We start from the raw sequence: 51,554 nt of genomic DNA, 5'->3' as shown, positions 1-51,554 counted from the left end.
CCCCCGCGCGCGGCCGAGCGGCGGCACGCCCCCTGCCCCGGGGCGCCGCACCGACGCGCTCGCCGGGCTCCCGGCGGCGCTGCGGCGCCACCCCGGCGAGGCCGTGGGCGTCCTCCTCTACCTGGCCGCCGGCGCCGTCGGGGCGCTGGCGGCGGCCTGGCTCGTCGGTGCCGCGATCGTCGCGCTGAGCCGGGTGTGGACGGGCCTGGACAAGGCCGCGGGCCTGGGACTGCCGCTTTTGGCCACGCTGGTGGGCATGGCGCTGTGGGAGAGCGGCGTCGACCACATCTACGTCGACCAGATCATCTGGAAGTCGCTCACGGACACCGGTGTGATCGGCCTGCGTGCGGCCGCCCTGGCCACCGGCGTGTACCTCGCGCTGCGGCTGCCCCACCGCTGATCGCGGCCCGCCGCAGGCGCGGCCGGGCCAACAACGGGCAAGCCGCGCCGGGGTCGGGTCAGCTGTACGCCAAGTCTGCGGAATATCCGGGTTGACCTGCGGTTTCCGGCGCGTCATGGCCATGGTGCCGGGTAATGATGCTGGTGCGTCCGGATGTCGGCCGTTCCTCGGCCGAGGACGTCGAGCGGCGTTTCGCCGCCACAGCTCGGAGGCGTTCCGGTGGCGCCGGGTCCCGTCCCATAACTCCGCAACCAGCGGCATCGGCAAGCGCTTCCGACAGAGGGGTCCGGAGAGCCGCATCCGGGCCCCTCTCCCATCTCGGCGGCACCGCTCGGCCCGGCGCCGCGGCCCGGCGCGGAGGCGTTCCGCGCCCGTGCGTTCCCCGCGTTTCAGGGGTAATTCGCTCGCCCGCCGGGAACGCAGGGCACTAGCCTGAAAAGGCCCCTATGGGAGGATCGGGAGCCGGGCGACGGCACCCGGTCCTCGTTGGACTCCGACGGCGAGAGCGTGAGGTCACCCGTGCCCACCGGCAAGGTCAAGTGGTACGACAGCGAAAAAGGTTTCGGCTTCCTCACCCGCGACGACGGCGGTGAGGTCTTCGTGCACTCGTCGGCGCTTCCGAGCGGAACCGAGTCGCTGCATTCCGGCCAGCGTGTCGAGTTCGGCGTCGTCGAGGGCCGCAAGGGAGCGCAGGCGCTGCAGGTCAAGCTGCTGGACGCGCCGCGTTCGGTGGTCAAGGCCCAACGCAAGAAGCCCGACGAGATGGTGGTCATCGTCGAGGACCTCATCAAGCTCCTCGACGGGGTGTCCGGGACCTACCGCCGCGGCAAGCATCCCGAGAGCCGCGAGGCCGCCAAGATCGCCCAGGTGCTGCGCAAGGTCGCCGACGACCTGGAGGCGTGAGCGCCGGCCGACCCGCTCCGGCGCGCCGCGCCCGCGGCGCGGTCGGCGGGCCCCGGCCGCGCCGGCGGGCGGGGCCGTGCAGAGTGAATCCCGTCACACCCGTACGCGGAGCAGCCGCAATCGGGACCGTCATGAGCGTAACGGTCGACTATCGATCGCTATCTTGGTCGTGCCGGTGCCCGTAATCAGCGAAAATGGAAACGTGAGCCCTAGCCGCCGTTCTCCCGCACCAGACAAGGCATGCATCGAAGCGGTCGACCTCGCCCGTTCCGCGGCCGTCGAGATCGGACGCCCGGAGTGGGTCGGTGAACACCTCTCCGCCTATGTCGAGGGTGACCGTGTCGTCACCCACCTGTTCGCGTGCCTCGACCCCGCCTATTCGGGTTGGCGCTACGCCGTCACCGTGGCCCGTGCCTCGCGCGCCAAGAAGGTGACCGTCAACGAGGCCGTACTGCTACCCGGCGCCGAGGCGCTGCTGGCACCGGAGTGGGTGCCCTGGAAGGAGCGCCTGCGCCCCGGCGACCTCGGCGTGGGCGACCTGCTGCCCAGTGCGGATGACGACGACCGGCTCAAGCCCGGCTACGCCCAGGTCCCCGACGACGAGCTGGGCGAGGAGGGCCTCGACCGCCAGATGGTCTGGGAGCTGGGCCTCGGCCGCCCGCGCGTGCTCTCCGAGACCGGGCGCGAGACCGCCGCCGAGCGCTGGTACGGCGGCGAGAGCGGCCCGCGCAGCGCCATCGCCGCCGCCGCGCCCGCCCAGTGCGCCACTTGCGGCTTCATGACCCCGCTGGCCGGCGAGTTCCGGCAGATGTTCGGCGTGTGCGCCAACGAGTACGCCCCCGACGACGGCCGTGTCGTCTCCCTGGACCACGGCTGCGGCGCGCACTCCGAGGCCTCGCAGCGCGCCGTGCCCGCCGAGGCGCCGCTGCGCCCGGTCGTCGACGAGCTGGGCTACGACCACATCGTCTTCGACGACACCAGCGAGCTGGAGCTCGTCTCCTCCGACGGCTGACCGGCGGCCGGCCCTCGGGGCTCCGCGTCGGCCCGCTCCGCGCGGCGCCCGGCGGAGCGGGGCCGTGTGCGGACCCGCCGCCGGAAACCGTGCGCGGCGCGGCGGCGTCCCAGGAGTACGGGCGCGAATCCGCCCGTCGCGCCGACTCCGGTGCGCCGCACGATCAGGCCGGGCCGCCGCCGCGGCTCGGGCCGGGAAGGGTCCGCTATGCGCAGTCCGCTGTTCGACGAGGTCCGCGAGTCCCAGCAGCGCGGCATGGTGCTGCAGAACGCCAAGATGCTGAAGGTCGGCCTGGACGGCGAGGTCTACGCCCGCCAGGGCTCGATGGTCGCCTACCAGGGCGATGTGGACTTCGCCTACAAGGGCTCCGGCGGGCTCGGCAAGTTCTTCAAGAAGTCGCTGACCGGCGAGGGTCTTCCGCTGATGACCGTCTCCGGGCGCGGGGACGTCTTCTTCGCCCGCGACGCATGGGACGTCCACGTCATCGACCTGGAAGGCGACTCCCTCACCGTCAACGGGGAGAACGTGCTGGCCTTCGAGGCCGGCCTGGAGTGGGACATCAAGCGCGTCGAGGGCGCCGGACTGACCGCCGGCGGCCTGTTCAACACCGTGTTCACCGGGACCGGGCGCATCGCGGTCGCCTGCCACGGCACACCGGTGCTGCTCCAGGTCGACCAGCCCACCTTCGTCGACACCCAGTCCGCCGTCGCGTGGGCGTCGAGCCTGAAGACCGGCGTCCGCAGGACGGCCAAGGCCGGGGCGCTGGTCGGGCGCGGCAGCGGCGAGGCGTTCCAGCTCTCCTTCGAGGGCCAGGGCTTCGTGCTGGTCCAGGCCTCGGAGGGCGCGCCCCCGGCCGCGGCGGCGCAGGGATAGGGCCGTCCGGCGGGGCGCCGGGTCTCGTGAGGAGCCGGGTAGGGGGCCTCCGCGCCGTCCGGCTGAGAATGGACATCCGGGTCGCGTACGGTAGTTCAGCACCGATGCGGGAGGAGCCCCCATGGCCCTGTCACCCACCGACCCGTTCGGCACCGCCGAACTGCGGCGGCGTGTCCTTGAGGGCTGGGCCGACGCCCCCGCCCGGTTCCGGGAGGATGCCAACGCCGAAGAGGACTACGCGCTAGGCGCCTACCGTGACCGCGTCGTCGTCGAGCTGGCGCAGAACGCCGCCGACGCCGCGCGGCGCGCGGGCGTGCCCGGCAGGCTGCGGCTGGAGCTGCGCGGCGACCGGTTCAGCGCCGCCAACACGGGCGCACCGCTGACCGCCGCGGGCGTGGAGTCGCTGTCCACCCTGCGCGCCTCGGCCAAGCGCGACGAGGGCGACCCCGGCTCCACCGGCCGCTTCGGAGTCGGCTTCTCCGCCGTCGCCGCCATCAGCGACGACATCACGGTCGCCTCCGCCGCGGGCGCCGTCCGCTGGAGCCGCGCCCTCGCCCGGCCCGCGCTCGACGCCGCGACCGCTGACGGGCGCGCCCCCGGCCTCGCGGAGGAGCTGGAGCGGCGCGGCGGCCATCTGCCGCTGCTGCGGCTGCCCTTCGCGGCCGAGGCCCGGCCCGCCGAGGGCTACGACACCGAGGTCGGCCTGCTCCTGCGCGACTCGGAGTCCGCCGAGCGCCTGCGCGAGCTGCTGGCGTCCACCACCCCCGCGGTGCTGCTCGCGCTGGCCGACCTCGCCGAGATCCGCGTCTTTACCGACACCGGCGAACGGATCCTCACCCGCGAGCCCGGGACCGGCGCGGACGTGGTCACCCGGGTGGAGCACCGCGCACCCGGGACCGCGGGCGACGGCGGCGCGCAGACCCGCGGCGGGGCCGCCGAGGCGCACACCGTGCATTGGCGCACCCTCACGCGCACGGGCCGGTTCGCCCCCGCTCTGCTGGCGGACCGGCCCAGCGAGGAGCGCGGGCGGCTGGAGTGGACGCTCACCTGGGCCGTCCCCCTCACGCCCGAGGGCGCCGCCGCCCCGCTGCCCGACGACGTCCCCGCCGTCGTGCACGCGCCCACACCCACCGACGACGCGCTCGTGCTGCCCGCGCTGCTCATCGGCACCTTCCCGCTGGGCCCCGACCGCCGCCGCGTCGCCGCGGGCCCGGCCGCCGAGACCCTGGTCGCCGAGTCCGCCGACGCCTACTGCGACCTGCTCTGCGAGCTCGACCCGCGCGCGGCGCTGGACCTGGTGCCGCGGTCGCTGATGGGCTACGGCGAGTTCGACGGGCGCTTCCGCTCCGCCGCCGCCAAGCCGCTGCCCGACACCCCGTTCCTGCGCACCGCCGGCGGCGAGCCGGTGCGTCCGCGCGACGCGGTGGTGCTCGACGGCGGCCCCGAAGTCGTCTCCGTGCTCTCCGAGGTCGTCGGCACGGCGCTGCCCGGCGGCCTCGACCCCTACCACCCGGCGCTGGCCCAGCTGCGGGTGCGCCGACTGGACCTCGCCGAGCTGGCCGACGTGCTCGGCGACCTCGACCGCGAGCCCGCCTGGTGGGCGCGCCTCTATGCGGCCCTGCGCACGGCCGGGCGGAGCGGGGCGGACATCGGTGAGCTCGGCGCGCTGCCGGTGCCGCTGGCCGACGGCCGGCTGGTGCGCGGCCCCCGGGGACTGCTCGTGCCCTCGGCCGACACCTTCGGCGCCGCCGAAGCCGAGCGGCTGACCCCGCTGGGCCTGCGCGTCGTCCACCCCGAGGCCGCCGACCCGCTGCTGGAGCGGCTGGGCGCGGTCGAGGCCGGGCCGGCGGCGGTCCTCGCCGACCCCCAGACCCGCGCGGCCGTGGAGAACTCGCTGGACGCCGACGATCCCGAGGCCGTCTGCGGCCCCGTGCTGGATCTGGTGGCGCTGTGCGAGACCACCGCCGAGGACGCGCCCTGGCTCGCCGAGCTGGCGCTGCGCGACGACGAGGGAGGCTACTCCGTCGCCGGCGAGCTGCTGCTGCCCACCAGTCCGCTGCGCGGAATCCTGGCCGACGACGCGCCCTTCGGCACCGTCGCCGCCGACCTCGTCGAACGCCACGGCGAGACCACCCTGGCCGCCGTCGGCGTTCTCGACTCCTTCACGGTGGTGCGCACCGCCGACCTCACCCTGGGGGCAGCGCTGGAGGACGCCCGCAACGGCACCGGGCTCGACGGGCTCGACGGCCTGGACGAGTGGGCCGAGGAGGTCGCCGAGCGGATGGGCGGCCCCGACCTTCCGCCCGTGGTCGCCGAGTTCGTCGGCGTCGCCGACCTGGAGTTCGTGCGCGCGGACCGCTGGCCGCAGGCGCTGGAGCTGCTGGCGGGCCCGCGGCTGCGCGCGACGGTGACCGCGCCCGCCCGTGTCCTGGGCGAACGCGGACAGGTCGTCGACGTCCCCTCCTACACCGCCTGGTGGCTGCGCACCGGTGCGGTACTCGACGGGCGGCGCCCCACCGACCTGCGCACCGGCGACGCCGACCCCGTGCTGGCCGGGCTCTACGACCCCGCGCCCAGCGGGCTCGACGCCGGCCTCGCGGCCGCGCTCGGCGTGCGCTCGGACCTGGCCGGACTGCTGGCCGAGGCCGACGGCCCCGACGACCTGCTGGACCGCATGGCCGACCCCGACCGCCACGTCGACCGCCGTGCGCTGCGCGAGCTGTGGACGGCGCTGGCCGGCGTCGACGCCGACCGGGTCGCCCCGCCCGAGCGCGTCCGCGCGGTCCAGGGCGGAGCGATCGTGCTCGCCGACGCCGAGGACGCGGTCGTCGTCGACCGGCCCGACCTGCTGCCGCTGCTGAGCGGGCGCCCCGCGGTGCTGGCCCCGGCGCGCTCGGCCGTCGCGCTCGCGGACGTGCTCGACCTGGCGCTGGCCAGCGAGGAGGTCGACGCGCAGGTGGAGTCGACGGGCGAGGTGCTGCCGGTGCCCGACGAGGTCGGAACGTTCCTGCCCGGCGGGGTCCTCACCTATGTCCACCACGAGGAGCTGACCGTCGACGGCATCGCCGTGGAGTGGTTCTGCGACGGCAAGACCGCCCACGCCTCGACCACCGACGGCCTGGCCCGCGCGCTGTGCCTGCTGGCCGACCGATGGGAGGCCCGCCACCTGGTCGCGTCGGTGCTGCGCGACCCGCGGTCCCTGCCGGTGCTGCTGGCAGAGGCCGACCTGGACTGACCCCGGGCCGGCCCCGCCGCCGGGGGCGCCTACCGCGCGACGCGGAAGAAGCCCTCGGCGATCAGGGAGCGCAGCACGTCGGGCGTGCGGGCGCGGACCTCGGCGGCGTCGCGGTCGGTCAGCTCGGCGATCGCGTCCAGCAGCGGCCCAACCGGCATCGTGCCGTCGCACACGCTGGCCAGCGCCGCCTCGATCGTGCCGACCTGGGCCACCCGCCGCAGGCCGCCGCGCTGGCGCAGCAGGATGCGCTCGGGGTCGGGCGCGCCGGGCACCCCGACGCGCTCCTCGACGACCTCGGGCGCCAGCGCCACGTGCGCCGACAGCAGCGCCGCGTCGGTGAGCCGGTTGGCGGTCATGGCGCCGTCGACGACCTCGGGCAGGTAGCGCCCCACCGGCTGCTCGATCTCGTGGCGGAACTCCTCAAGGCGCACGGCGGCGTCCTGGGCGACGTCGTTGCGCAGGCTGATCCAGCCGTAGCCGATGCCCTGGACCGCCTCGCGCTCGAAGTAGTCCAGCCAGGCGTCGTAGCGCCGGGTGTACTCGGGGCTGCCGACCTCGCAGGAGTCGCGCAGCCACAGTTCGACGTACTCCGCCGGGTCCTGCACGTCGCGCTGGACCACCCATCCCGAGCAGCCGGTGCCGGCCATCCACTCGCCGACCCGGTCGCGCCAGTCCTCGCCCTCGACGTGCAGCCAGTTGGCCAGGATCTGGCACCAGCCGCCGTCGGTGAGGTGGGCCGGGGCGCGGCGGACCAGTTCGGCGCAGACGCCGTCGCCGGCCAGGCCGGACTCCCGGTAGGTGTAGCGGGCATCGGGGGTGATGACGAACGGCGGGTTGCACGCGATCAGGTCGAAGCGCTCGCCGGCGACCGGCTCGTAGAGGGACCCCTGCTGAGGGCGCACGTGCGGCACGTCCGACAGCGCCCAGGTGACCTCGGCCAGGCGCAGCGCCCGCGGGTTGACGTCGGTGGCCGCCACCTCGGCGGCCCGGGAGGCCAGGTGCAGCGCCTGTACGCCGCAGCCGGTGCCGACGTCCAGCGCGCGCTCGAACGGCCCGTCGACCAGGAGCTGCGCCATGCTCGCGGACGCGCCGCCGGCGCCGACGACGTGGTCGGGACGGGGGACTCCCTGCCCGGGGCGCACCGTGGGGTCGGAGACGACGAAGCCCGGGCAAGTCGGAGGCCAAGCGGTCTTAGGAAGACAAAACAGGCAGTCAACTCCTTGGCTCACAGAACGACATGGCTACGATCCGACTTGTCGTCGATCGGCAGCACGGCGCGCGCCGCGCCCGCGGCGACCGGTTCCTGCAGCCACCACAGGCGCAGCAGTATCCCCAGCCGCTCCTCGCCGCCCGTGGCGCGCAGGGCAGGGGTCAGCTGCTCGCGGGCGAGCGCCCGCGAGGCCATGTCGCCGAGCCGGTCGCGCACGCCGGAGACGGTGTAGTCGGCGTCGATCAGCGTCTTGCGGAGCCGATCGGCGAGTGCGTGCGGAAACGGGCGAAACAAATCAGACACGCGCCCATTATCAGGGAGTGCCGCCCGTGGAGTGTGCGTTCGCGGGCTCGGGGCGTTCGCCGCGCCTCACCCCTTCGGAGGCGGGTGCCGTCTGCTGCCGCGGGCGCCGTCCTGCGGGGCGTCGGCAGGGCCGGCGGCCGGTGCGCCCGGCGCTGCGGCTCCGCCGTCGGGCGCGGCGTCCTCGGACGCGTCGTGCCCGTCGGCCGGAGCGCCCCGGTCGGCAACGGCCCCGCCCGCCTCGGCGGCGCGCAACCGGCCGGACTCGGCGTGCTTGCGCAGGTGGCGGGGGATGTAGGCGTAGCCGAAGAGTCCGAAGACGATCCCGGTCAAACACACCCAGCGCCACCAGCGGTCCTGCTCGGCCAGGCCGTCGCCCATCGCGAGGAGGACGACCAGGGCGGCGGTCCACGCGGCCGTGCCGAGGGCCGTGGGGACGCGGTAGTCGCTCTCCAAGACCTCCGGATCGGGTCTGCGGGGATGGCGCACGCTTTCAGGCTAGTCGACGGCGGCCCGCGCGCCCGGGTGCGGCGGCCCGGTATCGGCGCGTCCGGAACTCGCGCGCCGCGACACGGGGGCGCAGCGTGCGGCGGGGGTGGCGCCGCCGGGGCGGCCGTTCGTATGATCCGCCCAACACCGCCCCCAGAGAGATGTACCGATTCGTACGAACCTGCAACTACTCTGACCTCGTCCCTTAATCCCCGTCTGCCAAGGTCGAGCGAGTGAAGCAGAACCCACAGCACCCCGGCGAGGGCCGCGCCGCCGCGCGTTCGGGCGGCCTCGCGGGCCGCCTCGACCGGTACTTCCACGTCCGCGAACGGGGCTCCACGTTCCCCCGGGAGATCCGCGGCGGCCTGGCGACGTTCTTCGCCATGGCCTACATCATCGTGCTCAACCCGCTGATCATCGGCACCGCCGAGGACATGAACGGCCAGACCCTGGGAATCCCGCAGGTGGCGGCGACCACGGCGCTGGTCGGCGGTGTGATCACCATCCTGATGGGCGTCGTCAGCCGCTACCCGTTCGCGCTGGCGGCGGGCATGGGCCTCAACGTCATCGTCGCCTACTCGCTGGCGCCGCAGATGACCTGGGCCGACGCCATGGGCGTGCTGATCCTCGAAGGCGTCGTGCTGCTCCTGCTGGTGCTGACCGGGTTCCGCACCGCGGTGTTCCGGGCCATCCCGCCCGAGCTGAAGAGCGCCATCGCGGTGGGTGTGGGCATGTTCCTGGCGCTGGTGGGCTTCGTCAACGCGGGTTTCATCCGCCGGGTGCCCGACGCCGCCGGCAGCACCGTCCCGGTGCAGCTGGGCGACGGGACCCTGTCGGGCTGGCCGATCCTGGTGTTCGTCCTCGGGCTGCTTTTGACCATCGCGCTGATCGTGAACCGGGTGCGCGGCGCCATGCTGATCGGGATCATCGCGGCCACAGCCGTGGCGATCGTCGTCGAGGCGTTCGCGAAGGTCGGGCCCATGGACGCCGGCGGCGGCGAGGTGAACCCCGAGGGGTGGTCGCTGACCGTGCCGTCGCTGCCCACGTCGTTCGGCGACGTCGTCTCCCTGCCCGACTTCAGCCTCATCGGGAACTTCAACCTGTTCGGCAGCTTCGCCAACGCCGGGACGATCGCGGTCATCCTGCTGATCTTCACGCTGCTGCTCGCCGACTTCTTCGACACGATGGGCACGATGGTCGGGGTCGCCGGACAGGCGGGCCTGCTGGACGAGAAGGGCAACGTCCCGCGCGCCCGCGAGGTGCTGATCGTCGACTCGCTGGGCACGATCGCCGGCGGTGTCGCGCCGGCCTCGGTCAACACGGTCTTCGCCGAGTCCGCGGCCGGTGTCGGCGAGGGCGCCCGCACCGGCATCGCGCCGGTCGTCACGGGCGCGCTCTTCCTGGTGGCGACGCTGTTCTCGCCGCTGGTCGAGCTGGTGCCGTTCGAGGCCGCCACGCCGGTCCTGGTCATCGTCGGCTTCATGATGGCCACCCAGGTCACCAAGATCCCGTTCAGCGACTACTCGATCGGGATCCCGGCGTTTCTGACCATCGTGATGATGCCGTTCAGCTACTCCATCGCCAACGGCATCGGCGTCGGCTTCATCAGCTACACCGTGATCAAGACGGCCCAGGGGCGCATCCGCGAGATCCATCCGCTGCTGTGGACCGTGGCCGCGGCCTTCGCGGTGTACTTCGCGCTCGCGCCGATCAAGGCGCTGCTGGGTCTGTGACCCGCCGCGGGCCGAATAGGCTGCGGGCACCGGGCCCGCAGCCGCCGCGCGCCGCCGCGCCGGCGTGCATCCGTGCACGGCGAGGGGTGCCGGTGTGCCCTCGCGGATAGGGCGCTGTGGCCTCCCGGGTAGCGGGGGAATGACCCCGGTGCGCGGTATTGTTAGCAAAAGTAATGAGTCCTGCTAATGAAGAAGTCTCCGCTGTCCCAACAGACCAGGACCGACGCCGGGCTGGCGTCGGTGCTGAGCGTGACCGTGGGCAGGCTCGCCCGGAGGCTGCGCGCGCAGCGGCTCGACGCGTCCCTGTCGCTGGGGCAGAACGCGGCACTGTTCACCCTCGCCCGCCACGGCGAGATGACCCCGGGGGAGCTCGCCGAGCACGAGAAGGTGCAGCCCCCGTCGATGACCCGGATCGTGGCGGCGCTGGAGGAGCGGGGGCTGGTGCGGCGCACCAAGCATCCCGAGGACCAGCGCAGGCAGCTGGTCGACCTCACCGAGGAGGGCCGGGAGATGGTCCGCGCCGACCGGCGGCGCCGCCAGGCGTGGATGGCCCAGCGCCTCAAGGAGCTGACCCCGCAGGAGAAGGACACCCTGCGCCGGGCGGCCGAGATCATGGACCGGCTGACGCAGGCCTAGCCCGGCCCGGTTCCCGGCCCCCGAGCCGCACCGAGGACCGAGGGGGGACGGGCCCGGCCGGTACCGGCCCGGCGTCCGAGGACGCGATGAGCGAGCCCGAGCGGCAGGCCGCACCGGACACCGAGGACCGCGCCGCGGCGCCTCCAGAAAGCGGAGGTCCCGGCGCCCCGGACACCGGCTCCGCCCGGAAGCGCGGTGCGCCGCGCAGCGCCATGTTCCGCTCGCTGGCCATCCGCAACTACCGGCTCTTCGCCGCCGGCCAGGTCGTCTCCAACAGCGGAACCTGGATGCAGCGCGTCGCCCAGGACTGGCTGGTCCTCCAGCTCAGCGGCGGCAGCGGCATCGCCCTGGGCGTGGCGACCGCGCTCCAGTTCCTGCCGATGCTGCTGTTCGGGCTGTGGGGCGGCACCCTCGTCGACAGGCTGGGCAAGCGCCGCCTGCTGATCGCCACCCAGGCCGCCATGGGCGTCCTCGCCGCCGGGCTGGGCGTGCTGGCCGCCGCCGGCGCCGCCGAGGTCTGGCACGTCTACGTCTTCGCCTTCGCGCTGGGCCTGGTCACCGTGGTCGACAACCCCGCGCGCCAGACCTTCGTCGTCGAGATGGTCGGCGACCGCGACCTGCCCAACGCCGTCGCGCTCAACAGCGCCAGCTTCCAGTTCGGCCGGGTCGCCGGCCCCGCCGTCGCCGGACTGCTGATCTCGGCGATCGGCAGCGGCCCCGTGTTCCTGATCAACGCCGCCTCCTTCCTGGCCGTGCTGGGCGGCCTGTGGCTGATGCGGCCCGGCGAGCTGCAGGTCACCGAGCCCGCGCCGCGCGCCAAGGGCCAGACAATGGAGGGCGTGCGCTATGTGCTGGCCCGCCCGGACCTCGTGCTGCTGCTGGTTATGACCGTCTTCGTGCAGATGTTCGGCGCGAACGTGCAGAACCAGATCGCGCTGATGGCCAACAACGAGTTCCGTACCGGCGCCGCCGCCTTCGGCACGGCCGCGGCCGCGCTGGCCGTCGGCGCGCTCGCCGGGGCGCTGCTGGCGGCGCGTCGCGAGCGGCCCCGGCTGCGCCTCGTGCTCACCGGTGCGCTGGCGTTCGGTGTGCTGCAGGGGGTGTCGGCGCTCGCACCGGGCTACGGCGCGTTCGTCGCGTCCCTGGTGTTCATGGGCGTGGCGTTCATGACCTTCACCACCTCGCTGAACTCCACGTTCCAGCTCAGCGTCGACCCGCAGATGCGCGGGCGGGTGATGAGCATCTACATGCTGGTGTTCCTCGGCGTCGCCCCGATCGGAGCGCCGATCGTCGGGTTCCTCGCCGATGCGTTCGGTCCCCGTGCCAGTCTTGGAGTCGGCGGTGCTGTGAGCGTGATCGTCGTCGCCGTGGTGTCGGTGCTCCTGGCCCGCAGTCTGCGCGTGCGGGTGCGGCTGTCGCCGCTGCGGCGCCCCTTCGTGCGGGTCACGGCGCTGCCGGCGCGCACGGGCGGCGCGCTGCGGGCGGGCGGCGCCGACTGACGGGGGCGCCGCGACCCGCCGGCGGCCGACCGTCGACCCCGTGTGCGGGATGCGCCCGCGCGGCGCGGGATTTCCGCGGCGGAGGGCCCTGTGCCCTACCGCCGGACCGCGGCCGATGGCATGCTTCCCGCACGCGGGATCATCGCAAGGCACGACGATGCGGGGTGGTGCATGAGGCTCTTCGTCGCGGTTTACCCGCCGAAGGAGGTCCTGGACGAGGTGGCGCGCGCCGCAGACGCGCTGAGTGCCGCCGACGGGCTCGCCGTCGCCCGGGGCGCGCTCGACACCTCCGGGCGCTCGGACGGCCCCGGCGGGCGGCCGCGGCTGGGGCTGGGACTGCGCTGGAGGGACCGCGCGGAATGGCACTTCACGGTGCTGTTCCTGGGCGACGTCGACGCCCCGGGCGTGCCGCCGCTCCAGGAGCGCCTCGCCGCCGAGGCCGCGCGGCACGAGCGGATGTCGGTCGCGGTCCGCGGCGGGGGCACCTTCCCCGGCGACACCGGACAGGCGTCGGTGCTGTGGGCCGGCCTGGAGGGCGACGTCGACGGCATGACCGCGCTGGCCGCCGGACTGCGCAAGGTCGCCCGAAAGTCCGGCGTCCGCCTCGACCGGCGCGCGTTCGTGCCGCATCTGACGCTGGCCTCCAGCAGGCCGCCCACGGACATGACGGCGCTGCGCTACGCCCTGGGCGGGCTGGCCACGCCGTTCTGGACCGTCGACGCGATCCACCTCGTCCGCAGCCACCATCCCGCACGGCCCCGCTACGAGACCCTCGCAACCTGGGCGTTAAGCTGAAAATCCCCCGGCGCGCACCCCGTGCCGCCCCTTCGACGGGGCCCGCGGCGAGCGGGCCGGGACCACAGCCGGGCGCGGCACCAGCGCCCCCGGCGGCACGCGAGTAAGGCCGGTCGACCATGAGCATGCTCACCAACAACCGGAAGCAGCGCTGGCTGCTGCCCACGGTGCTCGCGGGCATCGTGCTGCTCGTCGTGATCGGCGCGGCGATCGGCTGAGACCGCGCCCCGCGCTCGCGGGCCCGCGGCCGGGATGCGCCCGAGCGCCCGTCGGCGCCGCAGCCGCCTCCGCGGGCGTCCCGCGGACCGCGCCCGGCGGCCCTACGCCGCCGCGGACATGCGCGCGGTCGCCAGCGCCACCAGGGCGGCGTTGTCCTCGACCGCGTTGTTCTCCGAGTCGCGCAGCGTGTCCTCCAGGCCGATGCGCACGTCGAGGCCCGCGGCGACCGCTGTGTCGAGGACCGGCCAGGCCGTGGCGTCGCGGCCGTGCAGCAGTCGCGGAAGCTCCAGGCCGGCCCGGTCCAGCACGGCGTCGATCGCCGAGGCGTTGTGCAGCGCGTCCTCGGTCGTGGTCTGCATCGGCTCCACCAGCACGCGGGAGAAGTCGCCCGCCAGGCCCGAGGCCACCAGGATGCGCGCGGCGTCGGGGGTCCACACCCCCGCCTCGACCGCGACCCGGCGGTCGATCAGCAGCCGGGCGACCTCGACCGACCCCGGCTCGTGCAGGTTCACCGACGCGGAGAAGGGCAGCGCGCTCCAGCGCTGGACGAGGTCGTAGCGGCGCACCGGGTCGGGTTCGGCCGACAGCGCCGTGGTGAAGCTGACGGGCACGTCGGGCAGTTCGGCGCGCAGCAGCCGCAGCAGCGGCGTGACCACCTGGGGTTCCAGGGACTCCGCGCCGCCGCCGTCGCGCGGGTGGACGTGTACCTCGTCGGCTCCGGCGGCCACCGCCGCGCGCGCGTCGGCGACGATCTGCTCCGGTGAGACGGGCAGCGCGGGATGCGCCCCGGGTCGGCGGTCCCCGTTGAGGCAGGCGATGAGCCGCATTCGGTCATCCTTCCGCTCATGCGCGTGTGTATGCGGAGCATGCCCACAAGGCGAGGGTCGCAAGCCATGCCGCCGCGCCGAGAATGGCAGGATTGCGGCCATGAGGAGAAGCGCCGCGGTCGCGGTGACGCTCGCGCTCGCGGCGCTGCAGGCGGCGCCCGCCGGCGCGGCCGGCGCGGCGGCCGCGGAGCCGTCCGCTGACAGCACTTCCCCCGCTGCGGAGCCCCTGTTCCGGATCACCGACGAGCGCATCCAGGAGTCGAGCGGACTGGCCGCCTCCAGCCGGCACGACGGCGTTTACTGGACGCACAACGACAGCGGAACCTACGGGCCGCAGATCTACGCCGTCGACGAGCAGGGGCGCACGGTGGCGACCGTGGACGTGGTCGGTGAGGGGGTCGAGGCGCGCGACTGGGAGGCGATCGCGGTGGGTCCGGGCGAGGACGGCGAACCCGCGGTCTTCGTCGGCGACATCGGCGACAACTTCCACGGCGGCTGGCCCAGCATCCGCGTCTACCGCCTGCCCGAGCCGCGCGACCTCGCCGACCAGGCGATCGCGGCCACCACGTTCAGCTTCTCCTACGAGGACGGCGGCCGCGACGCCGAGGCCATGATGGTCGACCCCCGCGACGGCCGTATCCACATCCTGAGCAAGGAGGTTGCCGGCGGGGTCTACGCGGCGCCCGAGGACCTCGACCCCGACGCCACCAACACCCTCACCCGGGTCGACTCGGCGCCGCTGTACGCGACCGGCGCCTCCTTCTCCCCGGACGGCGCCTACTACGCGGTGCGCACCTACTGGGCGGCCACCGTCTACGACGCCGCAGACGGCGTGGGCGGCGGGCGCGTCGTGGACCGGGTGCCGCTGCCGGAGTCCGACCAGGGCGAGTCCCTGGCCTTCTCCCACGACGGGCGCTCCCTGCTCGCGGGCACGGAGGGCGCGGACAGCCCGGTGTGGAGCGTGCCGCTGGAGCTTCCCGGAGCGGAGCCCGGTGAAGGCGGCGACGGCGCCTCCGACGGCCCGGGGACGGCCGGGCAGGGCGGCGCCGCGGGGGCCGGCGGCAGCGGGGGCGGCACCGGTGCCGCGGTCCTGATCTGGACCGGCGTGGGACTGGCCGCCGTCGTGATCGCCGGTATCGCCCTTCTGGCCCGCCGCAGCTGATCCCGCCGGACCGGATCGGCACCCGCTGCCGGGAGTAGCGCGCGTCCGGGATCCGCCGTTATCCGGTCGGGAACCCGCCCGGGACCGCTCGCGGCCGGGCGGCCGCGGGCGCTGTGCCCCCGACCGCCGCCCCGGCCCCGCCGGGCGGCCGGTCCGCCGGCGGGCCTCGCGCCGGCGCCTGGGGACCGGGCCCCGGGCGGAGCCCGCGCGGGCCGGTTGTCCACAGGGGTGCGGCCGATATCCACAGACATTCGGCCATCCTGTGGATAACTTGGTCCACGCGCGTGTTTGTGCAGCGTATGGCCTATGTCGGTTGTGTGTGGAGCCGGGTGTGATGCCCCGTTCAGCGGCGTATCGCGATCCGAAACCCACAAGCGGCGGCGGCGCCTTCGGTACGCCGGCACGGCCGCTGTGAAGAATGTTGGCCACGCCTTCGCGCACGCCTTCGCGCGCACGCCGCGGGCCCGCCGACCGGGCGGGTGAGGGGCCGCCGGGGACCGCCGTACGGGTGCCGCGTCGGCTACAGGCCCGCCACGTCGGCCAGCAGTTCCGCCTGGGCCAGTTCGGCGTCGCCCGCCGGGTAGGAGCCGATGTTGTACCGGTCGAAGGCCGACTCCACCGCCCGGGCCGCCGACCAGGCCGCCAGCCGGTCGGCGGGCTCGCCGAGGATTTCGGCGGCCGTGTCGAACCGGCGGCGCAGCGCCGGGAGCGGGTCGATCAGCCGCATCGGGGGGTCGATCTGCATGATCAGCGGCCAGACGTCGTAGCCCGGGTCGCCCACCATCGGCTTGGGGTCGATGGCCAGCCACGGTGCGCGCTCGGCGGCGAGGATGTTGCCCGGGTTGAAGTCGCCGTGCAGCACCACCGACCGCTCGGCCGTCCGCGGCAGCGAGCCGAGCAGGTCGACCGCGGTGCGCACCAGGTGCGGATCGGCGCCGGGGCGCAGCCGGGGATGGCGCTCCTCGACCAGCCCGGCCCAGTCGGTCGCGACCGTCTCCAGGCTCTCCAGATCCAGACCCGGCTCCGGCGGCCGGCGCCACAGCCACGCGAGCACGTGCAGGCCGGCGGCGAGCAGGTCCTCGGGCTCCCCGGGGGAGTCGCGCAGCGTGGCACCGGGGCGGCACTCCTCCAGTAGCAGCGCGAAGCCGTCCTCGCTGGCGCGCAGCAGCCGGACGGCTCCGGCGCCGTCCCAGAAGCGCAGCGCCTCCGCCTCTCCGCGTGCCTCGCGGTGCGGGAAGGAGACCTTGAGCACGGATCGCTCGGCGGAGCCGGTGCGCGCCGGACCCGCCCAGGAGCAGCTGCCGCCGTCGAACGGGGAGTCCAGGGCCAGGTCCCAGGCGGCCTGCACGTCGGCCAGCGTCTCCGGCAGCGACTTGAGCCACGCGGGCCCGCCGTCGAGGGCCCTGATGTTGCGCGCCACGCTCTCGGGCAGCGAGTCGGGGGCCGTGCCGTCGGCCCGCCGCAGCGGCTTCACTCGCCCTCCAGGTAGATCTCCCGCGCCAGGAACGCGTGCCGCGAGTGGTCGGTGAACACGCCGTCCACCCCGGCCTCGAAGAACGCGCCGTACTCGGCGGCGAACCCGCCGAAGTCTCCTGCGCCGCCGCCGCTGCGCAGATCCGCGGGCAGGAAGCGGTTCTCGCTGCGGAACGTCCAGGGGTGCACGAGCAGGCCCGCCTCGTGGGCGTCGGCCACGAGGGCGGTCGCCTCACCCAGTTCGCCGTTTTCGTCGCGCGGGATCACCAGATCCTTGTTCGGGCCGATCGCCTCGGCGTACTCCGCGACCCCGGCCAGCCCCTCGGGGGTGAGCAACGGGCGCCAGTGCTCCTCGGTGCCCATCAAGAGGACGCGGGGCAGCCGGACGTCGGCGAGCTTGCGCAGGCTCTCGCCCTCGAAGGACTGGAGGAAGACCGGAAGCTCCGGCTCGGGCCCGGCCAGTCCGTTGTCCAGCAGCGCAGCCAGCAGCGGCGGCTCCAGGTCCAGCCCCAGCCCCGAGTGGTAGGCGGGGTGCTTGGTCTCGGGATAGATCCCGATGCGCCGGCCCAGCTCCGCGCTCATCCGCCGGGCCAGGTCGATGATCTCCTGAAGGGTGGGGATCTCGTAGACGCCGTCGTGGGCGGCGTTGGCGGGGCGGACGTCGGGGATCCGCTCGGTGGCGCGCAGCGTCTTCAGCTCGTCCAGCGTGAAGTCGTGCGCGAACCAGCCGGTGTGGTCGCGTCCGTCGACGGTCCGGGTGGTGCGGCGGTCGGCGAACTCGGGGTGGTCGGCGACGTCGGTCGTGCCCCCGATCTCGGGCTCGTGGCGGGCCACCAGCGCGCCGTCGGCCGTGGCGACCAGGTCGACCTCCATGAAGTCGCCGCCGACGCGCGCACCGAGCTCGTAGGAGCCCAGCGTGTGCTCCGGGCGGTGCCCGGAGGCGCCCCGGTGCGAAATGATCTTGAGCTCGGGCTCCTGCTTGTTTCTGCGCACAGCCGCATCCGTCCTCGGACGCCCGCGCTGCACGGGCACCCGCTCGCAAGTGATGGCCTGCCCGGACACCGCGTCCGGGCAGGCCATCAGGTGTATCGTGTCGCGCTCTGTCGCGCGAACCGGCCGCATGCGGCCGCCGGGCGGGCGGCGCGGGCCGGGGGGCGCCTCAGCCCTGCTTGCCCACCACGTGCTCGATGCACCCGGTGAGCGCGCGCACGTCGTCCGGCTCGATCGCCGGGAACATGCCGATGCGCAGCTGGTTGCGGCCCAGCTTGCGGTAGGGCTCGGTGTCGACGATCCCGTTGGCGCGCAGGGTGGCGGCGACCGCCGCCGCGTCGACGCTTTCGGCGAAGTCGATCGTGCCCACGACCTGGGACCGCTGTGCGGGCTCGGCCACGAACGGGCTGGCGTAGTCGACCTTCTCCGCCCAGGAGTACAGCACCGACGAGGACTCCGCGGTGCGGCGCACCGTCCAGTCCAGGCCGCCCCGCTCGTTCATCCACTCGACCTGGTCGGCGAGCAGCATCAGCGTGGCCACGGCGGGCGTGTTGTAGGTCTGGTCCTTGCGGGAGTTGTCGACCGCGGTCGTCAGCGAGAAGAACTCGGGGATGTAGCGGCCGCTCCCGGCGATCTCGTCGACCCGCGCCAGCGCCCGGGGCGACATGATCGCCACCCACAGCCCGCCGTCGGCGGCGAAGCACTTCTGGGGGGCGAAGTAGTAGACGTCGGTCTCGGAGATGTCGACCGGCAGGCCGCCGGCGCCGCTGGTGGCGTCGACCATCACCAGCGCGTCGTCCGCGGCGCCGGGCACCCGCCGGATAGGCATGGCCACGCCGGTCGAGGTCTCGTTGTGGGTCAGCGCGTAGGCGTCCACGCCGTCCTCGGCCGCCGGCTCGCCGTGCGTGCCGGGGTCGGTGCTGATGACGCTCGGCTCGTCGAGCCACGGCGCGCCCTTGGTGACCTTGACGAACTTCGAGGAGAACTCGCCGAAGGACAGGTGCTGGGACTTCCGGCGCACCAGGCCGTGGGCGGCGGTGTCCCAGAAGGCGGTGGTGCCGCCGTTGCCGAGCACGACCTCATAGCCCTCGGGCAGGTCGAAGAGCTGCGACAGACCGGTTCGCACCCGCCCCACCAAGGACTTGACCGGCTTTTGCCGGTGGGAGGTCCCCATGTAGCCGGAGCCGGACGACGCGAGGGCGGAGAGTTGCTCGGGTCGGACCTTCGACGGACCGCAGCCGAAGCGGCCGTCGCTGGGCAGCAGGTTCGCGGGAATCTGAATGTCGGTCACCTGGGCAAGGGTAGTGGCTGGCGTCATCGCGCCGCAGGTAAGGGGGGCGGGTTAGCGGCGTTTGCCCAGCGAGCGCGGCGGTCGGGAGGCCTTGGCCGCCGCACAGGTGCCGCTCGTGATGGCCCGGTGCCGGCGGCCGGCGCCGGCGGGTCTCACACCCCCTGGGCGAGGGCCTCCCGGGCGCCCGGGACGTCGTCGATGGCGCGGGCGGCGGGGCCGGTGTAGTCGGCGCTGGGCCGTACGAGCCGACCGGTCCGCTTCTGCTCCAGGATGTGGGCCGACCAGCCGGCGGTGCGGGCGCAGGTGAACATGGCCGTGAACATCTCCGTCGGGATCTCCGCGAAGTCCAGCACGACCGCCGCCCAGTACTCGACGTTGGTGGCCAGCACCCGGTCGGGCTTGCGGGCGTGCAGCTCCTCAAGGGCGGCGTTCTCCAGGGCCTCGGCGACCTCGAAGCGCGGCGCGTCGAGCTCCTTGGCGGTGCGGCGCAGCACCCGGGCGCGCGGGTCCTCGGCGCGGTACACGCGGTGGCCGAAGCCCATCAGGCGCTCGCCCCGGTCCATGGCGCGGGTCACGAAGGTGCGCGCGTCGCCGATGCGCTCGGTCTCGTCGAGCATGTGCAGCACGCGCGCCGGCGCCCCGCCGTGCAGCGGGCCGGACATGGCGCCCACGGCGCCCGACAGCGCGGCGGCGACGTCGGCGCCGGTGGAGGCGATGACGCGCGCGGTGAACGTCGAGGCGTTCATACCGTGCTCGGCGGCGGAGGTCCAGTAGGCGTCGACCGCCTTCACGTGGCGCGGGTCGGGCTCGCCGCGCAGCTGGATCATGAACCGCTCGACCACCGAGGCGCCCTCCTCGATGCGGGCGCGCGGCACCTCCGGCAGGTCGCCGCGGGCGGCCTGGGCGGTGACCGAAAGCGCGGCCGAGGCCGCGCGGGCGACGTTGTCGCGGGCCTCGTCGTCGTCGATGTCCAGCAGCGGTTTGAAGCCCCACAGAGGGGCCAGCGCAGCCAGCGCGCTCTGCACGTCCACGCGGATGTCCCCGGTGCGAACCGACTGGGCGACCGGCTCGGCGAAGGGGAGGCCGGGGTAGAAGCCGTCGTCGACCAGCAGCCCCCAGACCCGCCCGAAGGCCGTCTTGCCGACGAGGTTCTCGATGTCGACGCCCCGGTAGCGGAGGGCACCGCCCTCCTTGTCCGGTTCGGCGATCTGCGTCTCGAACGCCACGACTCCTTCGAGCCCGGGTTTGAACTCCGACATACCGGCTTCCTCCGTAGTGTCGCGGTCCGGTGGATCCGGGTGCGCCCGGCGGGCCGTTCGGTCAGGTCTCGGTGGCACTCGCGGTGTCGCTGGTCGGGCGGTCCTGCATGTGGCGCCTACCCCGCAGGCCGTGTGAGGATGCTCCACTGTGAACCACAGCGAGCCGGCGGAGCTGCGGCAGCCCTACGAGGGGGCTCCGCTGCGGAGGGCCGACATGGCGGCGCATCCCATGGAGCAGTTTCACACGTGGTTCACACAGGCGCACACGGCGGGGCTGGCCGAGCCCAACGCCATGGTCGTCGCCACGGTGGAGCCCGACGGCGCACCCCGTGCGCGTACCGTTCTACTCAAAGGGTACGACCGCTCCGGCCTGCGGTTCTTCACCAACTACGGCTCCCGGAAAGGGCGCGCGCTGGCCGACGAGCCGCGCCTGGCCGCGGTCTTCCCCTGGCACGCGATCCGGCGCCAGGTGCTTGTGCGGGGCCGCGGCGAACGCCTCACCGACGCCGAGAACGACGCGTACTTCCGTACACGTCCCAGAGGCTCACAGATCGGCGCATGGGCCAGCGAGCGCCAGTCCGGCCGCGTCGCCGACCGCGGCGAGCTGGACGCGCTCTACGCCGAGTTCGGCGACGTGTGGAGCGGCGGCGAGGAGATCCCGCGGCCCGCCTACTGGGGCGGCTACCGGGTCCAGGTGGAGGAGGTCGAGTTCTGGCAGGGGCGCGCCGACCGGATGCACGACCGCTTCCGCTACACCCTGGCCACCGGAGGGCCCGAGGACGGCGTCTGGGAGCTGGACCGGCTGGCGCCCTAGCAACCCGCGACCTGCGCGGGTGCGCGCGGCGGCGGTGCACGTGAGCGCGTGGGGAGCGCCGCCGGCCTTCGGCGCCCGGCCCGCGGGGTGTTTCGGTCGGCTGCGCGGGTGTGGAACGGGACACACTGCGGCGCAGTGGGTTGTCCCTCGCCGGGGTATGATGAACGGAATCGGTGGCCGCTCCCGCGGCCAGGGCGCAGCGGTCGGTTCCCGTCCGGGCACGATGCCGGCGGGCAACCGGAATCCCGTGCGGCCGGTCTGTGTTGAGAGTCTGCCGTCGTCGACTCTCGACGGCCCATGAGGGGAGGGGGAGCCTTGACCGCACACGGGCTAATCGACACAACCGAGATGTACCTCCGGACGATATTCGAGCTGGAGGAAGAGGGGATCGTGCCCCTGCGGGCGCGCATCGCCGAACGCCTCCAGCAGAGCGGTCCCACGGTCAGCCAGACCGTCGCCCGCATGGAGCGCGACGGCCTGCTGCGCGTCGAGAACGACCGTCACCTGGTCATGACCGACGAGGGCCGCCGGCTGGCCACCCTGGTCATGCGCAAGCACCGCCTGGCCGAGCGCCTGCTCGTCGACGTCATCGGCCTGCCCTGGGAGGACGTCCACGTCGAGGCCTGCCGCTGGGAGCACGTCATCTCCGAGGCGGTCGAAGAGCGCCTGGTGCACCTGCTGAACGCGCCCTCGGTGTGTCCGCACGGCAACCCCATCCCGGCGCTGGACGAGCTGGGGCTGGCCGGCTACGCCCCCGAGCCGTTCTCCGGCGAGTCCATCGTGCCGATGCTCGACGTCGCCAACGGCACCGAGACCAGCGTCAAGGTCCGGCGGATCAGCGAGCAGCTGCAGGGCGATCCCGAAGTCATGCTCGATCTCAAGCGCGCCGGGGTACAACCCGAGCAGGAAGTCGCCGTTCTCGAGACGGAGAACGGCGTACAGGTGATTGGTGGTAGCGGCAAGGATGGCGAGCCCAGCGAACTGTCACGGCAGATCGCCAGCCACATTTTCGTCACCAAGCCCTGAACCGGCCCGGACCCGTGCCCTCCGCCGGCTGCGCGCACGGGGTCCGCGGGGCCGAAATGTCACGTTGCTCTGCAGATACCTGCACACTCGGGCTATGCTCTGCCCATGGCGCGCGGTCCCCGGCGCGATCGGAGCGGCCGCGCGGGCACAGTGCGGACCGTGCGGCGCGGCATCGTGACCGCCGCCGGTGAGGTCGAGGTGGCGGCTGAATGAACCGACGGGGGGAAGCCTTCTACGACGACGATGCCCTAACCGGGGACGCGGTCTTCGAGCAGGCGCAGATCGCCGTCCTCGTAGCCGACCGCGCCAGTCGTCTCCGCTACATCAACCCCTTCGCGCACGAGCTTTTCGGGCTGCCCGCGGACTCCGACCCGCGCGGGGTGACGCTGGCCGGCCTGGGCATCCAGGAGGGCGACCTCGAACGCGCCAACCAGCTCTCGCGCCGCGCTCTGCAGGGCGACACCTGGGACGGCACGTTCGCGATCATGCGGCCCGACTCCTCGTGGCTGCACGTGCGCGTCAACGCGGTGCCGATGAAGGACTCCGCGGGGGCGGTCGACGGCTTCATCGTCTTCGCGGGCGAGGCCCTGCGCAGCGGCCGCATCGAGGACCTCTACGGCCTGCTTGAGCGGGTCGGCAGCCGCCTGGCGGGGTCGCTGGAGTTCGACTCCACGATGAAGGCCGTCGCCGAGATCCTCGTGCCCCAGTTCGCCGACCACTGCTTCATCGACCTCTTCGACCACGACCGGCTCGTCCGGCGCGTCTCCGTGCACGCCGAGGGATGGACCCCGCCGCCGGGCACCTGGTTCGACGTCGGCGAGGAGGTCCGCTACCCCGACCGCCACTTCGTCTACACCGCGATGCGGCGGATGGAGACCGTGCTCGTGGGCGACTACGCCTACGCGTCCGATTCCGACGACAGGCGCTCGGCGCTCGTGGCCGAGCAGGTGGGGGTGACATCTGCCATTGCGGCGCCGTTGCGCGCCCGCGGTGAACTCCTGGGCGTGCTCACGCTCGCCCTGTCCCGGCTCTCCCCCCGCCAGAAGACCCGCTACGGCGCCTTCGACCGCGACCTGGTGGGCGCGCTCGCCTCCCGGGTGGCCCTGGCGATCGACAACGCCCGCCTGTTCGAGGAGGAGCGCAGCACCGCGCTCGCGTTCCAGCACAGCCTGCTGCCGCGCTCGTTCCCCGACTTCGACGGGCTGTCCATCGCGCACCGCTACGTGCCCGCGAAGCCGCTGGAGGCCAACGGCCACGGCATCCAGACCCAGGTCGGCGGCGACTTCTACGACGTCATCCCGCTCTCGGCCGGGCGCGTGGGAATCGTCATCGGCGACGTCGAGGGGCGCGGCCCGCACGCGGCCGCGGTCATGGGCCAGCTCCGCGCCGCGCTGCGCGCCTTCGCCCAGGCTGACCGCGAACCCGCCGACATCCTGCGCGAACTGGACGAATGGGTGCGCCAGCTCGGCCGCCCCGACGGCTCCGGCGGCACCTGGGTGCCCAGCGTCAGCTGCCTGTACATGGTCTACGACGCCTGGTCGCGCCAGCTGTCCTACGCCAACGCCGGGCACCAGTCGCCGCTGCTGATCTGCGACGACCACGTCGACGAGCTGTCGCTGGAGGTCACCGACACGCTGCTGGGCGTCAAGCTGCGCGGTGCGCCCTTCGACGACGCCGTGTACCACCAGGCCGAACTGGAGCTTCCCGCCGGCGCCACGCTGCTGCTCTACACCGACGGCCTGGTCGACCGGCGCCCCATCGGCGGCACCGTCGACGTCCCGCGCTCGCTGGACCAGCTGCGCAGGCGCGTGCGTGACGTCGCCGACAAGGACGTCGAGCAGATCGCCCAGACCGCCGTCACCGCCGTGCCCGGCGAGATCGACGACGACACCGCACTGCTGGTGGTGCGCACCCACTCCGGCGAGCTCGCCATGGAGGAGGGCTGGTTCATCGCCGAGGCCCCCACCGTCGGCGACGCACGCCACCTCGCCTCCAGCACGTTCAAGAACTGGGGCATGGACCGCGACCAGGCGGAGCTCGCCTGCCTGCTGGTCTCGGAGATCGTCACCAACGTCGTCATACACGCCACGCCCCACCCGGTCCGCCGGGAGTTCACCTCCGACGGCGTGCGCGACTCCTCCGACACCCTGGACCTGGGCGGACTCGGCGACGACGCCGACGACTTCGACGAGGACTGGTCGGACCTGCTGGAGGAGTCCTCCGACGACGACGAGGGGGCCCAGCCCAGCGAGTTCCTGCTGCGCCTGCGCCGGGGCGGGGCCTCGGTGTGGGTCGAGGTCTTCGACCGCGACCTGCGGCTGCCGCGCATCCGCAGCGCCGGAGCCGACGACGAGGGCGGCCGCGGCCTCTACCTCGTCGACCAGTTGGCCACGCGCTGGGGCTCGCGGCCCACCCCCGACGGCAAGGCGGTCTGGTTCGAGGTCCCGCTGAAGTCGGAGTAGCGCCGCCGCGGCGGGCCCCCGGACCCGGGACCGCCGCCCGCGCGGGCGTCCAGGCGGCGCCCGCGGGTCAGGCCGGGCGGAGCCGCCAGCGGGGGACTCAGCGGTTGGACCACGCCCACAGCATCAGCACCACGAAGATGAAGCACACCACGATGCCGCCGGTGGTCCACGGGATGTGCATGCGCGGCCGGAGCCTGCGCACACCCAGCACCAGCAGGATGATCAGGAGTCCGAGGACGATCAGCCCGTCCCACGCGCCGCTCATGCCGACCCTTTCGCCGTGACCCTCGGGGGCGTGGCTACAGGCCCAGCGAGCGACCCACGATCTCCTTCATGATCTCCGTCGTGCCGCCGAAGATCGACTGGATCCTGGCGTCCTGCCATGCCTTCGCCACGGGGTATTCCATCATGTACCCGTACCCGCCGTGCAGTTGCAGGCACCGGTCCATGACCCGGTTCGCGAACTCGGTCGTCCACCATTTCGCCTTGGCGGCGTCCTCCACGGTCAGCTCGCCGCGGTTGAGCAGCGTGATCGCCCGGTCGACGTAGGTGCGGGCGAGATCCGCCTCGGTCGCCAACTCGGCCAGTACGAAACGGGTGTTCTGGAACTTCCCGATCGGACGCCCGAAAGCGGTGCGGTCCTTGCAGTAGGCGATCGTCTCGGCGAGCACGGCCTCGGCCCCGGCGGTGGCCGCCACTGCGATCGACAGCCGCTCCTGGGGCAGGTTCTCCATCAGATGCGCGAACCCGTGGTTCTCCCGGCCGATCAGGTTGGCCGCGGGCACCCGCACGTCGGTGAACGACAGCTCGGCGGTGTCCTGCGCCTTCAGCCCGATCTTGGCGAGGTTGCGGCCGCGCTCGAAGCCGGGCATGCCCCGCTCGACGGCCAGCAGGGACAGGCCGTGCGCCCCGGCCTCGGGATCGGTCCGCGCCACAACGATGACCAGGTCGGAGTTGATCCCGTTGGTGATGAACGTCTTCTGCCCGTTGAGCACGTAGTCGCGGCCGTCGCGCACCGCGGAGGTGCTGATGCCCTGCAGGTCGCTGCCCGCGCCGGGCTCGGTCATGGCGATCGCGGTGATCAGCTCGCCGGAGGCGAACCCGGGCAGCCAGCGGCGGCGCTGCTCCTCGGTGGTCAGGTGCACCATGTAGGGCGCGATGACGTCGTTCTGCAGGCCGAACCCGAGGCCGCTGGCGCCGACGCGGCAGACCTCCTCGTCGACGACGGCGTTGAAGCGGAAGTCCACGACGCCCGAACCGCCGTAGGACTCGGGGACGCCGAGCCCGAGCAGGCCGACCTCGCCGGCCTTGGTCCACACCTCGCGGGGCACGATGCCGTCCTTCTCCCACGCCTCGTGGTGCGGGACCACCTCGCGCTTGAGGAACTCGGCCACCGACTCGCGGAAGAGGTCGTGCTCGGTTTCGAAGAGCTCCCGTTGCATGGGCCGCCTCCTTGTCGTCCAGCGGGCTGCGCGGTGCCGCGCGCCCGCGTCCCGCACGCAGCACCACCGTAACCGAACACGATTCGGTGCGGCGGCGGATGAAAGTTCCGCAAAGTCCGGTGCAGTGCCCGCCCGGCGGCGCGTCCCGCAGCCGGTGCGCTGCCTAGGCTGCCCGCCACACAGCGACGCACGTGCCTGTGTTCCGGCGCCGATCAGGGGGCCACGATGGGTAGACACGTAGCGCAGCAGCGTGAGCGGAACGAGCGGCAGGGGAGCGGCATCGTCCTGGTGATGACCGCGCTGCTGCTCGCCGTGGTGCCGGCGGCCCTGGACCAGACCATCGTCGCCACCGCGCTGCCCGCCGTCGTCGGCGACCTCGGCGGCCTCAACCACCTGTCCTGGGTGATCACCGCCTACCTGCTGGCCGTGACCGCGAGTGCCCCGCTGTGGGGAAGGCTCGGCGACCGGTACGGCCGCAAGAACCTGTTCTTGGCCTGCATCCTGGTCTTCCTCGCCGGCTCGGCGCTGTGCGGCGCCGCGCAGTCGATGCCGCAGCTGATCGGCTTCCGCGCGCTGCAGGGCATCGGCGGGGGAGGACTCATGGCGCTGGCCATGGCGATCGTGGGCGACATCGCCCCGCCGCGCGAGCGCGGCGGGTACCGCGGGCTCTTCGGCGCCTCTTTCGGTGCCGCCGCCGTGGCCGGTCCGCTGCTGGGCGGGCTGTTCGTGGACCACCTGAGCTGGCGCTGGGTGTTCTACATCAACCTTCCGCTGGGCCTGCTCGCCTTCACCGCCGTGCTGCTGGCGCTGCCCGCGGCCGCCGGCGGGCGCGGGCGGCGCCGGATCGACTACGCGGGAACCCTGCTTCCGGCGGGTGCCGCGGTGTGCCTCACGCTGGTCGCCGCCTGGGGCGGCGGCCTCTACCCGTGGACCTCGCCGATGGTGCTCGGGCTGGTCGGCGCCGCGGCCGTGCTGGCGGTGCTGTGGTTCGCCGGCGCGCGCCGGTCCGCCGATCCGGTGATGCCGCTGGAGCTGTTCACGCACCGCACGGTGGTTGCGGGAGCGGCGGTGCTGGCCTGCGCGGGGTTCGCGATGATGGGCGCGATGGCCTACCTGCCGCTGTTCCTGCAGGCGGTGCACGGCTACTCGCCGACGGCCTCGGGCCTGCATCTGCTGCCGATGGTCCTGGGGATGCTGGTCACCGCCGTGGCCTCCGGTCGGCTGGTCACCTACACCGGCCGTTACACGGCCTACCCCGTGGCGGGCATGGCGGTGGTCGCGGTCGCGCTCGGGCTCCTGTCCACGCTGGGCCCGCAGACCCCGGGCGCGCTGATGAGCCTGTACCTCCTGCTGCTGGGCTGCGGTCTGGGCGTGGTGATGCAGGTGGTGCTGACCGCCGTGCAGAACGCCGTGGACTTCCGCGACCTGGGCGCGGCCACCTCGACCGGCACCTTCTTCCGCTCCATCGGGGGGTCGATCGGCACCGCGGTGTTCGGCTCGGTCCTCGCCGTGCGGCTCGCCGCCGACCTGCGCGAGCGCGCCGCCGGCGCGGACCTGCCGCAGGGGGTCTCGGTCGAGCGGCTGGAGACCGACCCGGGCGCGCTGGACGCGCTGGCGCCGGGTACCCAGGCGGACCTGCTGAACGCCTACGCCGGCGCGGTCGGCACGGTGTTCCTCTCCACGGTGCCCGTGGCCGGCGCGGCGGTCGTGTTCGCGCTGCTCCTCAAGGAGGTCCCGCTGCGCAGCACGATCGCCACACCCGACCTGGACGAGGCGCTGCCGCCCGTGGCGACCGCCCGCGAACCGCTGGACCGCGTCGAGGCCGCGGCCTACCGGGCGGCGGGAGCCGCGGAGCCGCGCCGGATGTACGAGCGGCTGGCCGCGGCGGCCGGCGTCGAGCTCTCGCCCGCGGCGTGCTGGACCGTCACCCACATCGCGGCCACCGGCGCGCTCCCCGGTGCGGACCTGGCGCGGCTGTGCCGCCGCCCTGAGGCGGGCCTGGTGCCGGTACACGAGGAGCTGCACCGCGCGGACCTGCTCGCCGAGTCCGGCGACGGCGCCTGGCGGCTGAACGGGAACGGGCGCGCGGTGGCGCTGCGGCTCGTCGGCGCCCAGGAGCGCGCGGTACGCACGGCGCTGGCCGACCTCTCCGAGAAGGACCGCTCCGAGCTCGCCGGGGTGCTGCGCGACGTCGCCCGGGACTCCCTCGGCGACGAGGAGGACGCCGCCCTCGCCGCAGAAGGGCCGCGGCTCAGACCGGTCCGGGGCCGGTGAACGCCGAGGCGGACGGGCGCGCCCCGGGGCCTTGCCTGGACACCGAAACCGAATATGGTTCGGTTGAGGACCGACACGCTGCGGAGCACCGCAGCCTCCCCAGGAGGGCACAGTGGCTGAGGCATACATCGTCGGGGCCGTCCGGACCCCGGTAGGCACGAAGAAGGGCGCCCTGGCGGGCGTGCACCCGGCCGACCTGGGTGCACACGTCCTCAAGGAGCTGATGGACCGCACCGGTGCGGACCCCGAGGCGGTCGAGGACGTGGTGATGGGCTGCGTGAGCCAGGTCGGCCCGCAGGCCCTCGACCTCGCGCGCACCGCCTGGCTGTCGGCGGGCCTGCCCGAGACCACCGCCGGCGTCACCATCGACCGGCAGTGCGGCTCGTCCCAGCAGGCCGTGCACTTCGCCGCCCAGGGCGTCATGTCGGGCACCCAGGACCTCGTCGTCGCCTCGGGCGTCGAGAACATGGGCATGGTCCCCATGGGAGCCAACGCGAAGTTCGCCATCGACGCCGGGCTGTCCCTGTTCGGCGAGGGCTGGGCCAAGCGCTACGGCGACCAGGAGATCTCGCAGTTCCGCGGCGCGCAGCTGATGGCCGAGAAGTGGGGCTACAGCCGCGAGGACCTGGAGAACTACTCGCTGGAGAGTCACCGACGGGCGGCCGCCGCCCGCGACGCCGGCCGCTTCGACGACGAGATTGCACCGCTGGCCGGCGTCTCCCGGGACGAGGGCGTGCGCCCCGACACCACGCTGGAGAAGATGGCCGCGCTGGACCCGCTGCGCGAGGGCTGGGCGCTGACGGCCGCCGTGGCCAGCCAGGTCTCCGTCGGCGCGGGTGCGCTGCTGATCGCCTCCGAGCGCGCGGTGGAGCGCCACGGGCTGCGGCCGATGGCCCGGATCGTCCAGCTGGCCCTGATGGGCGACGACCCCGTCTACATGCTCACCGCCCCCATCCCCGCCACCCGCGCGGCGCTGAAGAAGGCCGGGCTGGGCATCGGCGACATCGACGTCACCGAGATCAACGAGGCCTTCGCCCCCGTCCCGATGGCCTGGACGCAGGAGCTGGGCGCCGACCCCGCCACGACCAACCCCAACGGCGGCGCCATCGCCCTTGGCCACCCCCTCGGCGCCACCGGATCGGTGCTGATGACCAAGCTCGTCCACGAGCTCCGCCGCACGGGCGGCCGCTACGGCCTCCAGACCATGTGCGAGGGCGGCGGCCAGGCCAACGTCACCATCGTCGAACGCGTGTAGCGCCCCCGGCGTGTGCCGCCCGCAGCGGCCGGCACACGCCGTCGGCCGTCCCTCGCCGCGAGGTCGCGGAAAAAACATCCGCGGCGTGTCCGGAACGGGCGGCCGGCTCCGACGTCGCGGGTAGAAGGCACCCGAGAGGCGGGTGCCGGTCGGACAGGGGTGAGACCCGTGAAGTACATGATCATGCTCTACGGCTCGCAGCAGGACTACGACGTCCTCACCGGAAAGCCGGGCGACACGCCGCCGTGGTCCGAGCAGGACGTCGCAGCCCTGCACGAGTTCATGGGGCGGTGGAACCAGAACCTCGTCGAATCCGGCGAGTTCGTCGACGGCCACGGGCTGAGCGCGCCCGTGCACACCCGCCGGGTCGAGGGCAAGGACGGTGCGCCGGTCGTCACCGACGGCCCCTACGCCGAGACGCAGGAGGTCCTCGCGGGGTTCACCATCGTCGACTGCGCAAGCTTCGACCGGGCGACCGAGATCGCGGCGCAGCTGGCGGACACCCCGCACCCCGAGGGCGCCCGGCCCGGCAAGACCTGGTACGTGGACGTGCGCCCCATCGACGAGGCGCCGCCCATGCCGGAGGGATGACCGTCCCGTGGTCGGATCCCGGACCGCGTCGGCGGACGCGGCGCACCCGCCCGAAGACCTGCTGCGCCGCCTCACGCCGCAGGTCCTCGGCGCGGTCGTGCGCCGCTACGGCCACTTCGACGCGGCCGAGGACGCCGTGCAGGAGGCGCTGCTGGCGGCCGCCGTGCAGTGGCCGTCGAAGGGCGTGCCGGACGACCCGCGCGCCTGGCTGATCACCGCCGCGTCCCGCCGGCTCACCGACCTGCTGCGCAGCGAACAGGCGCGCCGGCGCCGGGAGGAGACGGCCGCGCGCCGCCTCGTGCCCGGCGCCGGGACCGCACCGGGAGCCGACCGCAGCGCCGCGGGGGCGGCGGCCGACGGCGACGACACGCTGACCGTGCTCTTCCTGTGCTGCCACCCGGCGCTGACTCCGGCCTCGCAGATCGCGCTCAGCCTGCGCGCGGTCGGCGGTCTGACCACCGCCGAGATCGCCCGGGCCTTCCTCGTTCCCGAGGCGGCCATGACACGGCGCATCAGCCGCGCCAAGCGTCGCATCGCCGACAGCGGCGTCCCGTTCGCCGTTCCGCCGCCCGACGAGCGGCCCGCGCGGCTGCGCGCCGTCCTGCACGTCCTCTACCTGGTCTTCAACGAGGGATACGCCGCCACCTCGGGGCCCAGCCTGCAGCGCACCGACCTGGCCGCCGAGGCCATCCGACTGGCGCGCATCGTGCACCGGCTGCTGCCCGGCGACAGCGAGGCCGCGGGCCTGCTCGCGCTGATGCTGCTCACCGACGCGCGCCGGCCCGCCCGGACCACCCCCGACGGCACGCTGGTCCCGATGGACGAGCAGGACCGCGGCCTGTGGGACACCGGGCTCGTCGCCGAAGGGGTCGAGCTGGTGACCGCGGCGCTGAACCGCTCCCGCTCCCGCGGCGAGGTGGGGCCCTACCAGCTGCAGGCCGCCATCAGCGCGGTGCACGACGAGGCGCCCAGCGCCGAGGAGACGGACTGGCCGCAGATCCTCGCGCTCTACGAGGTGCTGATGGGGGTGTCGGACAACCCCGTCGTCGCGCTCAACCGCGCCGTCGCCCTGGCCATGGTCCGCGGCCCGGACACCGCGCTGCCCGTCCTCGACGGGATCGAGGCCGAAGGGCGGCTGGGCGGCGACCACCGGCTGCCCGCCGTCCGCGCGCACCTGCTGGCCATGGCGGGCGACACGGCCGGGGCCAGCGAGCACTACCTGGCCGCCGCCCGGCTCACCTCCAGCCTCCAGCAGCAGCGCTACCTGCACACCCGGGCGGCGCGGGCGGGCGGCGCCGGGCCGCCGGCGCGCTGAGAAGCCCGGACGGCCGCGCAGTAGAGTGGGGCGGTGCTTGAGCGAGAGGAGTCCGACGTGCGGGTCGGGGAGCGGTCGGGGGCGCGCGGCGACGGCGGCGGGATCGTCTTCCGCGACGCCGCTGAAGGCGACGTATCGGCACTCGTGGAGCTGGTGAACTCCGCCTACCGCGGCGGCGCCTCGCGGCAGGGATGGACCACCGAGGCCGACCTGCTGGGCGGACAGCGCGTGGACTCCGGGCAGATCGCCGAGGCGCTGGCCCGGACCGGCGCCCGCGTGCTCGTCGCCGAGCGCGACGGGCGGCCGGCGGCCTGCTGCGAGGTCGTCGGCGGCGGCGACGGGTCGGCCTACTTCGGCATGTTCGCGGTGCGGCCCGGCGCCCAGGGCGGCGGGCTGGGCGGGAGCGTGCTCGCCGAGGCCGAGCGGACGGCGGCCGAGGAGATGGGCTGCACGAGCATGCGTATGACGGTGCTGCGCCAGCGCGCGGACCTCATCGCCTGGTACGAGCGCCGCGGATACCGGCGCACCGGCGGCACCGCTCCGTTCCCCTACGGCGACGAGCGGTTCGGCCTGCCCAAGCGCGACGACCTGGTATTCGAGGAGCTGGCCAAGGAGCTGAGCGCACCGCTCGGCGGTTGAACGCGCGCCCCGGCGGGCCTGCCCGTGAGCGCCCCCGCCGGCGCTGCGCAGCGGCCGGAGCGGCCGGTTCAGCCCTCGTAGTGCACGCCCTCGGCCAGGCCCAGCCACGCCGCCATGCGCTCCAGCTCGGCGTGCAGCGCGTCGGCGGTCTCGCCCGGAGCGGACTCCTCGAGCGTGGTGCGCCGTACCAGCAGCCGTCCGGCGCGGCGGTCGGCCTTGAGGTCGACGCGCGCCACCAGGTCCTCGCCCAGCAGGAAGGGCAGCACGTAGTAGCCGTGCACCCGCTTGGCCTCGGGAACGTAGATCTCCAGCCGGTAGCGGAATCCGAACAGCGCCTCGGCGCGCGATCGCTCCCACACCAGCGAGTCGAACGGGCTCAGCAGCGCGCGGGCGCCGATCCTGCGCGGGATGCGGGCGTCGCGGTGCAGGTAGGCGGGACGCTGCCACCCGGCGACGCCGACGGGCACCACCTCGCCGGACTCGACCAGCTCGGCCAGTGCGGTGCGGGCCTCGGCGGCGCCGAGCCGGAAGTAGTCGCGCAGGCAGACCTCGGTGCCGACCCCGTGGGCGCGCGCGGCGATGGCCATCAGCTCGCGCCGCGCCTGCGCCGGATCAGGATCGGGTGCGTCGCGGACGGCGGCCGGGAGCACCCGCTCGGCGAGGTCGTAGCGGCGCTCGAACTGCGCCGTGCGGCCGTCGGTGGTGATCTCGCCCGACCAGAACAGGAACTCCAGCGCCCGCTTGACCAGCGACCAGTTCCACCCCCAGTGCTCACGCGGGCGGTCGGCGCCGTGCTCCAGCGCCTCCTCGATCCGCCGGGCCGTGGCCGGGCCGCTGCGCTCGACCTCGTCGCGCACGGCCTTGACGAGGCCGGGGTGGTCGTCGGCCGCGCGCCGTATGGCGCCCCACGCCTCGTCGCGGGCGCGCGCCATGCGCCAGCGCAGCAGCCGGTGGGTGGCCGGCGGGATCAGGCTGGCCTCGTGCGCCCAGTACTCCACCAGCCGGCCGCCGCGCCGGGTGGCGGCGCGGTCCAGCAGGGCGGGGTCGTAACCGCCCAGCCGCGCGAACACGGGCAGGTACTGGCTGCGGGCGAGCACGTTCACGCTGTCGATCTGGATGACCCCGACCCGGTCGATCACCCGCTGGAGGTGGCGGGCCGTGGGCGCGCCGGAGGGCGGCCGGTCGGCGAACCCCTGGGCCGCGAGTGCGACCCGGCGCGCCTGCGCCGCGGAGAGCACGGAGTCGCGGCGGGGGTGCGGTGGCGCTGAGTCGTACATGTGTCCCGAGGCTACTCGGGCCCTGAGACGTTTCCGCGCCCGCCGACCCCCGGCGGACGGCGGGCCGTGCCTCTTCTCAGCCCATCCTGCGGTGCACGTCGTCCTTGGCCGAGGGGCCGGGTTCGGCGCGGGCGATGAGCGGCCCCGGAGTGGAGGGGTCGACGACGCCCTCCTCCAACCAGGTGTAGTGGTCGTCGAGGACGCGGCGGCTGAGCTTGCCGTCGATGTCGTCGGTGTTGGCCCACAGCGCGGTGAACAGCGCGTCGACGCGCAGGCGGGACTGGCGGCAGAAGGCGTCGGCCAGCTCGTAGGCGCCCCGGCCGCGCTCGGGGGTGTCCTCCAGGTCGCGCTGGGCCCGCACCACCGCGGCGCTCATCGCGAACAGCTCGGCGCCGATGTCGACGACCCGGCCCAGGAAGCCCTGCTTGTTCTCCAACCGCCCCTGCCAGCGCGACATCCCGTAGAAGGTGGACCGCGCCAGCTTGCGGGAGGCGCGTTCGACGTAGCGCAGGTGCTCGGCCAGCGGGCCGAACTCGCCGAAGGAGCCGGGGCGCTGCCCTTCGCCGACCACCAGCGTGGGCAGCCACGCCGCGTAGAAGCCGCTCGCCTTCGCGAAGGCGCGGGCCTTGGCCCGCGGGTCGGCCTCGGGGTCGATGATGTCGCCCGCCACCGACAGGTGGGCGTCGACCGCCTCACGGGCGATGAGCAGGTGCATGATCTCCGTGGAACCCTCGAAGATCCGGTTGATGCGCAGGTCGCGCAGCGTCTGCTCGGCGGGGATGCCGCGTTCGCCGCGCGCCGCCAGCGAGTCGGCGGTCTCGTAACCCCGGCCGCCGCGCAGCTGCACCAGCTCGTCGGCGACCCGCGAGGCCATCTCCGAGCACCACAGCTTGGCGATGGCCGCCTCGATGCGGATGTCGTTGCGCTCGTCGTCGGCGAACTGGCTGGACAGGTCCAGCATGGCGGTCATCGCGTAGGTGGTGGCGCTGATGAAGGCCACCTTCTTGGCGACCTCCTCGTGGCGGCCGACGGCCCGGCCCCACTGCACGCGCTCGCGCGACCACTCGCGGGCGATCTTGGTGCACCACTTGCCGGCGCCTACGCACATCGCCGGGAGCGACAGCCGCCCGGTGTTCAGCGTCGAAAGCGCGATCTTGAGGCCCTTGCCCTCTCCGCCGATCCGGTTCTCGATGGGGACGCGCACCCGGTGGAAGCGGGTGACGCCGTTCTCCAGGCCGCGCAGGCCCATGAACCGGTTGCGGTTCTCGACGGTGATGCCCTCGGAGCCGGCTTCGACGACGAAGGCGGTGATCCCGCCCCGGTGCCCCTCGCTCTCGGGCACCCGCGCCATGACCACCAGCAGGTCGGCCACCACGCCGTTGGTGGTCCACAGCTTCACGCCGTCGAGCAGGTAGGCCGAGCCGTCGTCGGTGGGCGTGGCGGTGCAGTGCAGCCGCGCCGGGTCGCTGCCCACGTCGGGCTCGGTCAGCAGGAACGCGCTGATGTCGGTGGTGGCGCAGCGCGGCAGGAACGCGCGCTTCTGCTCCTCGGTGCCGAACATCCGCAGCGGCTGGGGGACGCCGATGGACTGGTGCGCCGACAGCAGCGCACCGATGGCGGGGGAGACCGAGCCGACGAGGGTCAGGGCCCGGTTGTAGTAGAGCTGGCTCAGCCCGAGCCCGCCGTAGGCCTTGGGGATCTTCATGCCCAGCGCCCCCAGCTCCTTGAGGCCGCGCATGACCTCGTCGGGGATGCGCTCCTCGCGCTCGATGCGCTGAGCGTCGATCGTGGTGCAGAAGTCGCGCAGCCGGGCGATGAACGCCTCGCCCTCCTCCACGGTCTCGGCGGAGGGGCGCGGATAGGGGTGGACCAGGTCCAGCCGCAGTCGGCCGAGGTAGAGCTCCTTGCCGAAGCTGGGTCTGCGCCATTCGGTCTCGCGGGCGGCCTCGGCCACCGCGCGGGCCTGGCGCTCGTCGACGTGCTCGGGAGCGGATTCGCGGTTCACCGCGGTCATGTCGTCGGATCACCTCACCAGCACAGCGTCGCGCCGGGGTCGTCATGTCCTGTGCCACGCTCCTACCCGTCGGTAGGTGTCGTGAAGCATGGCGGACGTCCCGGAGCGCCGCGGGGCCGCGGAGCCGCGTGGCTCAGTCCGTGTCAGGGTCCCGGTCCGGTGTGCGCAGCGGGATCCGCACCCGCACCGTGGTGCCCCGGCCGGGTGCCGAGTCGAGGTCGACGTCGCCGCCGTGCGCGTCGGCGATCGCCTGCACGATGGACAGGCCCAGCCCGCTCCCGCTGCCCGGGGTGCGGTTGCCGCGGTAGAAGCGGTCGAAGGCGCGCCGCAGGTCGTCGGCGGCCATGCCGGGGCCCTGGTCGGCCACCTCCAGCACCGCGTACTCGCCCTCGGCGCGCAGCCGCACCTCGACCGGCGTCTTGCCGGGGGTGTGCTCGCGGACGTTGGCCAGCAGGTTGGCCAGGATCTGGCGCAGCCGCGCCTCGTCGGCGACGCACCACAGCTCCGAGGGCGCCTCCAGGACGAACTCGCGCTGGGGCTCCAGGGCACGTGCGTCGCGCACGACCTCTTCGGACAGTACGGCCAGGTCGGCCTCGCCGTGCTGGAGCGAACCGGTGCGGTCCAGCCGCGCCAGCTCCAGCAGCTCGGCGACGAGCCGGCTCATGCGCTGCGATTCGTTCTCGATGCGCTCCATCGCCCCCGGCAGCTCGGCGTCGGGGATGGCGCCCTGCCGGTACAGCTCGGCGTAGCCCCGGATGGTCGTCAGCGGAGTGCGCAGCTCGTGGGAGGCGTCGGCGGCGAAGGAGCGCACCCGCTCCTCGGAGGCGCGCTGGGCGGCGAACGCGTCCTCGATGCGCTGCAGCATCGTGTTGATGGCCAGCGACAGGCGCCCGGCCTCGCTGTGGGTGCCCGAGCCCGGCATCCGCACCGACATGTCGGAGCCGACGCTGATCCGGTTGGCGGTGGTGGCCATGTCGTCGAGCGGCTGCAGGCCGCGGCCGATCAGCCAGCGGCCCGCCAGGGTCAGCCCGCCCAGCAGCAGGGTGGCCGTGACCAGCTGGGTCATCACCAGCTGCCAGGGGTACTGCTCGCGGTCGCCCGTGGGCACTCCGGCGACCATGATCGTGTCGGTGCGCAGCCGCACCGTCGCGCGGTAGGGGGCGACGTTGGCGTCGACGCCTTCCAGCTCGAAGATCTCGCCGGTCGAGGCGTAGTCGCGCCAGTCCTCCAGCGGTATGGCGCGGATGCGGTCCAGCACGACGTCCTCGCGGTAGCTGTCGCCGTAGACCTGGGTGATCTGGCCGGTGGAGCTGTCGAGAAGGACCACGAAGTAGGGGGACGGGCTGGGCGCGTCCACGCCCGCCGGCGGGGTGTCGTTGTCCAGGCGGACCATCGCGCGCTCGGCGGTGAGCTGGAGCTGGGCGTCGATGCGCTCGGTGATGAAGCTTCGCAGCGTGAGGAAGCCGACGACGCAGGTCACCAGCAGGCCGGTGCCGGTGACCGCGAGCAGCCCGACCAGCAGCCGCCAGCGCAGTCCTCCCCGGTAGGTCATCTAGGTGCTGTCCCGGGTGCGCAGGGCGTACCCGACGCCGCGCTGGGTGTGTATCAGGGCGGGCCCGAGCGGGTCGAGCTTGCGGCGCAGGTAGCTGACGTAGGTCTCCACGATCTGGGACTGTCCGGCGTAGTCCCACCCCCACACGTTCTCCAGCAGCTGCGCGCGGGTCAGCACCTGGCCCGCGTTGCTCATCAGGTAGGCGAGCAGCCGGAACTCGGTCGGCGACAGCTCGATGGGCACTCCGGCGCGCCGCACGGTCCAGCTGCGCTCGTTGAGTTCGAGGTCGCCGACCCGCAGCACGCCCTCCTCGGTGCGGTCGGACTCGCCGCCCCCGCCGTCGTCGCGGCGTGTTCGGCGCAGCAGCGCGTGCACGCGCGCGACCAGCGCCTCGACGGAGAACGGCTTGGTGACGTAGTCGTCGCCGCCCAGCGACAGCCCGGTGACGGTGTCGGAGGGCGTGTCGCGCGCGGTGAGGTAGATGACGGGGACCTCGTCGCCGGATTCGCGCAGCTGACGGCAGACCTCGAAACCGCTGATGTCGGGCAGGAGCACGTCGAGCACGATGAGGTCGGCGCCCTGGTCGCGCACCATGTCCAGGCAGGCCTCGCCCGTCTCCCCGGTCGCCACGCTGAATCCGTGGAAGCGCAGCGCCGCCTGCACCAGGTCGCGGATGTTGGGCTCGTCGTCGATAACCAGTACGTGCGAGCGTGTCGCGGTCTCACGCATGCATTCCACCTCTGAGCGGTTCCGGAGTGGTCTCCGGCCTGGACTCCCATGATGCCGCAGGCCTGGGACGCGGTGACACGCTCGCGCGTCCCGCGCGTTTGCGGCGTACGAGACTCGCACAGAGCCAGAAGCGGTGGCGCCCGGGGCGCCTTGCCGGCGGGGACGCCGGGCGCGCGCCGTGCCCGGCGCCCCGCCGCCGCCACGACCCCGCACGTCCGGGTTGCGCGCAGGCGCGTGGCGGCGGGCCGCGCGGTCCAGTTCGGCCGGCGGCCTGGCGCCAGCATGGCGCAGAGTGCTGGGACCCGGCAGAGCACGCGCTGGGAAATCGCTGATAACGCGCCGCGGATCCGCCTCCGAATCGCAGCGGCGCGAGGATTCGTGCGCTCCGAGGCGAACCGAACGGGCGCCCCGGCCGTCTCACTGGGCACGAACGGGTACCGACGGAAATCGAGTACCGGCGCCGCGGAACCGCGGCGGTCGCGCGCGGCGGCGCTGCGCGCGAAGCAAAGAGGTCTCGGTGCGGAGGACGGCCGCACCGAGACCTCTTCTGTCGACTGGTCGTACCCGCCACCCGCCCTCCCTCACCTCGCCGGCTGCCGTGACCGGCCGCCTCGGGAGCGCGCGTGCTGTCATACCCGCGCGCTAACCTGGCGGTGTGCGTATCGCGACGTGGAATGTCAACAGTGTCCGGGCACGCGGCGAGCGGATCGCCGCGTGGCTGCAGCGCAGCGACGTCGACGTCGCCGCCGTGCAGGAGACCAAGTGCCGCGACGACCAGTTCCCGACCCAGCTCTTCACCGACCTCGGCTACGAGGTCGCCCACCACGGGCTGTCGCAGTGGAACGGGGTCGCGGTCCTGTCCCGTGTGGGGCTGGAGGACGTCCAGGTCGGCTTCCCGGGCCAGCCCGGCTGGGGCGATCCCGAGGCGCCCGAGGCCCGGGCGCTGGGCGCCGTCTGCGGCGGCGTGCGGGTGTGGAGCCTGTACGTGCCCAACGGCCGCGAGATCGACGACCCCCACTACGCCTACAAGCTGCGCTGGCTGGAGGCGCTGCGCGCCTACGGCGCCGAGCGGCTGGCCGAGGACCCGCAGGCCGGCATCGCGCTGTGCGGCGACTTCAACGTCGCTCCCCAGGACGACGACGTGTGGGACATGGCCGAGTTCGAGGGCAGCACGCACGTGACCAAGCCCGAGCGCGACGCGTTCACCAGCGTCGTCGAAGCCGGGTTCACCGAGGTCGTGCGCCCCTACGCCCCCGGTCCGGGCGTCTACACCTACTGGGACTACAAGCAGCTGTCGTTCCCCAAGCGCAAGGGCATGCGAATCGACTTCGTGCTGGCCTCGCCCGCGCTGGCCGCGCGCGTCTCCGGCGCCCTGATCGACCGCGAGGAGCGCAAGGGCAAGGGCGCCTCCGACCACGCACCCGTTATGGTCGACCTCGACGGCGGAGCCGAGGACGAGTCCGCGGCGGCCGACTCCGCGGGCCTGGCGGGCGCCTGACCGGCCTTGCGGCGGCCGCACGCCCGGGCGGGGCGGCTCCGGCGCACGCAGGCCGGCCGATATGGTTCGGGGCGTGACTTCGACCACCACCCCCGCGGTACGGCCGCGCATCGCGGTCTTCGGCAGCGTGAACACCGACCTCGTCGCCTACGTCGAGGCCGCCCCCGGCAGGGGCGAGACGGTCACGGGCACGAGCTTCGCCCAGGTTCCCGGCGGCAAGGGCGCCAACCAGGCGGTGGCGGCGGCCCGCGCCGGGGCCGACACGGCCTTCCTCGGGGCGGTGGGCGACGACGCGTTCGGCACGCAGCTGCGCACGAACCTCGTCGAGTGCGGGGTCGAGGTGTCGCGGCTGCGCACGGTGGCCGGTGCCTCGGGGGTCGCCCACATCGTGGTGGAGGCGGACGGCGCCAACTCGATCATCGTCGTGCCCGGAGCCAACGGCGAGGTCACCGGACTGCTCGACGGTGACGCGGCGCTGATCGAGGGCAGCGCGGCCCTGCTCCTGCAGCTGGAGCTGCCGATGGAGGGGGTCGTCGCGGCCGCGCGCGCCGGGCGCGCCGCGGGTGTACCGACCGTGCTGACCCCGGCGCCCGCACGGGAGCTGCCCGCTGAGCTGCTTGAGGCCGTGGACCTGCTGGTGCCCAACCAGCACGAGGCCGCGGCCATCACCGGTGAGACCGATCCGCGCGAGGCGCTGGCGGCGCTGCTGCGCACGGTGCCCGAGGCGATCATCACGCTCGGCGAGGACGGCTCCCTCTACGGAGCGCGGGGCGAAGAGCCCGTCCACGTGCCGGCCCGCCGTGTGGTCCCGGTCGACACCACGGCCGCGGGCGACACGTTCTGCGGCGCGTTCGCCGTCGCCCGGGCGGAGGGGCGCGGGCCCGAGGACGCGCTGCGCTTCGCCGCCGCGGCCGCCGCCCTGTCCGTTCAGCGGCACGGAGCGGCGCCCTCCATGCCGGAGCGCGCCGAGATCGAGGAACTGCTGGCCGAAGGCTGATCACCAGACCTTCGGGCGGCGCCGGTGCGGGGCCGTCAGGCCACGTGGCCGATCTGGCGCTGGAAGTGGATCGGGTCGGTGTCCTGGACCCGCAGTTCGAGGACGATGTCGATGGTGTCGCCGACCAGGCGGCCTCCCCAGGGCACGGGCCCGCCGTCGCCCACGCCGAAGTCCGACAGCCGGATCTGGGCGTTGCCGGCGAAGAAGTGCCCGTAGGTGTCCTCGGGGCTCGCGTAGTCGGGGGCCTCGCCCGCCCACTGGCAGTCGAGGGTGATCGGCCGCGTGGTGCCGTGGATCGTGAGGTCGCCGTGGAGGAGGAAGGTGCGCTTCTGCACGGCGCGCTCCTCGATCCGGGTGCTGGTGAACCTGATCTCGGGGTGGTTCTGCACATCCAGGAAGTCCGCGGACCGCAGGTGGTCGTCGCGCGCCTGCACACCCGTGTTGACCGAGGACGCGCGGATACCGACGTCGACCTTGGACTGCATGGGGTCCTCGGCCACCATCACCGCTCCCTTGGCGTCGCTGAACGTACCCTGAACCCGGCCGTAGCGCAGGTAGCGGGCGACGAAGATGATGCAGGAGTGGATGGGATCCAGATGCCAGTGGCCCGGCGCGGGGCCGAAGTCGTAGCCTTCGGACGAGTGTGGGTTCATGTCTGCTTTCCCCTCGTTTCGATCTATCTCAGGCTAATATCCCGTTTCAACGCCTTTCGGCATCGCACCTGGGGTTACTCGCCGGACGGCGGGGGATTCTCCGGGGCGCACGCGCGGTTCCCCATTGCCGGTGCGCGACGGTCAAGGGGTATCGGCCCTCGGTGAAAGACTGCTTTCGGTCGCCTTTCACGCATTCCGCTATCGCGTATCTCACATTCCCGGAGGGTGATCCGTCCGGATGCGGTGCTTTGCGGCCTCGGTCCGGGATGGACGCGTTGTACCCTTGTGGAGCCTGTGCGCCGTGGGTCCCCTGCACCCTATGGAACCGGCGCCTGTGCGCCCGTCCCCCGAGAAGTCAGCGATCCGTATGAGCAGCGATACGCACGGCGCGGAGCCGGTCCTGACCCGGACCGCTCGGCGCAGGCAGGAACGGCGCCGCAAGCGCCGCCTGCTCGCGGCCGGTGTCCTGACCGCCGGCCTGGCCTGCAGCGGTGTGCTCATCATGGGCATGGCGCTGAGCGGCGAGGGCACCGAAGTCGGGGTGGACGACCCGCCACCGCCGCCCGGCGGCGCCAGCGCATCCCCGACCCCGGCCCCGGTGGACGACGGCAGGCAGCAGATCTCCGCCGAAGCATCGGCCCCCGTTGCGGTCCCGGAGACCGAGAGCAGCGCGCCGGCCCAAGGCGGAGACGGTGCGGACGGCGGCACGGGCTCCGGCGCGGGCGCCGGATCCGGCTCCGGAGGGGAGCAGGACGGCGACGGCCGCGACTGGCGGGAATGGCAGGACTGGCAGGACGGCGGCGGCCCGGGGTCGGGAGACGGGCCGGGCGACGGCCATCCGGATTCGCCGCCGTGGCAGGACGGCGACTGGGACATCCCCGAGTCTCCCGACAGCACGCCCACGGACGAGTACACCGACTACCCCTACTGACCGCATCGGCCGCGTCGGTGCCTGTGCTCGCCCGCCCGCAGCCGGACGATGCAGTCGGCGGCGGTCGGATCCGGCCGCGTCCGCCTTGTGCGGATGTGTCCGCGTTGTACCCTTGTGCTGCCTGGGCGCCGCGGGTCCCCTGCCTTCCACGGAACCGGCGCCGGCGCGTTCATCCCCCCGAATAGTCAGCGATCCGTATGAGCAGCGACACGCACGACGCGGAGCCGGCCCCCACCCGGATGGCGCGGCGCAGGCGGGAGCGGCGCAAGCGCCGCCTGCTCGCGGCCGGAGCCGTGTCCGGCGGGCTGGCCTGCAGCGGGCTGCTGATCGCGGGCATGGTGCTGAGCGGCGGGGACACCGAAGTGGACGTGGCCGATCCGCCACCGCCTCCGTCCCCGCACGAGGCGAGCGCGAGCCCGAGCACGAGCCAGGCGCCGGTGGCCGACGGCCAGCAGCAGAGCTCCGCCGAAGCCCGCGCGCCCTCGGCGACGCCCGCGGAGCCCTCGCCGGAGGAGTCGGAGCAGGCCGAGGCCGACGGAAGGGGCCAGGGCGGCGCCGGCGCGGAAGGGCCGGACGGCGGCACGGCGCCCCAGGGCACCCAGGCAGGCGGTGAGGAGCCGTCCGGCTCGGGGGCGGAGCCCAGCGGGGGCTGCGCGGTCGGCTACTCGGTGACCAACGAGTGGTCCAGCGGCTTCCAGGCCGAGGTCACGGTCAGCGCCGACGCACCGATCAACGGCTGGCGGGTGGCCGTGGACTTCCCCGACGGCCAGAGGATCCACCACGCGTGGAACGCCGAGGTGTCCGGCGGCGGGGGCAGCTATACCGTGAGCGACGTCGGCCGCAACGGCGAGTTGGCCGCCGGGGAGAGCACCGAGTTCGGCTTCATCGGCAGCGCTAGGGGCGACAACGGAAACCCCCGGCTGACCTGCACCCCGGCCTGAGCCGCCGCCTCAACCGGCCCCCTCCCGTCCGCCCAGCGCACGAGCGGCGCACGGGGCGCTGCACGGGCGTGTCCACCTCCTCAAAGCCGAACACCTCCAGATTGCCCACCGTCACCGTGCGTCCCGCAGGGCGATCCCCGGCGAGCGCCAACGCAGAGGCGGCGGAGGCGCGCGACCCCTCGGGGAAGGAACACGGCCCGCCCGGTTCGTCACGGACGCGGGTGGTCGACCCCGCGCCCACCGAGCACGGCGCCGCCGATGCCACGACCAACGGGGGCGGCGGGGGCGGCGGGGGCGAAGGCGGTGAAGCGGCGAGTACCGGCACCGGTGGCGGACCTGGCGGGGAAATTTCGGGTATACCGCCTGCAGGTGAACCGCCGGGGGAGTACGAGTCGAGCTCAAACCAGCGCGGCGCCGCCGCCATCCGCCACGCTTTCGCCATTCGGAAACGTGACGCCTTCTTGCCCCGTTTTGTCTGTTTCCCCGGGTGTTGCGACCGCCCCCGGGGCGACGAGCCGCCGGAAACCGTCGCTGGAGGCCCTTCAGGCATGCATTCGGCGGGTCTCGTCGCCGTCGGCGGCGACGTAGGGTCTTCTATGCGGGGTGTAATCCGGACATATGAGGAGGAATCGCCTTACGTGGACGGGTGCTGCGGCGCTCCGGGGTACCGCCGTGTGCATCCGGCGGGTCTCATCGCCTCTCCCGGGCAATTTGCCCGGTTCTTCGCCTCCCTGCCTCGCGCAGGGACCCGCCACCCCGCCGCCCCAACTTGCGCATCGGCAGCAGCAGCCGGACCGATCATCGCGGGCCGGACCACCCACCGCCGTCGCTGCCCCGTCGCGTGCCCAATCCTCGGGCAGCCGAGCCGATGATCGTGGGCTCACCATCCACCGCCGTTACCGCCTCGTCGGATGGGTTACCGGGGGCAGCCGGGCCGATGGTCGCGGGCTCGACCATCCGCCGCCGTCGCTGCCCCGTCGCGTGCGCAACCATCGGGCACCCGAGCCGATGGTCGCGGGCTCGATCCCCCGCCGCCGTCGCTGCCCCGTCGCGCGCCCAACCACTGCCACCCGGGCCGACTACCGCGGGGCGGGCCATCCGCCGTCGTCGCTGCTTCGTCGTGCGCCCAACCACCGGCACCCGGGCCGATGGTCGCGGGCTTGACCCCCCGCTGTCGTCGCTGCTTCGTCGTGCGCCCAACCACCGGCACCCGGGCCGATGGGCGCGGGCTCGACCATCCGCCGCCGTCGCTGCCTCGTTGGGAGTTCAACCGGGGGCGGCGGGGCCGATGGTCGCGGGCTCGATCCCCCGCCGTCCTCGCTGCCCCGTCGCGCGCCCAACCACTGCCACCCGGGCCGACTACCGCGGGGCGGGCCATCCGCCGCTCTCATCACCCCATCGCTTGCGCGCCCGTGGATCTCCCCCGGGCGTGCTGCGGTGGTTACATCTGCTCCGGTGCGCGCACACCCAGCAGGTTCAGACCGCTCTCCAAGGTGCGCAGGGTGGCCGCGATCAGCGCGAAGCGGGACTCGCGCACCGCCGGGTCCTCGGCCTGGAGGACTGGGCAGTTCTCGAAGAACCCGGTGAACGCCTGCGCGAGGTCGAACAGGTAGGTGCACAGCCGGTGCGGCTCCAGGGTCGCGCCCACGGAGGCCACGGCCGGGCCGAAGCCCAGGAGGGACAGCGCCAGCTCGCGTTCGGCCGGCTCGGTGATCGCGACCGGGCCCGCCGCGGCCGCGGGGTCGACCCCGCCCTTGCGGAAGATGGAGCGGATACGCGCGGTCGCGTACTGCAGATAAGGGCCGGTGTTGCCGTTCAGCGCCAGCATCCGGTCGTAGTCGAAGACGTACTCGGTGTCGTGGGAGACCGAGAGGTCGGCGTACTTGACCGCCCCGATGCCGACCTCGCGGGCGATGCCGGCGCGGGTGTCCTCGTCCAGGTCGGGACGGTTGTCGGCGACCACCTTGGCCGCGCGCTCCACCGCCTCGTCCAGCAGCTCCATCAGCCGGATGGGCTTGCCGCTGCGGGTGCGCAGGATCTTGCCGTCGGAGCCGAGCACGTTGCCGATCTGCACGTGGACGGGGTCGACGCCCTCGGGCAGCCATCCGGCCTTGCGCGCGGTCTCCCACACCATCCGCAGGTGGAGGGACTGCGGCGCGCCGATGACGTAGAGCAGGCGGTGGGCGCCCAGCTCCTCGACCCGGTACTTGACCGTGGCCAGGTCGGTGGTGCCGTAGCCGTAGCCGCCGTCGCTCTTGCGCACGATCAGCGGCACCGGCTTGCCCTCGCGGCCGGTGAAGCCGTCGAGGAAGACGCACAGCGCGCCCTCGCTGATCTCGGCGATGCCCCGCCGCTCCAGCTCCTCGCAGATACCGGGGAGCATGTCGTTGTACTTGCTCTCGCCGGCGAGGTCGGCGTCGGTGAGCGTGACGTCGAGCTTGGCGTAGATCCGGTTGAAGTAGACCGTGGAGAGGTCGACCAGCTCCTGCCAGAGCCGCAGGGTCTCGGGGTCGCCCGCCTGCAGCTCCACCACACGCTTGCGTGCCCGCGCCGCGAACTCCGGCGAGCCGTCGAACTTCTCGCGTGCGGCCTGGTAGAAGGCGTTGGGGTCGGTCTTGACCAGCTCGGCCTCGGCCGAGCCCTCGCCTGAGTCGAGCAGGTGCTCGATGAGCATGCCGAAGGGCGTGCCCCAGTCGCCGATGTGGTTCTGGCGGACCACGCCGTGGCCCAGCGCCTCCAGCACGCGCGCCAGGGCGTCGCCCACCACGGTGGTGCGCAGGTGCCCGACGTGCATCTCCTTGGCGACATTGGGCGCGGAGTAGTCGATCGCCACGGTCTGGGCGTCCTGGCGCGGCACGCCCGCGCGCGGGTCGTCCAGCTGGTTCTGCGCCTGCCCGGCGATCCAGTCGTCGCGCAGGGTCAGGTTCACGAAGCCGGGGCCGCTGATCTCGACCTCGCGGCACATGTCGCCGACGTCCAGGTGCGCGACGATGTCGGCGGCGACGTCGCGCGGGGCTCGGCCGAGTCGCTTGGCCAGCGCCAGTGCGGCGTTGGCCTGGTAGTCGGCGAACTGGGACGGACGGATGACGGGGTCGGTCTCGGCGAAATCGGCGCCCAGTGCGGCGCCGAGTGCGGACTGGACCCGTGCTGCGAGGATCTCCTGCGGGTCGGCCATGACGTCAAGCCTACCGACCTGCCATACCGCCCCGGTGCGGTTTCCACAGGCCCGGTGCGGGCCGACGCGCGGCGCTGCGCGCCCTGACCGCCGCCGCGGGAGGCGCTGTGCCCCGGGTGCCCCGGGCCCGCGCCAACACGAAGGTCGGTGCGCCCCGGACACTTGCCCCCGGCCACCCGGACCCCCGCGCCCGGACACCCGCGCCCGGACCCCCCGAACGTGCCGAACGCCCCGGCCAGACCGCGGGCACCGGCTAACGCGCCTGGTCCTCGGCCGCTCCCAGGCGTGGCCGCCGGGCGGTGCGCGCCGCGGCCTGGACCCGGCTGCGCACCTCCTCGCTGATCCCGCCGGAGGTCAGGTCGTGGGCGAGCAGGCAGGCGCGCTCGATCGCCGGTGCGCGACTGGCGCCGTGGGCCATGACCACGCTGCCGTTGAGCCCCAGCAGCACCGCGCCGCCGTAGGTGTCGCTGTCCAGCCGGTCGCGCAGCTCGCGCAGCGCCCTGCGCTGCAGCAGGGACCCGGCCTTGGCGATGGTGGTCGAGGTCATCGCCTCTCCCACGGCCTGCAACGTGAAACGCACCGCGCCTTCGACCGACTTCAGCGCGACGTTGCCGGTGAACCCGTCGGTGACCACCACGTCGACCTCGCCCGCGAGGAGGTCGTGGCCCTCCACGTTGCCGCGGAAGTCCAGCCGCGTGGCGTGCGGCGCCTGCGCGGCGGCGGCCGTCAGCAGTTCGGCGGTCTTGCGGGCCAGCCGGTTGCCCTTGCCCGGCTCCGAGCCGATGGTCAGCATCGCCACCCGCGGTTCCTCCACGCCGAACGCGCTGCGGGCGTAAGCGGCGCCCAAGTGCGCGAACTGCACCAGCATCTCGGGCTTGGCGTCGGCGTTGGCGCCCGCGTCGAGCAGGATGGTGGGGCGCGGCCGCGTCGGCAGCGCCACGGCCAGCGCCGGCCGCATGATCCCCTGCTGGGTGCGCAGCCGCACCGTCGAGGTGGCGACCACGCCGCCGGTGGACCCGGCCGAGACCAGCGCGCTCGCCTCGCCTTGGCGGATGAGCTTGCAGGCCACCGCGACGCTGGACCGCGGACGGCGCCAGCTCGCCAGCGCGCCCTCATGCATGGCCAGCGCGTCCTCCGCGTGCAGGACGGGCATGGCGCCCACGGCCTCCTCCTCGGCGAGCAGCCGGGCGACCTCGGCGCGTCTGCCGACCAGCACGACGCGCAGTCCGTGTTCGCGCACAGCCCGGACGGCGCCTCTGACCGCCTCCCGCGGACCGTGGTCGCCGCCCATCGCGTCCAGGGCGATGACCGGCCCGCCGCGCCCGTCACGGGCGCCCGCCTGCGGTGTGGTCACCCGCCCCCCTCATTCGATCGCCGTTAACGTCGGCCAGGGATCGGCCCCCGGCCCCGACCCTGCCCCCGGCCCCGACCGTCAGCCCCTGGCCGAGGCCGTCATTCCCGACCCTGACCGTCAGCCCCGGCCGCGGGACGCACAGGCCGCGGCCGACCCTCTCGCCTCACGCCCCGCGCCCCCCGCACCCAGGCGCGCCTGACCGTACGCGCCCAGGCTACGCGCAGCGGTGCCCGCCCCCCGCCCCGCGGCGTCCACAGGAGTGTGAAAAGGCCCTGCTCAGCAGTTGGCGGCGGGAAACTGGGTACGAACCATAGGGATTCGGGTAAGACCGACCTTCGGCCGGTTCGGGACAATCGTCCCTTCCGGCCCACAACAGCTGGTCCATGATTCGCGGGAAGCCCGCCGACCGCGGGCTCCCCGGCTACCGCCTGCCCTGCTGCACCCGCACGGCGGGCCGTCGCCCCCAGGAAAGGAGACACGTGAGCTTGACGCACGACGCGGCACCGTCCCCGCCCGAGTCGACCGGGCGCCGGTTTCGTGCCTACACGACGAAGCACCTGGACGAGCTCACGGCTCGCGCCGGTCTGGGCGAGGCCGAGCGCCTCGCGGTCCGAGCGGTCGCCACGGTGCTGCCGTTCCGGGTCAACAGCTACGTCGTCGACGAGCTGATCGACTGGGACGCCGCGCCGGACGATCCGATCTACCGGCTGGTCTTCCCCCAAGCGGACATGCTGCCCTCCGCCGACGTCTCCCGGATGGCCGACCTGCTGCGCCAGGACGCAGCCCGGTCGGAGGTCAACCGCGCGGCCAACGAGATCCGCGCGCGGCTGAACCCCCACCCGGCCGGGCAGATGGAGCTCAACGTCCCCACCTCCACGGGCAAGGACCCGCTGGAGGGCATGCAGCACAAGTACCACGAGACCGTGCTGTTCTTCCCCAAACAGGGCCAGACCTGCCACGCCTACTGCACGTACTGCTTCCGCTGGGCGCAGTTCGTCGGCGAGCCCGACCTCAAGTTCGCCTCCAGCGAGGTCGACCATCTGGTCGAGTACCTGCACCGGCACCCCGAGGTCACGAGCGTCCTGCTCACCGGCGGCGATCCGATGATCATGGGCGAGTCGGTGCTGCGGCGCTACATCGAGCCGCTGCTGGGCGTGGAGACCCTGGAGTCGATCCGCATCGGCACGAAGTCGCTGGCCTACTGGCCGCAGCGCTTCACCACCGACCCCGATGCGGAGGGCACGCTGCGCCTGTTCGAGGAGGTCGTCGCCGCAGGCAAGAACCTCGCGTTCATGGCGCACTTCTCCCACCCCAACGAGATGGCGCCCGACCTGGTCCGCAAGGCCGTCGCGCGCATCCGCGACACAGGCGCGGTCATCCGAACCCAGGCGCCGCTGATCCGCACCATCAACGACGACCCGGCCACATGGGCGAGCATGTGGCGCAGCCACGTCCGCCACGGCATGGTGCCCTACTACATGTTCGTCGAGCGCGACACCGGGCCCCAGGACTACTTCGCCGTCCCGCTGGCCGAGGCCTACGAGATCTTCCGCGGCGCCTTCGCCGAGGTCTCCGGCCTGGCGCGCACCGTGCGCGGGCCCTCCATGTCGGCCACGCCCGGCAAGGTGTGCATCGACGGGGTTGCCGAGGTGGCCGGCGAGAAGGTGTTCGTCTGCCACTTCATCCAGGCCCGCGACCCCGAGCTCGTGGGAAGGCCCTTCTTCGCCCGCTACGACGAGAAGGCCGTCTGGCTCTCCGACCTGGAACCCGCACTCGGCGCCGCCCGCTTCCCCCACGAGCGGGAGCTGCGCGGCGGCGCGGCCCCGCGCATCGGCGCGGCGCACCCGTAGGCCCGAAACCGACCGCCCCGGCCGCCGGTGTGCGCCCTTCCGGCGCGCGGTACCGGCGGCCGGGCCCGACCGCTTGAGGACGCCGCGGAGGCCGCGCGGGCGCAACGGGCGCCCCCGCACGGGCACACGAGGTGCACGGGCACACGAGGCGCACGGGCACACGAGGCGCACGGGAGTGGGCCTTCCTGACCTTCCGCCGGTCGCCTCACGCCCGGAGGGCCCCGCCTCACGGAGGCGGAGGTGGCAGAGAAAGCGGAGTCAGGTTGAGCGCATGGGGACGCGCCCTGTTGCGCCGGCGGAGGCGCCGCCGCACGACCACACCGCCCGCCGCGCGGAGGCGAAGCACCCGCGTCCCGCGCCCTCCCGGAAGCGCACAGCATGAAGCTGCTGGGCGGGACGCTGCGATGACAGTCCCGAACGGTTTTCACAGATGCTGCCATTCGGACACGGGCACCCACTATGTAGAAGCGCGGGAAAACCTGCGGCGGTCGACCTCAGTGACACGCAGAACCGGGGGCAGGGGCACACCTCCCTCCCCACGCACGAGTGGAAGGCGTTTCCAGCGGATCTGGAGTCGACGTAGGCGCAGGCGACCGGGCGGCCGTCCGAACGCTTCCCTGCGCGGCTCCGCCGCCCCGCGAGTACGCCACACCCGTCCCGTCGCCTCCGCGTCATAGGGGTTTCGGTCCGCATCCACGGCGCCGCTGCGCCCCCGCTCCTGTCCGGGCGACATAGTGTTGGGTCCGGCCTACCTCCCTCAACCCCCGCGGGCCGGTGTCGCACTCGAGGAGTCCGATGGCTGAGTGGTTCGGCAGTACTGTCGTGGCGACGGGCCGGCTGCCGCTCTTCTGCTTCTTCGTCGCCTTCGTATCCGGCTTCCTGCTGATCAGGATGAGCGTGCGGATGATCCGCGCGGGGGTCCGCTGGTGGCCCGGCAACCTGCGGCCCGGCGGCCTGCACATCCACCACGTGGTCTTCGGCGTGGCCCTGATGATGGTCGGCGGCGTCGCGGCGCTGCTGATCACCGACCGGCAGGGCCCGGCCGTCGCCGCGGCCGCGGCCCTCTTCGGCCTGGGTGCGGCGCTGGTGCTCGACGAGTTCGCGCTGATCCTGCATCTGCGCGACGTGTACTGGACCGAGCAGGGGCGCGCCTCGGTCGATGCGGTGTTCGTCGCGGTCGCGCTCACCGGCCTGCTGCTGACCGGGTTCCGGCCCTTCGGCTGGGAGTGGGTGCAGTCGGCCGGGCCCGGCGGCGGCTGGCAGGCCGGCGCCCAGGTGGGACTGCTGACGCTGACGCTGGTCAACCTCGTGGGCTCGGTGGTCAGCCTGCTCAAGGGCAAGATCTGGACCGGGCTGACCGGGGTCTTCGTGCCCGCGATATCGGTGGTGGCGGCCGTGCGGCTGGCTGTTCCCGGCTCGCCGTGGGCGCGGTGGCGCTACCCCGCGGGCTCGGCCAAGCTGGCCCAGGCGGTCCGCCGCGACCTGCGCCTCCGGCGGCCGCTGATCAAGGCCAAGATCCGCGTCCAGGAGCTCATCGCCGGACGCCACGACCTGGAGCCGCCGTCCGCGCCGCGGCCCGGACCGACGCCCGGTGATCCGCCAGGCGAGGCGCCGGTGCTGTCCCGCGCCGTCTAGACGTGCATCTGCCGGGGTTGTGATGTCCCGGCACTGGTAGCAGCCAGCACACCCGTGGCGGTGGCTGCGGGACGAGAGGACCTTCCGAATTCCGGTGCGCCCTGCGACATCAGCACCGGTGCTCAAGAGGCCTGCTCAGGAGCCCCACATGCCGCAGCAACAACGCCCCGCCCATCCACGTCGACCTCAAGAGACCCGGCCGCATGCCCGACGTCGGCGGCCGCAAGGTACCGGGCCGGGCCGCCGCGGCGCGTCGACACGGACACCGGCGGCACAGGAAAACGGCACCGCTTCCTGCACACGGCCCTCGACGACCACCCCCCCGCCTGGTCGGCGGCTGATGCGCCGATGACTCAGTCCTTCACAGGGCGTGTAATCGTCCTCGGGTGATGCCAGGAGCGCCAAGCGAGTTGAGCGAAGGGAATGATCACCAGGACGTCGACGATGTAGGCGACCCATTCGAGGCGGAGGGCTCGGCCGGCCGGGAACGCGACGGCAGCGAGGCAGATGAGGGCGGCGACCCATAGAGGGGACGTTCGCGTCCAACCGATGATCAGGCCGAAAGTCAGTAGCGCCAGGGGAAACACCGGGCCCGGCAGCCACAGGACGAGAAAGCCCTGCGGCGGATAGTCGTCGAATCCCTCGAGTGCCGCCCTGCTGTCCAGGCCGAAGGTGCCCTCGAAGAATCCCTGCAGCCCGAACGCGATGCTGCCGAACATGCCTACCAGCAGTATCAGCAGCCAGATCCCCGCAACATTGGGGACGTGTTCGCGTATCCGTTCGTATTCGCCGATAAGTCCGTATACCCACGGCACCATGGACAG

General features: G+C 73.5%; 39 protein-coding genes and 1 pseudogene (1 of these 40 only partly in view). 24 read left to right on the top strand and 16 right to left on the bottom strand.

What is annotated here, in order from left to right:
- The 5 genes and pseudogenes from ABEA15_RS11095 to ABEA15_RS11075 all read left to right on the top strand — a co-directional run.
- Nucleotides 1-400: pseudogene (locus ABEA15_RS11095) on the top strand (hypothetical protein); the annotation flags it as partial.
- Between the two features lie 519 nt (nucleotides 401-919).
- Entirely contained in the window at nucleotides 920-1,303 is a 384-nt protein-coding gene (locus tag ABEA15_RS11090; RefSeq protein ID WP_344142835.1) for a cold-shock protein, read from the top strand.
- A 202-nt stretch (nucleotides 1,304-1,505) separates the two neighbouring features.
- Nucleotides 1,506-2,315: a DUF3027 domain-containing protein gene (locus ABEA15_RS11085; protein WP_344142677.1), complete on the top strand. Its 810-nt coding sequence runs from the start codon at nucleotides 1,506-1,508 to the stop codon at nucleotides 2,313-2,315.
- Nucleotides 2,316-2,522: 207 nt separating this feature from the next.
- A complete protein-coding gene (locus ABEA15_RS11080; protein ID WP_344142678.1) occupies nucleotides 2,523-3,188 on the top strand; it encodes an AIM24 family protein in 666 nt (221 codons plus the stop codon).
- 121 nt (nucleotides 3,189-3,309) lie between these two features.
- Nucleotides 3,310-6,423 (top strand): sacsin N-terminal ATP-binding-like domain-containing protein, encoded by a 3,114-nt coding sequence (locus ABEA15_RS11075; protein WP_345556560.1) that lies wholly within the window; start codon nucleotides 3,310-3,312, stop codon nucleotides 6,421-6,423.
- A gap of 1,579 nt (nucleotides 6,424-8,002) precedes the next feature.
- Here ABEA15_RS11075 and ABEA15_RS11065 read toward each other — a convergent pair.
- The gene (locus ABEA15_RS11065) at nucleotides 8,003-8,422 is read right to left on the bottom strand and encodes a DUF2530 domain-containing protein (protein ID WP_345556559.1); all 420 of its coding nucleotides are present in this window, start codon (nucleotides 8,420-8,422) and stop codon (nucleotides 8,003-8,005) included.
- A gap of 233 nt (nucleotides 8,423-8,655) precedes the next feature.
- Between ABEA15_RS11065 and ABEA15_RS11060 the strand changes: the two genes are divergently transcribed.
- From ABEA15_RS11060 to thpR, 4 genes are all read left to right on the top strand, one after another.
- A complete protein-coding gene (locus ABEA15_RS11060) occupies nucleotides 8,656-10,155 on the top strand; it encodes an NCS2 family permease (protein WP_345556558.1) in 1,500 nt (499 codons plus the stop codon).
- Nucleotides 10,156-10,341: 186 nt separating this feature from the next.
- Nucleotides 10,342-10,791 (top strand): MarR family winged helix-turn-helix transcriptional regulator, encoded by a 450-nt coding sequence (locus tag ABEA15_RS11055; protein ID WP_344142684.1) that lies wholly within the window; start codon nucleotides 10,342-10,344, stop codon nucleotides 10,789-10,791.
- Nucleotides 10,792-11,003: 212 nt separating this feature from the next.
- Nucleotides 11,004-12,290: an MFS transporter gene (locus ABEA15_RS11050; protein WP_344142837.1), complete on the top strand. Its 1,287-nt coding sequence runs from the start codon at nucleotides 11,004-11,006 to the stop codon at nucleotides 12,288-12,290.
- Between the two features lie 171 nt (nucleotides 12,291-12,461).
- Nucleotides 12,462-13,085, top strand: a complete 624-nt coding sequence (gene thpR, locus ABEA15_RS11045) for an RNA 2',3'-cyclic phosphodiesterase (RefSeq protein ID WP_345556557.1) — start codon at nucleotides 12,462-12,464, stop codon at nucleotides 13,083-13,085.
- 320 nt (nucleotides 13,086-13,405) lie between these two features.
- On the opposite strand, the gene ABEA15_RS11040 is transcribed toward thpR, so the two are convergent.
- Entirely contained in the window at nucleotides 13,406-14,131 is a 726-nt protein-coding gene (locus tag ABEA15_RS11040) for a 3-keto-5-aminohexanoate cleavage protein (protein ID WP_344142686.1), read from the bottom strand.
- A gap of 100 nt (nucleotides 14,132-14,231) precedes the next feature.
- Here ABEA15_RS11040 and ABEA15_RS11035 point away from each other — a divergent pair, with 100 nt between their 5' ends.
- A complete protein-coding gene (locus ABEA15_RS11035; protein ID WP_345556556.1) occupies nucleotides 14,232-15,293 on the top strand; it encodes a hypothetical protein in 1,062 nt (353 codons plus the stop codon).
- 520 nt (nucleotides 15,294-15,813) lie between these two features.
- On the opposite strand, the gene ABEA15_RS11030 is transcribed toward ABEA15_RS11035, so the two are convergent.
- The 4 genes from ABEA15_RS11030 to ABEA15_RS11015 all read right to left on the bottom strand — a co-directional run bounded on the left by ABEA15_RS11030 (nucleotide 15,814) and on the right by ABEA15_RS11015 (nucleotide 20,306).
- The gene (locus ABEA15_RS11030) at nucleotides 15,814-16,767 is read right to left on the bottom strand and encodes an aminoglycoside phosphotransferase family protein (protein WP_345556555.1); all 954 of its coding nucleotides are present in this window, start codon (nucleotides 16,765-16,767) and stop codon (nucleotides 15,814-15,816) included.
- Nucleotides 16,764-17,759 (bottom strand): glycerophosphodiester phosphodiesterase family protein, encoded by a 996-nt coding sequence (locus ABEA15_RS11025; protein WP_345556554.1) that lies wholly within the window; start codon nucleotides 17,757-17,759, stop codon nucleotides 16,764-16,766. The genes ABEA15_RS11030 and ABEA15_RS11025 overlap by 4 nt, the downstream gene beginning before the upstream one ends.
- 166 nt (nucleotides 17,760-17,925) lie before the next feature.
- Nucleotides 17,926-19,074, bottom strand: coding sequence for a phosphoserine transaminase (gene serC / locus ABEA15_RS11020; protein WP_345556553.1), 1,149 nt, complete (start codon nucleotides 19,072-19,074; stop codon nucleotides 17,926-17,928).
- Nucleotides 19,075-19,199: 125 nt separating this feature from the next.
- The gene (locus tag ABEA15_RS11015; RefSeq protein ID WP_344142691.1) at nucleotides 19,200-20,306 is read right to left on the bottom strand and encodes a citrate synthase 2; all 1,107 of its coding nucleotides are present in this window, start codon (nucleotides 20,304-20,306) and stop codon (nucleotides 19,200-19,202) included.
- A gap of 148 nt (nucleotides 20,307-20,454) precedes the next feature.
- Here ABEA15_RS11015 and pdxH point away from each other — a divergent pair, with 148 nt between their 5' ends.
- The 3 genes from pdxH (at nucleotide 20,455) to ABEA15_RS11000 (ending at nucleotide 24,608) form a co-directional block, all read left to right on the top strand.
- Entirely contained in the window at nucleotides 20,455-21,120 is a 666-nt protein-coding gene (gene pdxH / locus ABEA15_RS11010; protein ID WP_345556552.1) for a pyridoxamine 5'-phosphate oxidase, read from the top strand.
- A gap of 315 nt (nucleotides 21,121-21,435) precedes the next feature.
- Nucleotides 21,436-22,146: an iron-dependent transcriptional repressor DtxR gene (locus ABEA15_RS11005; protein ID WP_344142694.1), complete on the top strand. Its 711-nt coding sequence runs from the start codon at nucleotides 21,436-21,438 to the stop codon at nucleotides 22,144-22,146.
- A 209-nt stretch (nucleotides 22,147-22,355) separates the two neighbouring features.
- Nucleotides 22,356-24,608 carry an ATP-binding SpoIIE family protein phosphatase gene (locus ABEA15_RS11000; protein WP_344142695.1) on the top strand — a complete coding sequence of 751 codons (2,253 nt, stop codon included), beginning with the start codon at nucleotides 22,356-22,358 and terminating at the stop codon, nucleotides 24,606-24,608.
- A 97-nt stretch (nucleotides 24,609-24,705) separates the two neighbouring features.
- Here ABEA15_RS11000 and ABEA15_RS10995 read toward each other — a convergent pair whose 3' ends face one another.
- Together ABEA15_RS10995 and ABEA15_RS10990 are read right to left on the bottom strand one after the other, a co-directional pair.
- A complete protein-coding gene (locus ABEA15_RS10995) occupies nucleotides 24,706-24,873 on the bottom strand; it encodes a hypothetical protein (protein WP_311546654.1) in 168 nt (55 codons plus the stop codon).
- Nucleotides 24,874-24,907: 34 nt separating this feature from the next.
- On the bottom strand, nucleotides 24,908-26,050 hold the full coding sequence (locus tag ABEA15_RS10990) for an acyl-CoA dehydrogenase family protein (RefSeq protein ID WP_345556551.1): 1,143 nt from the start codon (nucleotides 26,048-26,050) through the stop codon (nucleotides 24,908-24,910).
- A gap of 225 nt (nucleotides 26,051-26,275) precedes the next feature.
- Between ABEA15_RS10990 and ABEA15_RS10985 the strand changes: the two genes are divergently transcribed.
- The 5 genes from ABEA15_RS10985 (at nucleotide 26,276) to ABEA15_RS10965 (ending at nucleotide 32,124) form a co-directional block, all read left to right on the top strand.
- Nucleotides 26,276-28,324: an MDR family MFS transporter gene (locus tag ABEA15_RS10985; RefSeq protein WP_345556550.1), complete on the top strand. Its 2,049-nt coding sequence runs from the start codon at nucleotides 26,276-26,278 to the stop codon at nucleotides 28,322-28,324.
- Nucleotides 28,325-28,436: 112 nt separating this feature from the next.
- Entirely contained in the window at nucleotides 28,437-29,579 is a 1,143-nt protein-coding gene (locus ABEA15_RS10980; RefSeq protein WP_345556549.1) for an acetyl-CoA C-acetyltransferase, read from the top strand.
- A gap of 177 nt (nucleotides 29,580-29,756) precedes the next feature.
- Nucleotides 29,757-30,170, top strand: a complete 414-nt coding sequence (locus ABEA15_RS10975) for a YciI family protein (protein WP_345556568.1) — start codon at nucleotides 29,757-29,759, stop codon at nucleotides 30,168-30,170.
- Between the two features lie 7 nt (nucleotides 30,171-30,177).
- Nucleotides 30,178-31,485: an RNA polymerase sigma factor gene (locus ABEA15_RS10970; RefSeq protein WP_345556548.1), complete on the top strand. Its 1,308-nt coding sequence runs from the start codon at nucleotides 30,178-30,180 to the stop codon at nucleotides 31,483-31,485.
- Between the two features lie 57 nt (nucleotides 31,486-31,542).
- Nucleotides 31,543-32,124 carry a GNAT family N-acetyltransferase gene (locus ABEA15_RS10965; RefSeq protein ID WP_425579381.1) on the top strand — a complete coding sequence of 194 codons (582 nt, stop codon included), beginning with the start codon at nucleotides 31,543-31,545 and terminating at the stop codon, nucleotides 32,122-32,124.
- A 68-nt stretch (nucleotides 32,125-32,192) separates the two neighbouring features.
- Here the strand turns inward: ABEA15_RS10965 and ABEA15_RS10960 are convergent, their stop codons facing one another.
- From ABEA15_RS10960 to ABEA15_RS10945, 4 genes are all read right to left on the bottom strand, one after another.
- On the bottom strand, nucleotides 32,193-33,401 hold the full coding sequence (locus ABEA15_RS10960) for a winged helix-turn-helix domain-containing protein (protein WP_345556547.1): 1,209 nt from the start codon (nucleotides 33,399-33,401) through the stop codon (nucleotides 32,193-32,195).
- Nucleotides 33,402-33,477: 76 nt separating this feature from the next.
- Nucleotides 33,478-35,415 carry an acyl-CoA dehydrogenase family protein gene (locus ABEA15_RS10955; RefSeq protein ID WP_344142702.1) on the bottom strand — a complete coding sequence of 646 codons (1,938 nt, stop codon included), beginning with the start codon at nucleotides 35,413-35,415 and terminating at the stop codon, nucleotides 33,478-33,480.
- A gap of 133 nt (nucleotides 35,416-35,548) precedes the next feature.
- Nucleotides 35,549-36,967: a sensor histidine kinase gene (locus tag ABEA15_RS10950; protein WP_345556546.1), complete on the bottom strand. Its 1,419-nt coding sequence runs from the start codon at nucleotides 36,965-36,967 to the stop codon at nucleotides 35,549-35,551.
- Nucleotides 36,968-37,696 (bottom strand): response regulator transcription factor, encoded by a 729-nt coding sequence (locus ABEA15_RS10945; protein ID WP_345556545.1) that lies wholly within the window; start codon nucleotides 37,694-37,696, stop codon nucleotides 36,968-36,970.
- Between the two features lie 655 nt (nucleotides 37,697-38,351).
- Between ABEA15_RS10945 and ABEA15_RS10940 the strand changes: the two genes are divergently transcribed.
- Both ABEA15_RS10940 and rbsK read left to right on the top strand, forming a co-directional pair.
- On the top strand, nucleotides 38,352-39,194 hold the full coding sequence (locus tag ABEA15_RS10940) for an exodeoxyribonuclease III (protein WP_344142707.1): 843 nt from the start codon (nucleotides 38,352-38,354) through the stop codon (nucleotides 39,192-39,194).
- A 73-nt stretch (nucleotides 39,195-39,267) separates the two neighbouring features.
- Nucleotides 39,268-40,191: a ribokinase gene (gene rbsK / locus ABEA15_RS10935; RefSeq protein WP_345556544.1), complete on the top strand. Its 924-nt coding sequence runs from the start codon at nucleotides 39,268-39,270 to the stop codon at nucleotides 40,189-40,191.
- A gap of 35 nt (nucleotides 40,192-40,226) precedes the next feature.
- Here rbsK and ABEA15_RS10930 read toward each other — a convergent pair whose 3' ends face one another.
- The gene (locus ABEA15_RS10930; protein WP_344142709.1) at nucleotides 40,227-40,844 is read right to left on the bottom strand and encodes a YceI family protein; all 618 of its coding nucleotides are present in this window, start codon (nucleotides 40,842-40,844) and stop codon (nucleotides 40,227-40,229) included.
- Between the two features lie 367 nt (nucleotides 40,845-41,211).
- On the opposite strand from ABEA15_RS10930, the gene ABEA15_RS10925 reads away from it, so the two are divergent.
- Both ABEA15_RS10925 and ABEA15_RS10920 read left to right on the top strand, forming a co-directional pair.
- Complete coding sequence (locus ABEA15_RS10925) at nucleotides 41,212-41,775, top strand: hypothetical protein (RefSeq protein ID WP_344142710.1); 564 nt, start codon at nucleotides 41,212-41,214, stop codon at nucleotides 41,773-41,775.
- Nucleotides 41,776-41,972: 197 nt separating this feature from the next.
- Nucleotides 41,973-42,716: a cellulose binding domain-containing protein gene (locus tag ABEA15_RS10920; RefSeq protein ID WP_345556543.1), complete on the top strand. Its 744-nt coding sequence runs from the start codon at nucleotides 41,973-41,975 to the stop codon at nucleotides 42,714-42,716.
- 1,441 nt (nucleotides 42,717-44,157) lie between these two features.
- Here the strand turns inward: ABEA15_RS10920 and argS are convergent.
- Both argS and plsX read right to left on the bottom strand, forming a co-directional pair.
- Nucleotides 44,158-45,891 (bottom strand): arginine--tRNA ligase, encoded by a 1,734-nt coding sequence (argS, locus tag ABEA15_RS10915; RefSeq protein WP_344142713.1) that lies wholly within the window; start codon nucleotides 45,889-45,891, stop codon nucleotides 44,158-44,160.
- Nucleotides 45,892-46,144: 253 nt separating this feature from the next.
- Nucleotides 46,145-47,245, bottom strand: coding sequence for a phosphate acyltransferase PlsX (plsX, locus tag ABEA15_RS10910; protein WP_345556542.1), 1,101 nt, complete (start codon nucleotides 47,243-47,245; stop codon nucleotides 46,145-46,147).
- 479 nt (nucleotides 47,246-47,724) lie between these two features.
- Here plsX and ABEA15_RS10905 point away from each other — a divergent pair, with 479 nt between their 5' ends.
- A complete protein-coding gene (locus tag ABEA15_RS10905) occupies nucleotides 47,725-49,095 on the top strand; it encodes a KamA family radical SAM protein (protein ID WP_345556541.1) in 1,371 nt (456 codons plus the stop codon).
- Between the two features lie 795 nt (nucleotides 49,096-49,890).
- The gene (locus tag ABEA15_RS10900; RefSeq protein ID WP_345556540.1) at nucleotides 49,891-50,730 is read left to right on the top strand and encodes a hypothetical protein; all 840 of its coding nucleotides are present in this window, start codon (nucleotides 49,891-49,893) and stop codon (nucleotides 50,728-50,730) included.
- Nucleotides 50,731-51,083: 353 nt separating this feature from the next.
- On the opposite strand, the gene ABEA15_RS10895 is transcribed toward ABEA15_RS10900, so the two are convergent.
- Nucleotides 51,084-51,554, bottom strand: partial view of a hypothetical protein gene (locus ABEA15_RS10895; RefSeq protein ID WP_345556539.1) — the 3' portion only. 117 nt of this gene lie beyond the right edge of the window; the window shows 471 of its 588 coding nt (coding positions 118-588); its start codon lies beyond the right edge, outside the window — the gene reads right to left on this strand; its stop codon occupies nucleotides 51,084-51,086.

Origin of the sequence: Streptomonospora halophila (assembly GCF_039542725.1) — a bacterium.
Taxonomy (GTDB): Bacteria; Actinomycetota; Actinomycetes; order Streptosporangiales; family Streptosporangiaceae; genus Streptomonospora; species Streptomonospora halophila.
The sequence above is the reverse complement of the archived record's forward strand: the minus strand, read 5'-3'. Positions and strand labels throughout refer to the sequence as shown.

Bases quoted from the DNA above. Each gene is read 5' to 3' on its own strand.
- thpR (WP_345556557.1), top strand. From the start codon at position 12,462: ATGAGGCTCTTCGTCGCGGTTTACCCGCCGAAGGAGGTCCTGGACGAG.
- ABEA15_RS10975 (WP_345556568.1), top strand. From the start codon at position 29,757: ATGATCATGCTCTACGGCTCGCAGCAGGACTACGACGTCCTCACCGGA.
- ABEA15_RS10930 (WP_344142709.1), bottom strand. From the start codon at position 40,844: ATGAACCCACACTCGTCCGAAGGCTACGACTTCGGCCCCGCGCCGGGC.
- ABEA15_RS11015 (WP_344142691.1), bottom strand. From the start codon at position 20,306: ATGTCGGAGTTCAAACCCGGGCTCGAAGGAGTCGTGGCGTTCGAGACG.
- ABEA15_RS11050 (WP_344142837.1), top strand. From the start codon at position 11,004: ATGTTCCGCTCGCTGGCCATCCGCAACTACCGGCTCTTCGCCGCCGGC.
- ABEA15_RS10990 (WP_345556551.1), bottom strand. From the start codon at position 26,050: ATGCAACGGGAGCTCTTCGAAACCGAGCACGACCTCTTCCGCGAGTCG.
- ABEA15_RS10925 (WP_344142710.1), top strand. From the start codon at position 41,212: ATGAGCAGCGATACGCACGGCGCGGAGCCGGTCCTGACCCGGACCGCT.
- ABEA15_RS11040 (WP_344142686.1), bottom strand. From the start codon at position 14,131: ATGCGGCTCATCGCCTGCCTCAACGGGGACCGCCGACCCGGGGCGCAT.
- ABEA15_RS10995 (WP_311546654.1), bottom strand. From the start codon at position 24,873: ATGAGCGGCGCGTGGGACGGGCTGATCGTCCTCGGACTCCTGATCATC.
- ABEA15_RS11055 (WP_344142684.1), top strand. From the start codon at position 10,342: ATGAAGAAGTCTCCGCTGTCCCAACAGACCAGGACCGACGCCGGGCTG.
- ABEA15_RS11000 (WP_344142695.1), top strand. From the start codon at position 22,356: ATGAACCGACGGGGGGAAGCCTTCTACGACGACGATGCCCTAACCGGG.
- ABEA15_RS10900 (WP_345556540.1), top strand. From the start codon at position 49,891: ATGGCTGAGTGGTTCGGCAGTACTGTCGTGGCGACGGGCCGGCTGCCG.
- ABEA15_RS10945 (WP_345556545.1), bottom strand. From the start codon at position 37,696: ATGCGTGAGACCGCGACACGCTCGCACGTACTGGTTATCGACGACGAG.
- ABEA15_RS10960 (WP_345556547.1), bottom strand. From the start codon at position 33,401: ATGTACGACTCAGCGCCACCGCACCCCCGCCGCGACTCCGTGCTCTCC.
- argS (WP_344142713.1), bottom strand. From the start codon at position 45,891: ATGGCCGACCCGCAGGAGATCCTCGCAGCACGGGTCCAGTCCGCACTC.
- ABEA15_RS10950 (WP_345556546.1), bottom strand. From the start codon at position 36,967: ATGACCTACCGGGGAGGACTGCGCTGGCGGCTGCTGGTCGGGCTGCTC.
- ABEA15_RS10955 (WP_344142702.1), bottom strand. From the start codon at position 35,415: ATGACCGCGGTGAACCGCGAATCCGCTCCCGAGCACGTCGACGAGCGC.
- ABEA15_RS11080 (WP_344142678.1), top strand. From the start codon at position 2,523: ATGCGCAGTCCGCTGTTCGACGAGGTCCGCGAGTCCCAGCAGCGCGGC.
- ABEA15_RS11035 (WP_345556556.1), top strand. From the start codon at position 14,232: ATGAGGAGAAGCGCCGCGGTCGCGGTGACGCTCGCGCTCGCGGCGCTG.
- ABEA15_RS10920 (WP_345556543.1), top strand. From the start codon at position 41,973: ATGAGCAGCGACACGCACGACGCGGAGCCGGCCCCCACCCGGATGGCG.
- serC (WP_345556553.1), bottom strand. From the start codon at position 19,074: ATGACGCCAGCCACTACCCTTGCCCAGGTGACCGACATTCAGATTCCC.
- ABEA15_RS10985 (WP_345556550.1), top strand. From the start codon at position 26,276: ATGGGTAGACACGTAGCGCAGCAGCGTGAGCGGAACGAGCGGCAGGGG.
- ABEA15_RS11075 (WP_345556560.1), top strand. From the start codon at position 3,310: ATGGCCCTGTCACCCACCGACCCGTTCGGCACCGCCGAACTGCGGCGG.